Annotated in this window: 32 protein-coding genes and 1 pseudogene (1 of these 33 only partly in view); 20 read left to right on the forward strand and 13 right to left on the reverse strand. The window is 42.4% G+C overall.

Features of this window, described 5'->3' with window-relative positions:
• The 3 genes from nudC to dnaQ all read right to left on the reverse strand — a co-directional run.
• On the reverse strand, positions 1 to 430 hold the beginning of the coding sequence (gene nudC / locus JMX95_RS09820; RefSeq protein ID WP_201560716.1) for an NAD(+) diphosphatase. 614 nt of this gene lie to the left of the window's left edge; the window shows 430 of its 1,044 coding nt (coding positions 1-430); it begins with the start codon at positions 428 to 430; its stop codon lies off the left edge, out of view.
• 233 nt (positions 431 to 663) lie between these two features.
• Positions 664 to 2,346, reverse strand: a complete 1,683-nt coding sequence (locus JMX95_RS09825; RefSeq protein ID WP_201560717.1) for a hypothetical protein — start codon at positions 2,344 to 2,346, stop codon at positions 664 to 666.
• Between the two features lie 160 nt (positions 2,347 to 2,506).
• The gene (dnaQ, locus tag JMX95_RS09830) at positions 2,507 to 4,123 is read right to left on the reverse strand and encodes a DNA polymerase III subunit epsilon (protein WP_201560718.1); all 1,617 of its coding nucleotides are present in this window, start codon (positions 4,121 to 4,123) and stop codon (positions 2,507 to 2,509) included.
• A gap of 424 nt (positions 4,124 to 4,547) precedes the next feature.
• Here dnaQ and JMX95_RS09835 point away from each other — a divergent pair, with 424 nt between their 5' ends.
• Together JMX95_RS09835 and JMX95_RS09840 are read left to right on the forward strand one after the other, a co-directional pair.
• The gene (locus JMX95_RS09835; protein WP_201560719.1) at positions 4,548 to 5,102 is read left to right on the forward strand and encodes a hypothetical protein; all 555 of its coding nucleotides are present in this window, start codon (positions 4,548 to 4,550) and stop codon (positions 5,100 to 5,102) included.
• A gap of 91 nt (positions 5,103 to 5,193) precedes the next feature.
• On the forward strand, positions 5,194 to 5,499 hold the full coding sequence (locus tag JMX95_RS09840; protein WP_201560720.1) for a hypothetical protein: 306 nt from the start codon (positions 5,194 to 5,196) through the stop codon (positions 5,497 to 5,499).
• A 123-nt stretch (positions 5,500 to 5,622) separates the two neighbouring features.
• Here the strand turns inward: JMX95_RS09840 and JMX95_RS09845 are convergent, their stop codons facing one another.
• A complete protein-coding gene (locus JMX95_RS09845) occupies positions 5,623 to 6,021 on the reverse strand; it encodes a YkvA family protein (RefSeq protein WP_201560721.1) in 399 nt (132 codons plus the stop codon).
• A gap of 254 nt (positions 6,022 to 6,275) precedes the next feature.
• Between JMX95_RS09845 and JMX95_RS09850 the strand changes: the two genes are divergently transcribed.
• Positions 6,276 to 7,541: an LD-carboxypeptidase gene (locus tag JMX95_RS09850; RefSeq protein ID WP_201560722.1), complete on the forward strand. Its 1,266-nt coding sequence runs from the start codon at positions 6,276 to 6,278 to the stop codon at positions 7,539 to 7,541.
• A 47-nt stretch (positions 7,542 to 7,588) separates the two neighbouring features.
• Here JMX95_RS09850 and JMX95_RS09855 read toward each other — a convergent pair whose 3' ends face one another.
• Positions 7,589 to 8,611: a GlxA family transcriptional regulator gene (locus tag JMX95_RS09855; RefSeq protein ID WP_201560723.1), complete on the reverse strand. Its 1,023-nt coding sequence runs from the start codon at positions 8,609 to 8,611 to the stop codon at positions 7,589 to 7,591.
• 203 nt (positions 8,612 to 8,814) lie between these two features.
• Between JMX95_RS09855 and JMX95_RS09860 the strand changes: the two genes are divergently transcribed.
• The 6 genes from JMX95_RS09860 (at position 8,815) to arfB (ending at position 14,919) form a co-directional block, all read left to right on the forward strand.
• The gene (locus JMX95_RS09860) at positions 8,815 to 10,620 is read left to right on the forward strand and encodes an acyl-CoA dehydrogenase (RefSeq protein WP_201560724.1); all 1,806 of its coding nucleotides are present in this window, start codon (positions 8,815 to 8,817) and stop codon (positions 10,618 to 10,620) included.
• Between the two features lie 22 nt (positions 10,621 to 10,642).
• Positions 10,643 to 11,650: an NADP-dependent oxidoreductase gene (locus JMX95_RS09865; RefSeq protein WP_201560725.1), complete on the forward strand. Its 1,008-nt coding sequence runs from the start codon at positions 10,643 to 10,645 to the stop codon at positions 11,648 to 11,650.
• A gap of 3 nt (positions 11,651 to 11,653) precedes the next feature.
• Positions 11,654 to 12,436 carry an SDR family NAD(P)-dependent oxidoreductase gene (locus JMX95_RS09870; protein ID WP_201560726.1) on the forward strand — a complete coding sequence of 261 codons (783 nt, stop codon included), beginning with the start codon at positions 11,654 to 11,656 and terminating at the stop codon, positions 12,434 to 12,436.
• 172 nt (positions 12,437 to 12,608) lie between these two features.
• Positions 12,609 to 13,373 (forward strand): SDR family oxidoreductase, encoded by a 765-nt coding sequence (locus JMX95_RS09875; protein ID WP_265089724.1) that lies wholly within the window; start codon positions 12,609 to 12,611, stop codon positions 13,371 to 13,373.
• 217 nt (positions 13,374 to 13,590) lie between these two features.
• Positions 13,591 to 14,430 (forward strand): HpcH/HpaI aldolase/citrate lyase family protein, encoded by an 840-nt coding sequence (locus JMX95_RS09880; RefSeq protein ID WP_201560728.1) that lies wholly within the window; start codon positions 13,591 to 13,593, stop codon positions 14,428 to 14,430.
• Between the two features lie 75 nt (positions 14,431 to 14,505).
• Positions 14,506 to 14,919 (forward strand): alternative ribosome rescue aminoacyl-tRNA hydrolase ArfB, encoded by a 414-nt coding sequence (gene arfB / locus JMX95_RS09885; RefSeq protein ID WP_201560729.1) that lies wholly within the window; start codon positions 14,506 to 14,508, stop codon positions 14,917 to 14,919.
• 146 nt (positions 14,920 to 15,065) lie between these two features.
• Here the strand turns inward: arfB and JMX95_RS09890 are convergent, their stop codons facing one another.
• A complete protein-coding gene (locus tag JMX95_RS09890; protein ID WP_201560730.1) occupies positions 15,066 to 16,265 on the reverse strand; it encodes a sugar transporter in 1,200 nt (399 codons plus the stop codon).
• A 576-nt stretch (positions 16,266 to 16,841) separates the two neighbouring features.
• Between JMX95_RS09890 and JMX95_RS09895 the strand changes: the two genes are divergently transcribed.
• The 4 genes from JMX95_RS09895 to JMX95_RS09910 all read left to right on the forward strand — a co-directional run bounded on the left by JMX95_RS09895 (position 16,842) and on the right by JMX95_RS09910 (position 24,336).
• Complete coding sequence (locus tag JMX95_RS09895) at positions 16,842 to 17,807, forward strand: LysR substrate-binding domain-containing protein (RefSeq protein ID WP_201560731.1); 966 nt, start codon at positions 16,842 to 16,844, stop codon at positions 17,805 to 17,807.
• Between the two features lie 562 nt (positions 17,808 to 18,369).
• Entirely contained in the window at positions 18,370 to 18,921 is a 552-nt protein-coding gene (locus JMX95_RS09900; protein WP_201560732.1) for a hypothetical protein, read from the forward strand.
• Positions 18,911 to 21,145, forward strand: coding sequence for a hypothetical protein (locus tag JMX95_RS09905; RefSeq protein ID WP_201560733.1), 2,235 nt, complete (start codon positions 18,911 to 18,913; stop codon positions 21,143 to 21,145). The genes JMX95_RS09900 and JMX95_RS09905 overlap by 11 nt, the downstream gene beginning before the upstream one ends.
• Positions 21,142 to 24,336: a site-specific integrase gene (locus JMX95_RS09910; RefSeq protein ID WP_201560734.1), complete on the forward strand. Its 3,195-nt coding sequence runs from the start codon at positions 21,142 to 21,144 to the stop codon at positions 24,334 to 24,336. Before JMX95_RS09905 ends, JMX95_RS09910 begins: the two co-directional genes overlap by 4 nt.
• 621 nt (positions 24,337 to 24,957) lie before the next feature.
• Here the strand turns inward: JMX95_RS09910 and JMX95_RS09920 are convergent.
• From JMX95_RS09920 to JMX95_RS09950, 7 genes are all read right to left on the reverse strand, one after another.
• Positions 24,958 to 25,605 (reverse strand): transposase, encoded by a 648-nt coding sequence (locus JMX95_RS09920; protein ID WP_201560735.1) that lies wholly within the window; start codon positions 25,603 to 25,605, stop codon positions 24,958 to 24,960.
• A gap of 511 nt (positions 25,606 to 26,116) precedes the next feature.
• A complete protein-coding gene (locus JMX95_RS09925; protein ID WP_201560736.1) occupies positions 26,117 to 27,340 on the reverse strand; it encodes a type III PLP-dependent enzyme in 1,224 nt (407 codons plus the stop codon).
• A 55-nt stretch (positions 27,341 to 27,395) separates the two neighbouring features.
• The gene (locus JMX95_RS09930) at positions 27,396 to 29,450 is read right to left on the reverse strand and encodes an IucA/IucC family protein (RefSeq protein ID WP_201560737.1); all 2,055 of its coding nucleotides are present in this window, start codon (positions 29,448 to 29,450) and stop codon (positions 27,396 to 27,398) included.
• A gap of 52 nt (positions 29,451 to 29,502) precedes the next feature.
• Positions 29,503 to 30,762 carry an MFS transporter gene (locus JMX95_RS09935; protein ID WP_193007783.1) on the reverse strand — a complete coding sequence of 420 codons (1,260 nt, stop codon included), beginning with the start codon at positions 30,760 to 30,762 and terminating at the stop codon, positions 29,503 to 29,505.
• The gene (locus JMX95_RS09940) at positions 30,762 to 32,549 is read right to left on the reverse strand and encodes an IucA/IucC family protein (protein ID WP_201560738.1); all 1,788 of its coding nucleotides are present in this window, start codon (positions 32,547 to 32,549) and stop codon (positions 30,762 to 30,764) included. Before JMX95_RS09940 ends, JMX95_RS09935 begins: the two co-directional genes overlap by 1 nt.
• 66 nt (positions 32,550 to 32,615) lie before the next feature.
• Positions 32,616 to 33,899, reverse strand: a complete 1,284-nt coding sequence (locus tag JMX95_RS09945; protein ID WP_201560739.1) for an ATP-grasp domain-containing protein — start codon at positions 33,897 to 33,899, stop codon at positions 32,616 to 32,618.
• 296 nt (positions 33,900 to 34,195) lie between these two features.
• Entirely contained in the window at positions 34,196 to 36,376 is a 2,181-nt protein-coding gene (locus JMX95_RS09950) for a TonB-dependent receptor family protein (protein WP_201560740.1), read from the reverse strand.
• Positions 36,377 to 36,648: 272 nt separating this feature from the next.
• On the opposite strand from JMX95_RS09950, the gene JMX95_RS09955 reads away from it, so the two are divergent.
• The 7 genes and pseudogenes from JMX95_RS09955 to JMX95_RS09985 all read left to right on the forward strand — a co-directional run.
• Positions 36,649 to 38,736 carry a TonB-dependent receptor gene (locus JMX95_RS09955; protein WP_227676037.1) on the forward strand — a complete coding sequence of 696 codons (2,088 nt, stop codon included), beginning with the start codon at positions 36,649 to 36,651 and terminating at the stop codon, positions 38,734 to 38,736.
• Between the two features lie 73 nt (positions 38,737 to 38,809).
• Entirely contained in the window at positions 38,810 to 39,898 is a 1,089-nt protein-coding gene (locus tag JMX95_RS09960) for an ABC transporter substrate-binding protein (RefSeq protein WP_201560742.1), read from the forward strand.
• A 42-nt stretch (positions 39,899 to 39,940) separates the two neighbouring features.
• The gene (locus JMX95_RS09965) at positions 39,941 to 41,017 is read left to right on the forward strand and encodes a FecCD family ABC transporter permease (protein ID WP_201560743.1); all 1,077 of its coding nucleotides are present in this window, start codon (positions 39,941 to 39,943) and stop codon (positions 41,015 to 41,017) included.
• 178 nt (positions 41,018 to 41,195) lie between these two features.
• Positions 41,196 to 42,140: a FecCD family ABC transporter permease gene (locus JMX95_RS09970; protein ID WP_265089725.1), complete on the forward strand. Its 945-nt coding sequence runs from the start codon at positions 41,196 to 41,198 to the stop codon at positions 42,138 to 42,140.
• The gene (gene fecE, locus JMX95_RS09975; RefSeq protein ID WP_201560744.1) at positions 42,140 to 42,907 is read left to right on the forward strand and encodes a Fe(3+) dicitrate ABC transporter ATP-binding protein FecE; all 768 of its coding nucleotides are present in this window, start codon (positions 42,140 to 42,142) and stop codon (positions 42,905 to 42,907) included. Before JMX95_RS09970 ends, fecE begins: the two co-directional genes overlap by 1 nt.
• Positions 42,908 to 43,408: 501 nt before the next feature.
• Positions 43,409 to 43,609, forward strand: a complete 201-nt coding sequence (locus JMX95_RS09980) for a hypothetical protein (protein ID WP_055125552.1) — start codon at positions 43,409 to 43,411, stop codon at positions 43,607 to 43,609.
• Between the two features lie 989 nt (positions 43,610 to 44,598).
• Positions 44,599 to 45,374, forward strand: a pseudogene (locus JMX95_RS09985) (hypothetical protein); the annotation flags it as partial.

Consider the following 45,374-nt stretch of genomic DNA (forward strand, 5'->3'; position numbering starts at 1 on the left):
GAGTAATCAGCTGGCGGTAAGGAACAAACGCATTACCACTGCCCTCAGCGATGATGGGCAATACCATGTGATGTGCAATTGCATAGTCATAAGTAATGGCGCTAGCCGCTTGCGCAGTAAAGGTGTGGGGAGTATCAATCGAACTGTCGGCACTTTCTAGAGTATCGGTACCTTCTAGAGTATCGGAACTTTCTAAAATATCGGCATACTTCAGAGCGTCTACACTCGCGCTAGTATGCTTGACATCAGGCGACCAGTGACGCGGTGCTAGGCTTTCGAGTAGCGTGACATGACCAACTTGATAAGCAAGCTGGGTCTCCTCGTCTGAATGTGTAGCGGATGGGGGTAATTCAAGCTGCACCGGCCACCATCCATTAGGTAGCTGGCGGCATAAAACAGTATCATCACTAAATACAAAAGCGCTGGTCATAGGTAAAATTCCAAACCGGTTAAGGTCAGTACGCATCAGTGTTGATACAGACTTTTTTTAATTGAAGTAAAGTCAATCCTATATCATTCATCAGATACGGTGTCAGTCAGGCTCGCTTAGCACTACTATTTGTAGTGCTAAGCGCATCTTACTTGTATCCAGACTATATGGGATCGACTATGGCAGCAGAGCCGCCATTTAAATATCATTTTAGTGCTTAAGCGTGATAGAAATTAGGCTGCCAGTAAATGACTCAAGCTCTGCTGTCCCACATCTAATGCTTGTTTGCTGACCGGACGATTGTGCTCAAAACCATCTAGATGATGATCGACGGCCATAATGACATCAGCGATACAGGCAAGCGTATTGTCTTCAATACGTTGTCCACCTTCGATACGTTGCTGAAGATAATTGGCCAATTGACTGAGCATGCTGGCAGGTGTTGGCAGCTGTAAGAAGCGCACAGCCCCTGCCACTTGGCGCATCATCTCAGGTATGTTCTGGATATTGAGCATATCACGCTCTGGCTCAGCCAAATAATCGTTAATGGCTTGTTCTGCACTGGCAATAGCGGAACGACTTTCTTGTATCAAAGTATCATTAGCCGTATTGAGCTGATGTAAAGAGATATGCGGGTTATTCAGTGGCAAATAGATGGCCCCTGGTGTGTGCATTTCTGCCATTGCAATGGTGGCGTTTTCCGCATGCATTAATGCCAACAGCAAGTGATCGAAATCATCAGGCGAGGGCGTTTGCCAATGACTAACAGCTTCTGCTGCTACGCTGAGACTATTGGCTGCATTTGATAAACCAAGCAAGCGTAACGCTGAGCTCAATTCTGTTAGCTCTTCGATAATCTGTGTGGTTTGCATATCGACAGGGTTCAATGAATCACCACGTGCGTAGCTATCCACATTTTCTTTGATGGTATTAATTTGGGTCTGAATGATGGTGTTCAGCGTATCGGTAAGCGCGCGATTAGGACCGAATAAGAAACGTTTCATTTGCTCAAGTTGCGCGCTTTCCAAGTGGTTGCTGGCGTATTGCTCACGCAGTCGTTGCGCCGCATCACTGTCACGCTGGCAAGCGAAACTGACCAAATCAGCAAACCGTTTGTCCATCACAGGCAAGTAGCTTTGGAATTGCTGCTCTAAATAAATCAGTGTGTGTTTTTGACTCAGATTTAGCGGTAATATCGTGGCAATGTCCGTGACAGCTGCGGTGGCCGCTTGCCAAAATAGACTGCTGGTGTTTGATGCTATCAAAGCACACGCTGCACTCATGGCGTCAAGTTTCTGCTGATCGTCTGGGCTAACGTTGCCATTTTGATTGAGCAGAGCGACTCCAAGACCACTACGATAAGCATAAGTTAGTAGTTCAGTGTCTAGGTTAAGCTCGTCAAGTGGTTGGAAGTTTTGTTCAGGGTTGGCAATGATGACACTACTGCTACCAAAAGCTGCAAAATAGTCTGCTGTGATAGGGGTTTCTTGCCCGTGAGCATTGAGTTTATTGATAACAGGCAGTAACAAGGTTGGCTCTACCGACTCTGTCAAAAGCACAAACTCGATATAGCGATCCAGTGTCATAATGGCTTCTGATAAGTCCATAATCAAGCTGGTATCGTTATTATCACCATTATCATAGAGGCGCTGTAAACCATTGACAATAGCGGTGTTCAAAGCCTCTGCACCAACCAAAGATATCAGCTCAAAGATGCAAGACAGCTGCTTTAGCACAGTGATAGAATCTAATAATAAAGGGGCTTGACTATTATCATCATTAAATTCACTCAGATGAATCTCAGTATCTTTTAAGGTTACGATGATCTCATCATGCAACAAATGTAGCGATGGTAGATTGAAATCAGTAACACTAAGCGTTGGGGCCGTTAACTTCATTTGCGCAGACTGGTTCATAGGTGTTTTTCCATAATGTACTGATGAGAATGGCGATGGTTTAAATGATGATCGAAAAAGCACTTGCTGGTGATGTTTTAACGCTTAATATAACAATAATCAAGCCTATATTATACAAATGTTATTGCTCAAAGATTGATATCATCAGCTTATACGGCGACTACATATTGGCTTTTAACTCAGGATACGCTTCTGCGAGCGCGGCATACCACTCTTGATTGGTATTTTCATCCATAGATGACTCTAGCAATAAAGACGCTAAATTGGCAAAACTGGCGTGGGCTGTCTGCCCGCCATCTGTTTGCGTGTCTTCTTCGATGGCGAGTGTAACCTGTCCACCTGTCATTGCCAGATAAACTTCTGCTAAAATCTCTGAATCAAGTAAGGCGCCATGAAAAGTACGATCTTGCTTCCCCACATTTAGGCGACGCACTAAAGCATCTAGGGTGTTTTTTTGCCCAGGATATTGCTGCTTTGCCATGACCAGCGAGTCAGTCACTTGTACGCGCTCGGCAAAGTCGTTCATACCAACTTTGGCAAACTCCATGTTTAAGAAGTTCATATCAAAGGTGGCGTTATGAGCGATGATTTCTGCGCCGTCCATAAAATCATAGAGCGACTGAGCAACTTGATCAAAGGTAGGTTTGTCGGTCAAAAATGCCTCAGAAATACCATGGATACGAATGACCTCGTCATCCATGCCGCGCTGTGGATTGATATAAACGTGGAGCTTTTCACCCGTAAATTTACGCCCGATCATCTCCACGATACCGACTTCGATAATACGGTCGCCTTTTAACGGATCAAGACCTGTGGTTTCAGTATCCATAATGAGCTGGCGATCAGACTCATGACGATGGATAGGTTTGGGTAGCAGCGGTATGAAATACGGATTGGCACGACTGGTGTCACCGTCGAATTTTGGTGTATCAGCTTCTTCTATGCCAGTAACGCTAGCGGGCACATGATCATTTATCGTTGCATCAGTCATAGACGTTTGGGTTTCCGGCATCTCTATTTTACTCATTGGTTTGCTAGCATTATGCTGATAGCGATCGGCTTCTATTACAGCATCTTTACTTATCATATCATCGGCAGGGTTTGTATCGTTATCAGTGCCTATGACATCTTCGTCAAGCTCATCATCTGCCATATCCAGACCCAGTGGATCGAAACTTAGCCAGTCATCGTGAGCAGCATTTTGCGCTGTATTAGGCATTATTTGCCCTTTTTTTTTAGCCGTGTCTTGCGGCTCTATGCTTGATAATTCTTCACTGCTGGACGTCACGCCCAAGTTTGCCAGCTCGTCCGCTTTTTCATTGCCTGCATGTCCTGCGTGACCTTTTACCCAATGCCAGTCAACATCGCGCTGCTGGCATAGCTTGTCTAATTGCTGCCAAAGGTCTTGATTGGCGACGGGTTTTTTACTTGCCGTTTTCCAGCCTCTTTTTTTCCAACCCTCTATCCATTCGGTGATGCCTTTTTTGACATAGCTTGAGTCTGTCCAAATCTCGAGGTTGTGCTCATGCGGGCTATGGGTTAGTGCTTGTATTGCGCCCATCAACTCCATGCGATTATTGGTTGTCTCTTTATCACCGCCGTACAAATCTTGTGTACGTCCATCACTAAAAATGAGATGTGCGCCCCAGCCACCCGCGCCCGGATTGCCTTTACAGGCACCATCCGTATAGGCCACGGTGGTGTTTGATTTGGCGGCCAACGGATTCATCGCGTTACTGGTGTTGAATGGCTGCGCTGAGGTGCGATTGTCTGACATAAAAAATTATTGACCTAAAAATTGATAAAGATAGGGAGGGTTGGAGGGATTTTGCTAGCGTTGTTTTTACACCAGCGATTCCGTTATATTTTGGGAATGAGTATAACAAATCTATCGTTAATATGGGCAATCGTAATGCACAAAGTCGCCAAAAGCACAGATCATAATAGTAACCTTGCTATTTTCTGTTAAAATGAGCTGTGTTGCGACACAGTATCAAACGGTATTGACTGCGCAGCAGAAAAAACAGCAGTTTGCTGGCGTCAATGAGTAGCGCAAATCATTCGACAGTGCCAATAGTTGATGAAAACACGCCCTAAAAAATAATGCTAATAGCAACATTGTCGTCATCACTGTTTAAAGATAGTTTTTTTTAAGACAATTTTCATAAAAGTTTAATGCATGAATGCAGGATAACCCTATTATGTCCTTACGCTCAAACATTTTTTATAAAAGGCTGATGTGCTTACCAGTCGGCATAGCGGTGAGCAGCGCGCTATTTTTAAGTGCTTGCAACGATAGCAACATTCAAGCTGATACTGGAATGGTCGAAGCGGCGACAGACTTATCGGTTTTTGAAGGTTGTTACACGGTTAGTCATGACGAGCCTGCCCAAATAAAAATCAGTCAACAGGATGACTCGTGGGTGATGCAGATGAAAGAGCCGGCAAGTGCGAAGCGCGTTTGGGATGACGCTGAGCCGCTAGAAGTGATTAAAAATAGCGACATTCCGCAGTTTTTCTCTATTGACCCTGACAATGTCGATGCGGTCATTGGGCGTCCTGATCGAGTGCTAGTACTGGCTCATGTGAAGCCTGCCTATGCCAATATCGATCCACTTTTAGATAGTGAATACTTATCCTATATTTATCGCGGTGCCAATACCATCTATCGTGTCGAGTGTGATGATGTTAATACCGATATTTTAGCCAATCCACATGCCAATATTGTGATTGATAATGTTAATGAGAGCCTCTAAAAAAGCATGGCTCATAAACAGAATTTAAGATCGATAGTGTTATTTTAAACAGTGTTTTGCTATAAACCATATGTCATTAGAGTTAAGCAATATGAATTTTTTCAGTTACGTGGTATTGGGCGGATTTTCTTATGCAGCGGGTTGGGCAATCAGAACCTATGTACTTGATAAGAAGCCTGAACCTGAGCAACATTACAATCTAAAGCATCCTGCAATTTTGGCGTATTTAGGCGGTTTCTTTATTATTATGCTGATTGTCTCGTGGCTGATTGGTCGCTATGCGCTTGGGCATGCTGCTATCGATTTGCCGTTTATTATTATCAATAGCCTCGTTGCAACCTTTGTCTATTCGTTCGGTCTCAATCCAGAAAAAGCGCGTTATGATGTTCCAGATTAACACACGTAGATAATTGCTATTAATGAATAAAAAAGCCACGGCTGATACATTGATTGTCAGTCGTGGCTTTTTATAACGATTATTTTTTATAACGATCATTTTAGGATGATAGCTTGTACAAAGTTACCTGTTTTTCTTTAAGTCAGTAGCGGTTTGTTTTTTCTTCCAAGTTTGATATTTTTGCAAATCTTTTTCGACCAACTTCAAGCAAAAGGTGAGGACTAGCGCATCGTCAATATGACCGATAAAGGGTATGAAATCTGGAATTATATCGATTGGGTTGAGAGTATAGAGCAGTCCAACCACACCTGCTGAAATGGTCTTGTAGGGAATATCGCGATAGTTTCCTTGATAGTAGTCTTTAATCAAGCTCATGAATAGCATCAAATCTTTGGCAAAACGCTCAAGATGGCTACTGTCTTTTAGCTTTTCTTGCAGTTTTTCTTCTTCGTTGATGAGGTACTCTAAATCAGTATCCAATATGTCCTCTTTTTTCTGTTTATCAGTCGCTTTCTCAGCCATTATTATTATCCTTATTTAACCGAAATCGGTGTTCTCATACTACAACAAAGTCGCGGAATGTGCCAATAAGGCTAGGTTTTTGATGTGTATCATGGCTAGCATGGCGAAAAATTAAATAGTGGCAAAGGTTGGGCAACTATCATCGCCAAAAAAGCGTTTACAATATGCTGCTGTGCGGTTTAAGCAAGTAGACTGCAAAAATAAAGATGATGCAAAAGTATATTAAAATAAAAATGATAAGGTGGCAGAGAGAGATGGTTTTCAAGAGTCAGTTATTAACAGATGATAGAAACAAAAATGAGCATACAGCGATTAAAACAACATCTGGGCTAAGCCGTAGGCAGTTTTTGCGTCGAGTAGGTGTCAGTGCGGGTACTGCTGCATTAGCAAGCCAAAGTATCTCTCAGGTTTGGGCCACCAGTTCTATCGAGCCTAATGGCAGCACTCAGCTTACCAAAGATGATTTGCCAACAGAATCGTTAAACGAGCAGGCATCATTAACGCAGACTAACTGTATCGCGCCTACGATTGAGACCAGACTGTTTGCCAGCTCCAACGTTGGTGGTAGTGGTGACCGCACCCAATTGGCATTGGAGCGTATGGCCTGTGCAGGTTTTAAAGTCAATAACTCTACGATTACCAATCGCCAGTATCTGCGTTTTGCTGGTACGGATTCGCAGAGAGCGAGTGACCTGCAAAACATCGCTACGGGTGCAATAGCCGCCCCAAAATTGTTACTCGGCGTGCGCGGCGGCTATGGTGCGATGCGTATATTACCCATGGTTGACTGGACAACGCTAGGACGGATTATGAAGGAGCATGGCACGATACTCGCAGGGTTCAGTGATGTGACCGCTATCCAATGTGCGCTACTGGCAAAGGGTGATATGAGCTCACTCGCAGCACCGATGCTCTATAGTGAATTTGGAAAAACTGTCCCTGATCAAGTCAGCTGTCGACAGTTTGTTGAAGCACTAACCAATCCCAATCTGGTTATTGATATATCAGACGCTACCTTAACTAGTCCCAATTTACCCAGTATTCTAACAAGTGCTGAGCCCAAAGCAATAACGGGCACTATATGGGGTGGTAATCTAAGCGTGGTGTCAGCGCTGGCAGGTAGCGAGTATTTACCGCGCATTGATGGCGGCATTGTTTTTTTGGAAGACGTGGGCGAGCAACCTTATCGTATCGAGCGCATGCTATATGATTTGTATCTGGCAGGTGTCTTTAAAAATCAACAAGCGATTGTATTTGGGGCATTGTCTGGTACAGGAGAGGACAGTTATGACAAGCGTTATGATGTCGCGACAGTCATTCGCCAGCTGCATAAATTGACCGGATTACCCATTTATAGCGGCATGCGCTTTGGTCATATTGGACAAAAACACAGCTTTCCACTCGGAGTAACTTGTCAGCTAACACTTAATACCGATGGCGGGTATCAGCTAGTATTTACCGATTATCCAACCATTAAAGCAGAAGCTATCCATGTCGAAGGGCTATGGCAGAATGCTTAAACGCTAATCCCTAACTGCTAATCCCTAATTGCTATTCACTGCCATAACTAAATCGCTAACCGCGAAAACTTGTCCTGATACTCTTTGGGGGTTAGCTCTGTCGCCCGTTTGAATAGACGCGTGAACGAAGAGATATCATCATAGCCAACTTGCTCGGCAAGCGATTTTATGGTCACATCGCCTAACTCTAGCAAGCGTTTTGCCTGCTCAATTCTGACGGCCTGAATATATTCAATCGGGCGCATGGCAACAGCAGACTGAAAGCGCCTGTTCAACGTCCGTGGGGTGATATTAACCATGGCAGCCAATCTAATCACCTGAATAGTCTGATAGAAATTTTCCTCAATGAATTCTTGTACCTGCTTGATCAATTGGTCTGAATGCGGCTTATGCAAGGTCACATTGGTATAGCTGTTTTGACTGCCTCTCTTGCTATCGATAATTTGAGTTTTGGCCACTTGAGTAGAAATCTCACGTCCGCAATAGCGCTCTATCAATAACAGTCCTAAGTCAAAAAATGCACTACCACCCGCCGCACAAAATATATTACCCGACTGGCTGTCTGACTTGTTCTTTGAGTGAGTGACAAACTGGTTTTCTTGTAAATCAACGAGTGGGAAATCTGCTTTGAATTTACTGGCGTAACCCCAGTGCGTGGTGGCGATTCTATTATCTAATAATCCTGCCTTTGCCAAAAAGAAAGCACCGCTACAGTTGCTGGCTATATCTGATCTAGTGTCTGCCAACCGCGTTAGATGGGGTATCAAATCTGCATTTTGGTTCAGTGCCTTATCGATTGAATCACCAATCGTCGGAATCAATAGCAAGTCGCATTCCGCCACGTCCTGAATATCGCAATGTGCTTGCATGATTAAGCGGTTGCTACATCTGATATCTATGCCACCAACGCTTGCTATCTGCACATTGAACCGTGGTTCTACTGGCTCATCTAAAAATCGTTGCCAACTGACACCCGTAAATGAAAACAAGTCTAACGCACCTGTCAATGCACTGCCGAGCACACCATCGAATCCGATAATAATGACTTTAAAGGGTTTGAAATAGGGCATGGATGTCTATTCTCCTTTCGCTGTGGCTGACCAAAATTTTATTTTTCTGAACAAAAATACCGATTTTTTATCTGAATTTTCTGAATACAAGTACTATTTATGTCGTATTTGACCATAATTATGTCATAAATGACAATACGGTAAGGCGTTAAATTAGATTAATATCGATTGATAACCAAATTTAATCAGTTAACGAGAATACTATGGCAGCAGATACGCTAATCAATGACTTTGAGTTACCTTTCCAATTATATGATGTATTGGGCACTGAAAATTTAACCAAGCATGCTAAGTTTGCAGAACATAGCCGCGAAACGTTTGACGCAGTACTGGATACGGCCAATAAAATTGCGACCCAGCTGTTTTTGCCACACAATCATATTGCCGATAAAAACGAACCACAGTTTGATGGCAAAAAAGTCAGCATGATAGACGATGTTAAGGTCGCTTTTGATGCTTTCCGTGAGTCAGGCTTCATCGCGGGTCGTTATAGTTTTGAAGACGGCGGTATGCAGCTGCCTGAGACGGTCATGACAGCCGTGGCAGGTTATTTTATGGCTGCCAATCCCTCAACCACTGCTTATCCATTTTTGACCACTGCTGCAATCAATGTGATTTCACACTTTGCTAGTGATGAGATTAAAGCCGCCTTTATGCCGCGCATGCTGACAGGTGAGTTCACCGGAACGATGGCATTAACAGAGCCGCATGCAGGTTCATCACTTGCAGATATCAAAACCACTGCGGTAAAACAAGATGATGGCTCATACCGCGTCAAAGGCAGCAAGATCTATATCTCAGGCGGCGATCACGAACTGTCTGATAACATTGTTCATTTAGTATTGGCTAAAGTCCCAGGTGGTCCGGGCGGCGTCAAAGGCATCTCCTTATTTGCGGTACCTAAGTATCGCTTAAACGAAGATGCATCGGTCGGCGAACGCAACGACGTACATTTGACCGGACTAATTCATAAGCTGGGCTATAGAGGCACGACGTCTACGGCATTGAGCTTCGGCGATGAGGGCGAGTGCCATGGTTATCTCATCGGTGAAGAGCATTTTGGCCTGCGCTATATGTTCAAAATGATGAATGAGGCGCGTATCGCTGTCGGTTTTGGCGCATCGATGGTGGGCTATCGCGGTTATCAATACTCACTTGATTATGCCAAAGACAGAACGCAAGGCAGAATCGCTCCAAACAACAAACCTGAAGATGCGGCAACTGCCATCATCAATCATGGTGACGTAAAGCGCATGCTATTGGCACAAAAAGCCTACTCTGAAGGCGGCATCTCATTATGCCTATATGGTTCAAACTTGATTGACCGTATCAACACTTGTGAAGATGAAACGCTAAAGAATGAGCTAACAGAATTACTAGACCTGCTCACTCCAGTATTAAAAGCATGGCCATCTGAGTATGGGCCAAAAGCCAATGATTTGGGTATTCAAGTATTGGGCGGTGCAGGTTATACACATGAGTATCAAGCCGAGCAGTTCTGGCGTGACAATCGCCTGAATCCTATCCATGAAGGCACAAACGGCGTGCAAGCATTAGATTTGTCATTTCGTAAGTTATGGCAAAAAGGTGGTCTGGGTATTCAAATCCTCAAACGTGAAATCACAAAAGATCTAGAAAATATCACTACACCTGAGAGCGCTCAATTGGCAGGTAAATTGATGCCTTACATGGGTCACTTGCATGAAGTATTGGTGCATCTCAGCAAAGTTCTACAAACCGAAGAAGCAGTGACATTGACGGGCAACGCGCAAGCACTCATGAATATCTTTGCCTCGATTGTGCTGAGCTGGATTTGGATTCGTCAAGCGAGTAAAGCTGAGCAGCTATTAAGTACCACGCAAGATGCTGAGCAACAGAATTTTTATAAAGGCAAGATACAAGCGGCCAAATATTTTATCGATTGGGAATTACCATTAATCAAACGTGATATCGAATTATTAACCAACACCAACTCGGTTTGCACGGATATGCAAGCGGACTGGTTCTAAGGACAACTCTAAGGACAGAGACATGACAAAAATGAATAAACAGTGGCGATTAAAAGCAAGACCAGTAGGCGAGCCTAGTGCCGAGACTTGGGATTATACTGAGACAGAAATCCCGACGATCACCGATGGTCAGCTACTGATTAAGGTTGAATACATCTCTATCGATCCGGCGATGCGTGGTTGGCTAAACGATGCCAAATCTTATATTGCACCGGTACAGATTGGTGACGTCATGCGTGCTGGTACTGTAGGTGAAGTGATTGAAAGCAAGCATGAGAAGTTTGCGGTTGGTGACTATGTCGCAGGTCACGATGGCGTGCAGTCTTATGCCGTCAGTGATGGTGCCAATCTGTATAAAGTTGATCCAAAACTTGCGCCATTGTCTTATTACTTGGGTGTACTCGGTATGCCGGGTATGACAGGGTATTTTGGTTTGCTAAAAACAGGTCAGCCAAAAGCGGGCGAGACTGTGGTCGTCTCTGGCGCAGCTGGTGCCGTTGGTAGCTTGGTTGGTCAAATTGCTAAGATCAAAGGCTGCCGTGTTGTCGGTATCGCAGGCGGCGCTGAGAAATGCAAATTCTTAGTCGATGAGCTTGGGTTCGATGCAACGATTGACTACAAAAACGAAGATGTGAAAAAAGCACTGAAGAAAACCTGTCCTGATGGCGTTGATGTGTACTTTGACAACGTAGGCGGTGATATCTTGAATGATGTGCTCACACAAATCAATCTGCATGCGCGTATCGTCATTTGCGGTGCGATTAGTCAGTATAACAACACCACAGAAGTCAAAGGCCCATCGAACTATTTATCATTATTGGTCAATCGTGCCCGCATGGAAGGCATCGTAGTATTCGATAATCTCAAAGAATATCCAGTCGCCATGAAAGATATTGCTGGCTGGATTCAGTCAGGTGATATGAAAGTAAAAGACCATATCGTTGAAGGTATCGAGACATTCCCAGATACTTTGATGATGCTCTTTAAAGGTGAAAACTTCGGCAAACTGGTACTTAAGGTAGAGGGATAGATCATGACACTGAATACAAATGGAATTGCATCAGATGTAACGGGCAAACGAATTTTGATCACGGGCGGTGCCTCGGGTATCGGCGCAGCAAGCGCGTTATTGCTAGCCAGTCGCGGCGCAAAAGTCGTGATTGGGGATATGGCAGAAGAGATGGGGGCTGCGGTTGCCCAGCAAGCTCAAGACGCTGGCAACAGTGTTGTATTTAAAAAAGTAGACGTGACCAGCGGTGATGAAGTACGTGCGTTGTTCGACTTTGCAGTGGAAACGCTTGGCGGTCTAGATGTGGTGGTAAACAACGCTGGTATCGACCATAAGCCTTCGCCAATGCATGAGCTAAGCGATGATGACTTTGATCGCAATATCGCTGTGAATTTAAAAGGTGTTTGGCACTGTATGCGCGCCGCCGTCAACTGTATGCTGCCTAATGGTGGTGGTCATGTGATTAACGTGGCATCTATCGCAGGTCTGCGTTCAGCGCCGATGATCTCAGCCTATAGCGCGGCTAAACATGGTGTTATGGGTCTAACCAAATCTGCTGCTCATGAGTACGCGCGTGCCAATATTCGTTTTAACGCGGTATGCCCAAGCTTCATTGATACGCCTATGGTACGCAATACCATGGCAAAAATGGATGAACGCGCGCAAAAAGCCACTATTAATGCCAGTCCATTACGCCGTTTGGGAGACGTTAACGAAGTGTCTGCCGCGATCGCATGGCTTGCAAGTGATGAGAGTACCTTTATGAACGGTCATGCGTTTACCCTCGATGGTGGCATGTTAGCTTAATATTCAAATAACTGCTAAATCATTACGGTGTTAGCCTCGCTCGATGTACTATGCGTACTATCTACGCTCGGCTGCCTTGTAATGAGTTTGCAGTTTTTCGAATATAACTTATTATGTACCTACGATAAAAATCTTAAAATTGAAGAGCTGATTTACAAAATCATAAGGAACAATGATGAAAGATTTATTTGATTTAACCGGTAAGGTCGCTTTGGTTACTGGCGCAAGCCGCGGTATTGGCGAATCTATTGCTCGTCTATTGGCATCAAGAGGAGCGCACGTGATCGTCTCTAGCCGTAAGATTGATGCTTGCCAAGCAGTCGCTGATAGCATAATAGCAGATGGTTACAAAGCCAGTGCCTTTGCTTGTCACGTGGGCGAGATGGCGCAAATTGATGCGATTTTTGAGCATATCAAAAGCGAGTTTGGCCAAATTGATATCTTGATCAATAATGCCGCAGCCAACCCATATTATGGTCATATCTTAGATGCAGATTTAGCGGCTTTTGATAAGACCGTTGAAGTCAATATCCGTGGTTACTTCTTTATGTCGACAGCCGCTGGAAAAATGATGCGCGAGCAGGGCGGCGGGGTGATTTTAAATACCGCATCGGTCAATGGCTTGGTTGCGGGTGATAAGCAAGGTATCTATTCAATCACCAAAGCGGCGGTCATTAGCATGACTAAAGCCTTTGCCAAAGAGTGTGGCCCACTCAATATCCGTGTCAATGCTTTATTGCCGGGTCTAACCGATACCAAGTTTGCTTCTGCCTTGACGACCAATGATAAAGTGTTAAAAATGGCACTACATGCTATTCCACTAGGACGTGTTGCGGATCCTGACGAGATGGCTGGCACGGTATTATATCTAGTGTCTGATGCATCAAGTTATACCACGGGCGCGACTATCGTTGTCGATGGTGGTATGTTAGCTTAATCAGTAAAGCTACAGCATATAAGTTCAAGAACAGTTTACTATTAAGAACTGCATGAGATTTATTTTCATGCGGTTTTTTTGATTTTATTTTTGATCAAGTGTTTAAATACGCTTAGTGTCACTGCATCGATAGATTATTAATTTAAAGTAAAAATAGGCTGTGTAATGGCATAATAAAGGTACGAACAGCTACTTGAACAATATAATGGAGTTACGCATGGAGTCAGTGACCAATCATAAAATAAATATAATCTCTCAAAATAAAACATGGCTATTCGTGCCAGCGACTCGTATCGACAGAGTAGCGAAAGCCTTTGCTAGTGGCGCAGATGCAGTTATTGTCGATTTAGAAGATGCTGTTGCGTCAGAAGATAAAGCAGATGCCCGCAAAGCATTACAACAATATCATGACAGTGCAGATTATCAGCCGATTTGGCTACGTATTAATAAAGCAGGCGGCGGAGAGTTTTTTAAAGACATCGTGCTTTGTCAGAAAATGCCTAATTTGGCTGGTGTGTTGTTAGCCAAAGCTGAACAAGCATCAGATATTGAGAGCGTGCACCAGCTTACTAATTTTTCTGTAATTGCCTTGATTGAGAATGCCATTGGATTGTATCAACTCGATAGTATGGCAAAAGCAGTTGGGTTAGCCGCGTTTAGTTATGGGTTTTTAGATTTATGCAATGATTTGCGGGTGCAAGTAGGTACGCCTGCTGCTGATATCGTCGCCAATCAGATTCGCTATCAGTTGGTTTTGACCTCTAAAGTACATGAGTTAGCAGCGCCCATCGATACTGTTTATCCTGATTTTAATGATGAGATAGGACTAAGCGCCCGAGTAAGTTTATGGTCACAGATAGGTATGTCAGGAATGCTGTGTATTCATCCCAAACAAGTAGCTGTTGTGCAGCGCGCCCTTAAGCCGACAGAGAGTGAGCTATCATTTGCTCAGCGTGTGGTCGAAGAGTATGAGCGCAGTGGACAGGCAGTGTTTGAGATAGATGGTCAAATGGTAGATGCGCCAGTGATTGCGCGCTGTCGCCAGCTATTAGATTAGTTATTGACGAAGTAGAAGGGGAGCAAATAATGGTTTATTATTCATCATACTTATTTATGATTTAAAAAGAGCTCTATGATTTTCATTAGCAATACCATTAGCCTTAATGACAATGAAGTAGAAATTAGCGCGATACGTGCGCAAGGCGCTGGCGGGCAAAACGTCAATAAAGTCTCATCTGCGATTCATCTGCGTTTTGATATCCATACCTCAAGCCTGAGTGATGTGCATAAGCAGCGTTTATTAGACAGTAAAGACAGCCGAATCACCAAAGAAGGCGTGTTTGTGCTTAAATCTCAGCAATTTCGTACGCAAGAGCGGAATAAGATAGATGCCTTTGAGCGGCTGCAAAGCTTTATTATAAAAGCCACTCATGTCAATCAAACCAGAAAGCCAACTAAACCTAGCAGAAACGCTAAGCGCAAACGCGTGGATCAAAAGACCCAGCGCGGCAAAACAAAAGCCTTGCGCGGTAAGGTGGATTTCTAATGGGTGGCTTATTTCCTGTTTTTAAATGAACGAGAAAGCAAAATGCCAGCCCATTTAAATAACTGGCATTTTTTTTGTTCTCATTTAACATCAACATTTAGCGACAATATTTTCAGGCTTAACTTTACTGACTCAGCTAATTCTCATTAACCAAGCCTTCTACTTAACTCAGGAAAGCGCTTTATCATAAATAACATCAACAGCAGCGACACACTGGCGATAGCTGCGCCAACATAGCCCACACTCGATATGGAAATATGCGTTACTGCATAACCACCAAACAGCGCACCGGCGCCAATCCCTAAGTTAATAATCCCTGAGAACATCGACATCAGCATGTCTTGCGCTGTGACATCAACCATGATGACTTTGGCTTGCATGGAGATAATTAGCAGCATAAGCGCGGCGCCCCAAAGTAGCGCAATCAAGCTCAGCGCCCAGATGGAGGTCACGGCAAACAATAGCACCAGCATAGATAGCAGCATTAATATGATCGATATCAGCATCAATCTGGTATTAAAACGATCACCCCAGCGACTAAAAATCACACTGCCCGCAATCCCTGCCACCCCAAATAATAGCAGCACAACAGTCGCGGCGTTTTCACTGATAGCGCCAACCTGACGCATGAAAGGTTCGATATACGAGTAAGCCGTATAGTGCGCGGTAAAGACCAATAAAATAAGCAGATACAAACAAACCAATAAGGGGTTTTTAAGCAATTCTGGAATCTTTCTAAACGAGCCTTCAAACATACTTGGCAATGTTGGCAACAGCCTTGCTTGTAGAATAAATACGATGAAAGCAATCACGCCAATACCGCCAAAGGTCGCCCGCCAGCCAAACCATTGACCGACTAAGCGCCCTAGTGGCACACCGAGCACCATCGCTAATGAAGTACCGGTCGCCAGTACGCTAAGCGCCAGTGCTTTTTTGCCTTCTGGTGCTACGCGTATCGCAATCGCTGCGGTGATTGACCAAAATATGGCGTGTGATAGAGCAATACCAACACGGCTAATCAGCAATACATCAAAGCTCCATGCAAATACTGATAGTACATGACTGGCAATAAAAACCACAAACAAGCCCAAGAGTAAGCTTTTACGCTCAAAGCGGCTGGTAAGTAGCATCAATGGCAATGACATGGCCGCGACAATCCACGCATAGAGCGTCAACATCCAGCCAGTCTCAGCCGTAGTGATGGAAAAATCTTGGGCGATGTCACTTAATAGGGCAACGGGGACAAATTCGGTGGTATTCATAATAAAGGCGCTGACGCCCATTAAGAATACTTGGAAATACTGAGTTCGGCGAGCATTTGCGCTCACCTCAAGGTTATGTTTCATATGATCCAATACAAATAAAGAAGGCGCTAATAGTGCAAATTAGCTGAAAAATAATTCATGAGTTTAAGAATAACGGCGGCATAGGTCGTAATGATGAAAAAGAGGAGGGCAAGATAGCAAATCAGTTGCGGTATGTCAGAGCCTATCATCAGACCTTGCTATTTTATCAGGAATCGACGGTGTTTTTTGTAGGAGAGTCTTTAAAATTAGTGACCGAATAATTGGTTGAATGCTTAAGTAAATCCGATGATGGCATCAGTGTCAGTTACATAGTGCTTATAGTGAGGTATCGCTATTTACGCTTGAATATAGGTATGATGACGCCATAGGCTAGGAATGCCTGATAACGTGATTTTAAATAATCATTGATATTTTACTAGGGCGTGTCTTCATTTCAAAAATGGCGATAAAAATGAGATAAATTGCCGTCAAACAAGAAGAATAGCGTAGATAATATCGAGATATTAACAAGCTATTTGACGATGTTTGGCAAGATTTAGCCATTTTTAACCCATTTAGATGACTATCGAGTGAATTAAGGACACGCCCTAATATGGAATAAAAGAAAAGCAATCTATGAAAACAGACACCAATAAACCATTAGCCTTTAGACGATATCCTTCAACGACGGCGCTGCAATGTTTTGAGACCGCTGCCCGTCATTTGAGTTTTACCAATGCCGCGCAAGAGATGCACATGACCCAAAGCGCCATCAGTAAGCAAGTGGCGCAGTTGGAGGAGATGCTAAATCTGTCTTTGTTTTATCGGACGCCGCACCGGATTTCATTGACCCCTGCTGGCAAGTCATATTATCTTGAAGTATTAGAGATTTTAAAACATATCGAGGTGGCGACCACCAATTTGATGTCGCATAGCAGTAATACCGAGCTGCTAAAAATCGTCTCGCATCCGACATTTTGTGCCCGTTGGTTGATTCCAGCACTCAGTGGCTTTAGTCAAGAATATCCCCTTATTAACTTGGATATTAAAGAGCTGGCGGGACCGTTTTTTTCTGAAGACCAAAATGTCGATATTGCTTTTTTATATGGTGATGGCATGTGGAGCAATATGGAGTCTATAAAATTGTTCGATGAATACTGCGTTGCGGTCTGTCAGCCGCAGTATTTGCGAGATAAAACACTGAGTACTGAGTGTTTGACAAGTAGGGAATGTTTGGATGATTATGTGTTATTGCAAATAAGTTCGCGCTTAAGTGCGTGGTATGAGTATTTTAAGCAACAAGATATTAGCGTCGATGGCACCTTTGTAGGTCCACGTTTTGAGACTTTTCATGCTTGCATTTCTGCCGCCTTACTTGGCTATGGTATAGCCTTGGTGCCGTTACGCTTGGTTGAGCCTGAGCTACAATCAGGCGCTTTAGTGATGGCGTGGGATTATGCGGCAAAGGGTCGCGGCAGCTATTATGTGACTTATCCTGTCTCTTCAGGGCAATCGCATAAGGTCAAAGCGGTTTTAGAATGGATTACGGCTTATTTAGCAATCTCAGATGAGCGTGAAAAGGCGTTAGGGTTGGTTTTATAATGTCACTTACGTTTATTTATAACCTAAAGTGTTTTTTATAGCACTGGTCTTGTTTTTTTTATCCTACAAAGTTGTTTGCTGTGAAAATTTAACAAACTAAAAAAATAAAAAAACTGCCTTGATACGCAGTTTTTTCGTTTTTAAAGGATTCGTTTAGGGAGCTAATTTACTGGTAATGACAAAAAGGAATGCCACCACAACTATTATTCGTTTGCTGCCGGAATGATGTTTTGTTGAAATGAGTCTAACTCAAGGAAACCCCAACCTTGGCAAGGCTCGCGGACTAAAATTATAGAAATGCATATTAATAGATTATAAGCTACACCATATGATATACATATGGTGTAGCTTTTTTTATTATCTCAATGTATAGTGTAAAAAAGAACAGTATTACTTATATCACACGTTTATAGTCACCATGATTTTATGGTATTTTGACACCGACTAAAAAATTGTTAAATCATATTTTACTCTCCCCTAGCAGAGTTGTCCAATGTCTATACGTGATATTTCGGATTCCAAAGCCAGCTACTTTATATGAGTTACAAGCTAAAGATGCATTATGAAAAAAAGTAAAAACCTACCCAAGCCTAGTACTCAATATGCTCGTTTATCTCCTAAAGACTTTTTAAACTTGTATATACACCCTGAAGCTAAAACAGCATATAAACTCTATGTAGAATATTTTCCACTGGCTCGTATAGCTAACTCAGACGATCAGACTGTAAATCTTGATGTTTGGTATGATGGAATAGGTTTCTATTTTTACAAAAATTTTTCAGCACAATTGCGAATGACGAATAATACCGCTCTCTATGTTAGGAAGCTTCAACCAACTATAAGCTCAATAAACCTAGAGTCATGGAGGTATGTTTTAGAAGAGTTCTTAGATCTAAATCCGTTAGATGTTAATATCTATAACCAATTAAAGGCTCAGATGCCAAAAGATATTCAACGCAAGCTGTTTGGTAAATTGATGACGATTGAGGATGTTTGCCGAAGAAAAGGTATTTATAGACATCATTTTGACTATCAACATGCAAAACAAAAATCCCCAATTTTTAGGATGCCGAGCTTTCAAGAGCTGATACAAAGGAATGTAAATGAAGATTGATATTGAGCGCGCTACTGATGGACTCATTCCTAATTTAGTCGGTAACCACCAAAGCGTTAGGCAATACTTTTTAACTGTGGCTGCAATGTCAGGCCAGGGTTTTATGAGTTTATCTTTACCAGAGATAGAAAAGGATTTTGTTTTATCTAAAATAGAACTTAAAGCTATTTATAAGAGTTGTACGGGTAGATTAACAAACGATCATTTCAGAGTAACAGCATTTATAGGTTCAACGTACCATCTGAAAGATTTGGATATCAGCAATCCAGCACCAGAGTGGCTTTGGATATCCAAACTATATCAATTACTACTATATTGTTTAGATCGTGAATTAGTGAACAGAATTACTGAGATAACTACTTTTGCACGTTTGTGGATAGTACAAGGTAGTTCTTATCATCACTTATGGCAAAAGTGTTTAGAGTTGCAATCTAAAGACATAGCCACTACATTCGACAATATTGATGCATATAAGCAATATCTCGACAAGATTAATAGTCCTGACCTCAATCAGTTTGCTAAAGTGCACAGAGCATTAAAATTTGTGCTGCACAACAAAAATCGTATCGAGCGGACTTCCATAAATGGTCGTAAAAGTAGGGTAACACGGCGGGTTGATGACGAAAAAATTGAGTACATTGCGTTTAATGATGTCGACGATGATAGTGATGAGTTAATTAGTGTCATCGAGTTTTTAAAAACTGATAATGATATTGATGTCGTGCGCGAGAAATTAGATATTGGATTACCAGATTTTACGATACTCAAGCAAACATCACTACAAGCGCATGAAAAATATTCTCCGCAACAGATTTACCATCGTACGCGCTCAAAGCTGCAGCATGCCAATAAGAACGAACGTCTTATTGGCAGTAATGTTAGGATTCTACCTTTATTCGCATTACAAAATATTTTTGCGTATCTATGGGAGCTTTTTGAGGAATTATCATCTAGTCATGATAGAGATAAAAAGAGAGTAGTTAGTTATTTACTATTGTCAATGTTAACTGGAAAATCAGTTTTCAAGTTAAGTGAGGATGTAACAGGTAACACTAAGCAGTATATTAATTTAAATCGTCGGAACAATAGCTATCATTTGAACATTATCTTAGACATCACACCTCTTAGGCTTCGTACTCAAGGTATCCAGCAAATACTAGCCAATCGTTTGCTTGAATGTGACATAAGTCTTCCTGAGCAACTGGGTGTGTTTTTAGCTTATAAAGGCGATATTAATAAAGAGATTTTGTATGAAGTTGTAAACGAAACTCGTGATGCCCTAAAGCTACCATATCTGTCACTGGCCCGTATTGAAAAAGGCTTATACAGTATTCTTATTCATCATGTCTCTAATAGTCAGGTTGCTAGTATCATTACAGGTCGAAATGAACGTAAGCGAGCGGATGTATGGTATAGCTCTAACAGTGTCGATGATATTCGAACTGTTTATCAACAGGCTATTAAACTGCTTAGTCTAAGAAGTACATATAACAATGATTATCTACATCTAGTTTCCAATACTTTTGATTATAAAATCGGTAGTCAAAATTGCCCTGATTATGTAATCGTCATTGATTTTATTGACCTATTACACCAAAAAGTAGAGGCAACAACTGATTATATTGAAAAATTTAATTCATATAGCATTTGGCTTTGGCATATCAGCTTACTTTTAACTTCCGTTAGGGCAGTTGAGGGTGCACCAGGTTATTTGGACCAATTCAATTTTGAGGTGGGGCTGATTTGGATATCTGACAAAGAAGAGCGAGCAACGGCGTCGAGTCAAAGATATGTGCCTCTATGCCCATTTTTAATTGAGGCAATCAACCGATATATAGATTTTTTAAAAAGCTTCTCGTCTCGTTTTTGTCGTTTAGACATGCGCATTCAACATTGGGTTGACGAAGTAATGAATTCTGAGCGACCACTGATTAACGTGTTTAATAAAAAAGGTGAACTAGAATCAATTCGTCCAGTACTGGTGAGAAATGAAATTCATGAGAGCTTTAAGTTTAAAGAGGATTGGACAAGGCATGTTGGGCAGCGTTATCTGCATGAGCAGAACGTAAATGAGTCAATGATACTCTCTGTATTTGGTCATGAGATGATGGGGCAGGAGTCTTGGCGAAAGAATTCATCAATAAGTATCGGTGATATTTTAGACTTGCGTCCAACTTATCAAGCACTTGCAGATAAGCTTGAGATAAGACAGGTGCAAGTATGAGTGTTAAAAAACAGTCAGATGATGAATTGTTCGGCTATAAACTTCGTGAGCAGAGACGTGAAGAGCAAAAAAAAGATGTTTTAGTAGAAGTTGACTTCATATGTCAAAAGCTTTGGGAGAGCTTTCTTAAAAACTTTGAAGTAGAAAAACCTGAAGTCAATGAAGAATCTATTTATCAACTTTATGAAGACATTTACAAAGGGTTTGAAGAAAGTAAATATATTTCTACAGGTCTAATGCCAATAGCATTAACCAAGCGTCTTTTCTTTTTTAATAATATTAACCGTGAGCGTAAGCGTAAGGGGTTAGAGCCACTGCCAGCCCCAACGGTTGCTTATCAGCCTCAACGCCCAAAAAATACAGCAGTAAGGGATGCTTTTTTTTATCTGCCTAAACTGCAAGATATAATGAAGGAGGCTGTTCAAATATGGCAAACAAAGAACAGTTTCACCCTTGTTGATGGACTAGCTTGGTTAATGTTTTCATTATTGATGCATGGTCGCATACATTCTGTTGATGTATTAAATGCTGTTTATGTGCATATCACCACTAAAAAGCAGTTACATAAATTGGCTGATGACATGGTCTATATTCCATTAGATATCGTGTCTAAAACTTATGGCAATCAGATAGTCGATATCGACGGTTCTGATGAAAAAATTATATCTTATTCAAAGTGGGTATTCATAGACGATATCAGTCGCTTGTGGCTAGTTAAGGTTAATCAGCTATTGGAAGATGAAACATCGAAGATACCAAGCTTTCATAGCTGTGTTAGGCAGCTTGGTAATTTGACTAGACAAAAATTTAAAGCGGATAATTTGGAGAAAACAGATTTTCTTAGCTATTTGAATATTTACTGGCAGACATTGGCGAATGTACATATAGATCAGCAGCTAGTGGAACTGCTTGTTCAACATGATACCCATACTGCCATTAGTTTAAACGACTGGCAAGCTTACTTAGGGGCTCCTCAGGAATCAGATACCACTACTGTCAAAAATGAGTACATCACGGTTAATAGACTCAATAAAACTACTCAAAATTTGCAAGATGAAGTTGTCGGCATAGAGGATAGTGTCAGTAAAAACAAGGCTCATAAAAACGTATTAAAAGATATTCGCCGCGCCCTTATGGGCAGTAGGAAAAAAATTAAAGAGCAGCTCGAGGCGTTGACTGAAATTAACGAAGGTTATAGTGAGCGAGGTTTAATTCTCTGGATGCTTGATTTAAATGCTATTAATAAGGCTACATCTACTTTATCAAGATATTTGACAGAGGTGGGTGAAGCATTTTTATATGGCACTCGTGATGAGGGCATTACGGATTATCGAGTGCATCAATATGAGTTTTTATACGACAGTATCATCGCCAAGAAAAACACTCTCAATATAGGTTACACCCAGACGGTATTGAACTCACTACATCAAAGCTTGAAAAAACATTTGGGTGCACCACACGTGCATCTTCAGCGTGAAAATGATCCGAAAATAGTTTCTAGCAGTTTAATATCACTTGATTTATATAAACATATTCTAGTAAGTGTCAGTAATCAGATTGCATTATCTTCATACAATAAAAGCATGATGAAAGTGATCTTTACTTTGCTCTATCGCACCGGCTTAAGAATTAATGAGCTATTAGGTATTCGGTTAACAGATATTGAATATGATCGAGATACTTATAGCGACATCAATTTGATTATTCGTTCAAATAGTCATAGAACCTTAAAGTCAGATGATGGCACTCGCAGAATTACTTTATCAGTATTGTTAAAACCAGGTGAGTTTAAAGAGCTTCAGGCTTATTTTATAGAAAGGACTCGTCATAAAAAAGAAGGTAAATACTTGTTCGCACTTGAGGGATTATCGACCCCATTAGATCGAGGTAGTGTGGATCGAGTGTTTAAAGAGGTTATTGGCCCTCATTACCAACACTTGGTATTGCATAGTTTTCGCCATAATGCTTTATCTAACATGGCAGTAATACTGAGATGTCGTCAAAAAGTTTTGGATATTTTTACTGATTATACAGAGGATGAGGCGCAGCGTATTAAAGAGGATTTATTAGGAAAAATGCGTATCAAATCTGGTCATCATTGGGATGCCTTGATGGAGTTTGCGGGACATGCTGACCTAGATACTACTTTTAGCTCTTATATACATACTGTAGATATTATCTCAGCACATTTACTGGATCAGGCATATATACAGCTACCTGTTGCTGTGATCACAAAGCTTACGAATAAAGCACGTCGAAGTTTCAATCAATATAATGCACAAGCCTTAGATTTTGAAAAGAATAGTGTGGATTTGACAAAAATACGTAAGTTTATTAACCGTGAATTAAATATCAAAAAAATTGATAATAGTAAGCAATATTTTTCTTCATCAAATACAGAAGAGGAGAGTGTTAGTGTTTCTCCTATTTTTGGTAAGTATGCACGTTGGCAGATTGAAGAGTTCTTGAGTGAGATTGAAGCAGGTAAAGTCGTTTCTGAAGCCGCCCAACATCATTTTGTTTATGAAGATGCAGTTGAGCTATACAATCGAGCGCTGCTTATAGCAGCTGATGAAAATGGTAAGCCTGATTACAAATTGATATCTAAGTACAAACAGCCAAAGTCAGGACATATATTAATAGCACCAACGCTGCCAACCATTGTTAAAGAGCAGCAACTCGTGCAGGAAAGCTTTATTAAATTAGAAAAGCTATATCTTGATCAGTCAACGAAAGAACATGTCCAACGCATGCTTTCAATATTCTACAAAAAAGCTAACTCATCTCATAGCGACCTTCGTTTTAAATTTAATGAAAAACAGATGTTTTACGACTATTTAGATATCGCTATAAAAATACTACCTGCCAGATATTGGCGAATAAATATCAGTGCTTACCAAATGAAGCGCGCAATCAAACCTAAAAAAGAGGAGTTAAAGTATCAGAAAATAATGAATGAAGCAAAACAGCTAGAAACAATGAAAGAGTTTAAAGCTGACTATCGTCAGTTATCAAAAAACGTTACTGATAACGACTATTATAGTGGTTATTCATTATCGGTAATTAGCCCTAAAGAAGAAGATATAATCAACACCGCTAATAACGGAGCGACCCGTGCATCATCATCACTGATGAAGTATGTGATGCATTTACTGCTGATTGTGGATGTGAGTTTTGAGCTAGATAGATGAGAGAATATATACTAACAATTGATAAGCAGTCCTTATTTTTCTATTTATTTGCGTAGCGGATTTTTTAAAGTAGAAAACCGATCGTAGGCTATAACTCCCTTAGCCATAATAAATCTTTGTTGCTGCGTTTAGTTTAACAAATTTATCTCTACGGTTTCTTCATCATAGCTCAACTGTGTAACTGCTTATAATCCAATAACAGGAGAATAAGCAATGACTACTCAATCTGACATTAAAAAACTGGCTGAGCAAATGGCTGGTAGCATGAACAGCTTCGATGACATCAAAGACTTCCAGAAGCAGCTCATGCAATCCTTTATCGATACTGCTTAGAATAGGCGAGATGGAAGACCATCTCGCCTATTCTAAGCATGAGAAGGCAGATAAACCTAATAAGCGCAACGATCACACTAAAAAGACCGTCCGCAGTGACACAGACGATCTTGATATCTTGACCGTAAGAGACCGTGATAGCAGCTTGGTTTCGAGAGTTACTGACATCATCGCATGGCAGAACAGACACCTTAATAGGATCTATCTTATCGTCTCTCAAAATTCATTTTTGAGGCTAAAGGATAATCGGTACTATTTAAAGAAGGGGTGTAATGGACATAATTCATGCTATTTGAGAGATTTTAACCCTAAAAATTCTTTAATAAACCGTAACTTACGTCTCTCATTTAGCCCATGATGACTGTGTAATTGTCGCTTCAACTCACTGAATAATCCTTCAAGAGAATTGGTGGTATTTGGTATATCTAAGTGGTCGTATTCTTGACAAGTGAATAGTCCATCACTATTGGTTCTCAGACTACGATAAGCACTTCTAAGACGTTTGTGGGTGTACCACGTTTTACCCGTATATTCATTAGTACTACGCTCATTGAGATAGGCTTCATGAGTCACATACCAGTGATCTAAGCGCTGTATGAAGGCCTCTTTATCAAGCAGTTTTATTTCTAAAGTAAGTCGTCTAAGCTCGATACTGGCACTGTTCTTAGGACGACGAGTGAGGTAGCGGGTCACTATTTGCGCCTGATGAAACTGGCACATCTGGTAAGGGGTGCGGGTGAATAAAGTACGCAGTCCTCGTCTACCATCACAGGTGATGCTTTGTATATCAACGCCTAACGATGCTAGATGATCAATTCCTTGTTTGTAAGCGCTGTTGGTTTCATGACTCACTATCGCGTAATAAAGTACGGTTCTAGTGGTATTGTCCATAAAGATCATTAAACCAAACTTGCGACCAAAGTAAGTGGTGTCCATGATGATATTAGCAGTCTTTGGTCGCTTAATCTGATACTGGGTACTGACTTTATCTAAGCGTCTTTGAATGGTGTTGAGACTACAGTGATATTTATTAGCCAGCTGTTGGTAGGTCTGTTTTCCCTGAGTGTATTCTGTCCAAAGGGTTTGGTTATTGAGTCTTGTGCCACCTAAAAACTGCCGTCTGCAAGCGAGACATTGATACTGCTGTTTGCCAAGCTTGCGTCCGTTCTTCTTGGTGTGTTTTTCACGACAAAAAGGGCAGTTTTTTGATTCATGGCGTTGATTCCTTGCAAATATAGACAGTATATAGCGTTAAACCCTACGCCAGCATGAAAAATGTCCATTACACCAAAGAAGGCATAGACATATTAGATCTAATCCTCACTAGTTCTGTATCGCCAGTAAGCTTACCTGCCGGACTGTCACACTCAAACCAGATTTTTCTTTATAGATTAGCCTTATCCGTTTATAAAAAAATCATTTTGGGTGGCTCATGCATTAAGAAGTTTTAGTGAGATATATTCCAAGCGTAAGCGCCTGCTAAGGTAAAAACAAGATAATCTCCGATATGCAGCGCGTCAATCCATTGGTCTTTTGCCAGTATGTCTTTGGGTGTACAAAGCTGGCCGACAAGGGTTGCCCTAGTGCCCGTAATGGCAGCTTGCGCTATCAGATTTTCTGATGGTTCGGCTACCATTGTATGGCTCATGCGGCGCGGTACAATATAAAAAGGATGGTTGTGCTGCTGGGCGGCGGGCGTTCTAAAATGATGCGTGCCGCCATGACCAATCACAAATGTCTCGCCAAGATTTTTTTTAATATCCAGCACTTCCATAACATAATAACCACAGGGCGCCGTGATAAACCGTCCAATCTCGAACCTAACCATAAACTGCGGATTTTCCGTTAACATGCTAGCAAGCTGCTGACAGAATACTTGCCACTCAAAATGCTGCGGCCGCTGATCATAGTGAATACCAATGCCGCCGCCCACGTTGATGGTCAGTTTTGAGGGCAGCGATGGATAATCCTGCTGCCACTTCTTGACCACCTCTATATAGCGCTGCATTAACAACAGGTGACGCTCGACTGATAATTGATGTGACATCAAGTGAAAATGAAATCCACAGAATTCAATAAATGGACTTGAGTCGATGATAGCTAGCGCTTGCTTGAGATGGGTTTCATCCAGCCCAAAGGGGGTAGGCTTGCCGCCCATGACCAGCTTACTGCTGCCGATGTCACCAATATCAATATTCATCCGTAAAAATATATGGACGGGAAGCTGTAAGGACTGACTCAAGGTTTGGATGCGATTCAGCTCGACCAGACTCTCCACATGAATGGTATCGATTTGCTGTTGTATGGCTTGCTGTAGATCTGAGGTCAGCTTACCCGGTCCACCAAAAATAATAGGATGGTTCGGCTGGTGGGTCTGTAGCCAATTAAGCTCGCCTGAAGAAGCAGCCTCAAACCCATCGACATGATCTGCCAAGGTGGATAGTATTTCAGGCTCTGCGTTGGCTTTGATGGCATAAAACAGCTGCGTATTAGCAGGCAAGCAGTGCTTCATGGTTTTTATCCGCTCTGCTAAAGATTCTAAGTCATGAATGTAAGCACACAGCGGAGTCGACTGCGTACTATGTTCATGAATAGCATTTATAATTTTTGCAGGCAGTAGATGATTATCTGCTAGCGGGGCTGAGTGGGTTGGTGTCATGTCAGTTGTCATTTTACGAGTGCCTTTTAATCTGGTTTTTAGTCTGATACATAGGGATTATGAGGTTTTACAGTAGCGTCATTGTCTGGCTTTCTGTTTTGGCAGTGAGCACAGAGGGCTGCCACGGGCAAGGCAGCATGACGTAGGCAGAATGCTTATCAGCAAGCGTGAGCAATCGAGTCTTATAATTGGTCTTGCTGGGTAAGCTGCCGCCGTCTAACAAATCTTGAATTTCAGGCTGAGGACCATATACTAGTTGCCAATTGATCAATATCTCTTTGACATGCTGCCAAAGTCGCGCCTCTAATTTCTTAGCTGATTGCGCGTCTCGGCATAAATAAAAGATGGCCTCACTAAGATTATTCACAAAAACGCAATAAGCGATACGTGACCATCCTGCCGCTCTAGAATAGTGGATAGACTGTTTGCAGCGCTCAGACAAATCGGTCGCGTCAGCAAGCGACCAAAGGCTATCCACCAGCTTGGTGCCTTCTAAATCTCGAATCCACACGCATGTCGGCAGGCCTCGATGAAAGCCAATCACCGTGTTTTGTAAATGCGGCTCAAACACAACGCCATGGTTAAAAAAGTAATCAAACGTGCCGTCAATCAAAATATTGGCATAACGGCTGAACCATAAACAGGCTAGGGTATCATAGGATGCGCGCTCATTATTATGCTGATCACGGCGGTTACAGCGCTGCTGTAGCTGACGCTCGATAACACTGTCTCCGAACCTATCCTCGGTAAATAAAGCAGCAGCCACTTGCGGCGTTAGGTATTTGATATCATCTGTCGTAAAAGACTCTCGGAACAACAAACCAAAGGACTCGGTAATAAACTGAGCCGCGCTGGCATCGCCATCGGGGAATTTGGCGCTCATATCAAGGGTGGCAGCCCCAGGCTCCAACATTAGCTTAAAAGCGGGCGCAGTCAGGCGTTTGCTGCGATCAATTTTTTCTAAAATGCTATTTAGATAAACGGCACTGTGTAGCTCATACCAAGCGTTTTTGCGAATGCAATTGGTTAAACGAACATGGATGGAGCATTTAATAAAATGCGACAGCTGATCATGATATAAGGTGCGCACCGACGAGGTTGGGGACACCACCTTACCCGTCAGGCCAATCGGTATCATATATCCTGATGCAATTGCCCGCTTGATGGTCGGATTTGCTAAGATGCCATCGGCTTCCCATGGATGACAAGGGTAGTAGACCCAGTCGGTGTCGCTATCGGTATTTAAACCGTCGGAATTTAAACTGTTAGTATTTAAGCTGTTAATTTCTGAATTCACGGGCGCTAATAATTCATCAGTAAGTAAGGTGTGCGCGATATTGCGCAGGACGGTTTTGGTGTCTTTGCCAATATAGCTGACGAGGGAGGAGTCAACTTTAAACCAAAACAAAGCAAACTGGCTTTGGGTCTCGGGCGAGTGCGCCAATAAAGACGTCATATCGACCCCTTGCCGGCTTTTCGGCGACGGATGATACGCATGACCCCACAGCAATGCTTGTTCGCTATCTATATAGCCATTAACGGTGGATTTATCTTGCCGGTAGCTAGTGGCGTGGTTGCTAGAGGCCTGCAAAAAAGCGGTTGTCACGCTGATGCTATTATCAATCTGATGCTTTAGCTCTTGATTGATATCGATTTGATAACGCGTAGCAATATAATTGTGCAGATAATCGACCAATTGATGAATGTTGAGGCACGCCCATGATTGACCGCGAGCTTTTAGCCAAGGCGCTCCGCTTGGATGGCTCTTGCCTAGATGACTAAAATACGCCACTGGCAATACGATTTTTGCAGAAGCAGCCTCATTAGCGACAGGAAATCGAATCGTCAATAGTTGTGTGTTCAGGTCAGCGCGGTTATCACGTAGACACAGTGGTAAATCGTCATCAGACTCATCAATGCTTAGGTCTTGATAAGGAATGGCAAACTCACGAAGATAACAATTGATGATATTTGTCACTGTATGCTGCTCAGACTTGTACTGATGATACTGCGACAGCAGACTTGGCACTGGGGTGCTTTTGACTGATTTACTGGGTCGTAAAATATTTGGTATTAAGTGATTTAGTATCGAGTTATTTGGTAGTGAATAGTTTGGTTTCATAAGTGATGTCTTTTTTTTAATGTTTTAGAGTAATTGTTGTTGGTAGTTCCCTTTACACAGTCTTGCTATATTTTTCTTGATACATTTTGATGGTTATTATCGCGATAACTGCCATCATTGCTGAGAGAACAAACGGAGAGAGCAAACCAAACATCGGTACAAATAAAGTGACTGACAATCCTGCTAGCACGCCGCCCCATTTTGCTAGCGCATCATAGCGAGAGAATATTTTGCCGCTATGTTTAGACTGATTGGTATCCGCCATTTGTGCATGCAGGCTTTGGTAACACATAAACATGCCAACGCCAAATAGCATTCTAGCCAACCAAATCAAGGCAAGATAATCCGTCATATGCAGTAAAACCGCACTCGCTAATACCGCAAAACCAAGGCTTAAGGACATTGCTGGCATACGATGACTGATGCGTCCATAGAGCAGCTGGCAGATCAGATATATGGCATGAGGCATGGCATATAACTGTCCTATTTCAGCGCTGCTAAGCCCAAAGCTTTTGGCAAATGGCAAAAAGTATGGAAAAGTCGCTACCATACAAAAGGCTAAGAAAAATTGCAGCAGCGATATAAACAGATAAGGATTGTCGAAAAAAGTTACGCCCGTTATTGCTTGCACTGAGTCATGGGTCTGCTTTTTATCGCTTTTGGCTTTTTTACTGTTACCGTTGTCATTTTTGGTTGTTGTAGATGCTTTTGGCAATTGGGTAGTCTTGGGGCTTGTATCGGTATTGTCTGCTTTGATAACGTCTTTTTTTAGCAAAAAGCTGAGCAGTAGGGCTAAGAGCGGCAGGATGGCAAGCACGCGATACAAACTTAACACCTCGTAATGATGCACCAAAAATCCCAGCCCAATTGGGGCGGAAATCAGGGCAAGCCGCGCCGAAAACTGAGTAAAATTTAGCATCTGTTGTAAGGCGTTTTTATCAGTGATACTTGTTGCCAAATAAGCGTTTGATGCCGCCATTGTCCCGCCAAACAGCCCCTGAACGCTCAGTCCGATGATAAGCTGCCATAAAGACTGGGAAAATCCGCATATCAAAAACCCCACCGCCAAGCCAAGCTCCGCCCGTAACAAGGAGGTCTTGCGACCATACGTATCAGCAAAACGTCCCCAGTATCTGGCAGCGATGGCGGTCATCAGGGTCGGTAGTATAAACAGCAACCCAACCCAGCCTGATTGCAATGGCGCATTTAGCTCTTGGAGCATGATTGGCAAAAACAACGGCATACCTAACGCAGAAAACGCAGACAGGTAGTGACAACATAGGACAATTGCCACCATCATTCGATAGTTCATTACGAGTCCTGCTTGTGTCGCTGCATAAGCTTTAAGGTGTTGGGTGCTGATTTGCCATAAAACTTATTGATATCAGTCGCGCCAGACTGCTCTTTTGACAACAGACTGCCAGCAGACAGCAAGTATTTGATATACCAATGCTGGCTCTCTAATAAGATTTGCTGTGCAAGATGAGTGTCGTAACCTTGCTTGGATAAGCTGTGTAATGTCGTATCAATACCGCTTAGGAGGGTTTGATAGGCCTGATGACGATCGATGATGGCATGGGCGCTCATCATCTCGATAATGGCGGTGATGTCGAGCTGGAGCGTGATGGTCAAAAACATCTGCGCCAACGCCAACTCATCTTCGACGACGATACGTTGATCTTTAATCGCCTTGATGTCTATCAAGTTGTCGAGGCCAGCTTGCGCCATGGCCGTGTTAAACCTTAGTGGATAAAGGCGTGCAGAGTCATTGTCTTTCATAAGTAAGGTCATCGTGCGGCTATGGTGATCAAAGACAATGACAGCATTTTGCTGGTTGGCTTCTAACGCAATGCCGTATTTTATCCAAAGTGTCAAATGGACATGGCACAACAGGCCAATGTAGTCTTTTAACCAACGCTGACTATCCCCGTCATAAAAAATATCAATTAAGTGGCTGACAAAGGGGCGACCATCCGGCATGACGCTGCCAAATGCTGCCACCGGGACAGGAGTTTTACCCATTAGATTAATGTCATCATAGCGTCTGACGATAAAGGCGAGGGTTTTATCATCGCCCATATGACCACCTAGGCTTTCGTCGCAATGGGCATAACACCCTTGCAGCGCAGCATCATTTTTTTCAATCAACTGTAAGGTACGCTGAAACCAGTGACCATCATAAATGGTTGAGGGTTTGATGAGACGCACGTTTTTATTGCCCAAGGTGCGGGCGATGAGCGGTACTTTGATATGGATATTTGGCGCATCGCAGCACACCACCGTGCGCACAGATAAGGTTGGTTGTACGCTGAGCGCTGACTTGGGGGCCAATATAATTTGTAGCGACGCCTCCTTGAGAGCATGCTGTTGTAGCAGCGGCAAGGTGAGCGGATGTACTGGGAATAGGTAATGCGTCTGTTGCAGATCACGACTGAGACCGACGTCGGCAAAGCTTGGCCAAATATCAGGTAGCTTGGTGCTGATAGTGGCTAATGTTTTTGAGATAGCAACCCAATGTAGGCGAAAGGTTGGTGCAAATTCTGGACTATAGGCTGCAATATCAGATGCGTCTAGGCCAAGCTTGGCTCGGGCAGTCGGATAATAAGGATGATCCAAATACGAGGCGACTTGATCGGCATATAGCAAACGCTCAGACCAGCTTGGGTATTCAGTAATATTACGTACAAGATAGCAGCATTGAGACTCAAACCCTCGGCGTGCTAACGCCCGGTGTTCGGTAGCACAATCAAGCTCAAGCAGATAGCTATCAAGCGCAGTCTCAGAGGCATCTGGCAACTGCTTGAGAACAGCGACAAAATCTTTATAATCATGCTTGATAGCGTAACCGTCTGAGTTTTTTTGCAGCCACATTGGGCTGGCAAGTTGCCAATATTGCATATAATCACTGGCCGCAACAGGCAAGCAATTGGTTTGGTCAGGTGAGGTTATCTCTAGCCATAATGTCTGCTGTTTTAGCACTTCTGGAAGGTTAGGAAGATCAAATTCTGTTTCTATAATAGTGCTATCTGATAGCAAGCCATAGACATCTTCGCGGATACAGGTGTTGATAAAGCGTTCGGTAATATATTGTTTGTCCATTATAAATTCTCAAAATATAACAAGTTAAAAACTAAAAGTTAAATAGGTAACAGGTAGATCTCACGTTTATGCGTCAAACTGCCATTGCAAACTTGCTATGGCATCGTTTAGTACGTCATTTATGGTGTTTTCACAATCACAATCACAATCACAATCAGAATAAGCCAGTAGTCGGCTTAAATAGTCTTTATTAGAGTGGGTAAGGTGAATGGTTTGATGTTGTTGTTTTAGCGGCTGATGGATGAGAGTTGTCTGCTGCATTTGCTTATTAAAGGGGCTGGGTGCTGTGCAAATGGTGCCAGATTGAGGTGCAACAATATAATGAATGCGTGCATGGGTGCTGATGGCAAGTGCTCCGTACTCGGTCTCTAGCTCAGCAATGCTGACCCCTTGATGTAGTCGAATAATGGTATCAAACCAAGGGTAGTGCGCCATATCATCTAATAAAAACTCTCTGCCATCGCCGATGCTGCGATAGTTGATTTCAACCAAATGTATCGCGCCCGTTGGGGTAATAATAAACTCACTGTGACAGACGCCAAGCCCCACACCGATATCTTGTAAAATCGCCAAACAGCGCTCACGGTACTGTACACATAAGGGCGTGTTCCACACTGCATCAAGCTCTACAAAATGTGGCGGCTCAGTCAACGTTACTTCAAAGCCGCCTACCGCCACCAAACGCTCACCATCGCTAAGTGTCTCTAATGTCATTAAGCGCCCAGCCACATAGGACTCAACTAAAATAGGTAAGGTTTTTGACTGCCAAAAATCTTGGCAATAGCTGAGTAGCTCATCTTTATCCATACAAAGCTGCACATCCATGCTCGCGACGCCTTGCTTGGGTTTGGCAACTAAAGGAAAGCTGATGGCAGGATTGTTGATAGTAAGGTTGTCGATGGCACAAGTGTCAAGGTATAAGTCTTTGGCGTTTAGCAGCTGATATCCAGCTTGGTATAAGTGAGCAGATTGTAGCTGTGTTCTCATTAAGTACTTGTCTTTAAAGACTAAGCAATGACGCCAGTCTTTACTAGGAAGATGGAAGAAGTCCGCGACGATGGCGGTTGCGGCTTGTAGATGGTCGCTATTACTAAAGACCAGATTGGGCAAGATATGATGATTGTTTAAGGTATCAATGATTGCTAAAGGATTAAACACATCGCATTCCAGAATGCTGATTTGCGCCCCTAGAGGCATTGCTATTAACGCATCCATGTGTGCGTCTTTATCATCGGTTATGATAATTAATTGACTGTCAGGTGCGTGCCTAAATTTCAATAAGGCAGGGATAAAACCTTCAATAACTGCATCATTGACCACATGAGTGATCAGAACCGTCGCATAGGACATAGAGCTTTCCTTTTTTGATGAACCAAAAATAAAGAATAAACAGAGATGTTATTTTTCATGCTCATGATATTGATGATAATGATAATCATTTGCAAGTAAGTTGCAAAAAATAATGTCCTATTAATGTCTGAAATCTACTAAAAGTTTTTAAGAGAGGGGTTTAAATGCGAAGGTAAGCAGTGAAAATTGATAAAAGAGACAGGCAAGTTACAATATATTATTGAAAATAAAAGCAAATCCATTTCAGATTTGCTTTTATCGCTGCAAGGTATTTAAGAATTAAGATTTACTAACCCTTAAAATTGATAGTTGAGTCCCAACTTGTACGAGCGTCCGGGTGCAGGATAGCGACCGACAGGACTGGTATCAATACCGCGGAAATAATACTGCTCATCAAATAAATTGTTGATACCGAATTGAACAGACAGCTTTTCATTCTTGGTGTCTTGCAATGTTTTTTGTAGACTCAAGTTCCAAACTTGATAAGCAGGTGTCTCGCCAATGCCTCCGTCTTTGCTTTCTACTACCTTGTTGGCATTATCAGCATAAGCTTTGTCATAGTAAACGCCAGATAAAGTAGCATTGTAATCTTGATGCTTATAACTGGCGTGCCAGCCCAACTGATGTGGCGAGCTGTATGGCAGTTGATTGCCTTTATCTTTTCCTTCTTTCAGCGTGGCATCAAGATAGTTGTAACTCAGACCAACATCGAGGTTTTTGAAAGTTTTTGGGCTATAAGTAATCGCAGTCTCTAAGCCTTGGTGCAGTGTACGACCCACATTATCGAAGCTTTGCTCTGCACTGTTCCATTGCAGTTGATCTTTAAAATCTATGCGATACAGTCCTAAATTGGCTTGCAAATTATCGGTGGTATAGCGTGTACCTATTTCATAGTTCCATGCCAGCTCACTGCCTTCTTCGCCGATACCGCGAATATTAGCAATTTGCGGCGTTCTTAGGGATTTTTGCGCGTTGGCATAAATCAGCCATAGATTATCATCAGATTTATTTAAGGCATAAGACGTTGTGAGTCCAGGTAGCCATTCCGTAATGGTGTTGTCTGTTTGCGTGTTATTGCCAGCATCATTAAATGTCATTTTTGCATTCTCGTAACGAATACCAGGGGTGACTTTTAGACGCTCATCCAGAAAGCTCATCTCATCGCTAAGATAAGCGGCCCATGCATCGGTTTGTAGATTCCAATCACGGGGCGTGGTGGTCGTGCCATCCGCAAACTTGGTTTGCGTCAGTTTATAATCGATGTCTTCATTGACGTAGCGCATGCCACTAATTAAGTGATGTTTGATATTTTTGCTATCACCAAGCTTCACAGAAAACTTCGGCTCTACGCCATAAACAGTAAACTCGCGAGGTGAGGTACGCAGGCTGTCTGCTACAATAGCAGGGTCTGCCCAATGTACACCTTGTTTGTTCGCTTGTGAGTTAAATCCCCACTCAAAGTTACGCGTGGCATGATGGCCAAAGGTCGTCAGGTCTAAGACAGCTTCATCACCGAAATCCAAGTAGTTTTTGTACTTAGCATGCCAGCGCGTTGATTTGCCTTGATAAGCTTCAAATGGGCGTTGACTCTGTCCAACATCTTGCTCATAGGCAGCAGGTGAAAGCGCACCTGACATTTCTGTATCAGCATCATAGTATTGCAAGAACCCTTCTAGTTCCTGATTGTCGTCGATATACCAAAGGGCTTTTGCTTGTAGGTTAGTGATTTCAGTTTCTGAGTGATCTCTAAAGCTGTCACCTTTGATACCATTGGCTTCTAGCTGTACGCCGAAATCATCATTTAACCAGCGACTGTGCCGCGCGTATAAACTGGTCAATGGCTTACCGTTTTGCTCAAAGACGGTTAAGTTGGTGCCAATTTCAGTTTGAGTGTCTTTCGCTATAGGTTTGGTGATGAGGTTAATCACACCGCCGACATTATTTGGGCCATATTGGGTTGCAGCCCCGCCGCGTACGACATCGATACGCTCAAGGTTATCAAGGGTCGCTGGAAAGATAGACTGACCAGTGTGACCGTAAGGCGCCAAGGTTAAGGGAATGCCATCCATTAAAAATTGCGCCTGCCCACTGCGGCTAGCATGTAGACCACGGATAGAAATGTTAGGTAATACACCTGTGCCCGTTTCATCGTCAATTTTGACACCTGGAATAAACTGTAATGCACCGTCAATTGAGTTGCTCACGGTTTTCTCAATGAAATCGTTATCGATTACCGTGCGATTACCGGCAAATGCTTTTACCTGATTAGCACTAGAATCCCCTAACGTCTCTGCAGTTACAATGATTGGCGCTGCGGTAAAGGAAGGTATTTGTGTCTCTGCTTGATGATTGATGGCGCTGTCTGAATGCGTTTTAGAACTGGTTTTTTTGCTGGCAGGTGTTACATCAGCGCTACTTTGTTGATAAATACAAAGCAACGCTAAACAAAGTGCTGAACGTTTAAAAAAAATAACCATAATTATTCCAAGTATTTAGCGTGTATTTATAAGAGTTGAAAATGGACAGTGTTACTAAAACGTTGCAATTATAAACAGTAATGGTTATCATTTGCAAAACTATTATCATTCATACATATAGAGGATATAAGCTTAAGACGCTATTTTTGTTTTAAGTATTTCAGCAGAAAATAATCAAATAGCCAGTCGTTATTTAAAGATTTCTACCTTAAACGCTGCTCGCTAAGAGTTGGTATTCTCACTTATTCTTCACGCATTCTATGGTCCTGTATATGCCTAATAAACCACCCAAGCGACTAGTAATCGCGGTTCGTGCTCAACTTTGGTTAACCATAACAACAACAGGTTTGGTGATGGCGGTCAGCACGTCATCACTTGCTCAAGCAACACCTAACCAGCTATCAACAACAGAGCCATCTGTAACGCTTGCACCTATTGTGGTCACCGCCAAAAAATATGAAGGTTATGCCGCTTATGCGCCAACATCAGGAACTAAGACACAGACAGAATGGTTAGAGGTGCCACAGTCGGTATCGGTTGTTACTAAGACCGAGCTAGAAGATAGGGGTGCAGTGCGTGTGATGGACGCTATGAAAGGTGTTGCAGGTTTAAACAATACACTGGGTGAGGGCAGCCGAGATGAGTTTGTTATGCGCGGGTTTAACGGCTTGAACGATGTCTATAGCGATGGCATGCGCGATGATGGCAAATTGCAGTCCTATCGTAGCCTTGCCAATGTCGAGCGCGTAGAGGTGGTCAAAGGACCAGCAGGCGCTTTATATGGTCGCGGCAGTGCCGGTGGTATTATTAACCTCGTCAGCAAAAAAGCGGAAGGCGATGACTTCGATAAGGTGCAAGCGCAAGTGGGTAGCGATGGCTTAGCTGTGGCGCGTGTCGATAGCTCCCATAAATTATCAGATACCGTCAACGCGCGTATCAATGCTGAGTATCGCCGTAGTGACTCCTTCGTCGATCATGTCGATTCAAACGATGTCTTTATTGCCCCGACAGTGCGCTGGCAGCCGACTGATCAGCAAACCCTAGATTTCTCCCTTGATTTTATGCGTCAGCATCTTGTGCCTTATCGCGGCGTACCCTCCAAAGATGGCAAACCGGTTGATGTGCCCGTCAATACCTTTTATGGCGGCACCAATGATTACCAAGATTCAGACACTTGGCATGCGGCGGTCAATCATGAGTTTGATATCAACGATGATCTTAAATGGACCAATCGGGTGTCATACAGCCATATCACGTTAGAACAAAAAGGCACCCGTCAGTCATCAGCAGATGTGAAGGATGACAAAGTTGGGCGCACCGTTAATAATTTTGGTTATGACCCACGCACCAGCAAAACGTTGCAGTCAGAGCTAGCTTGGAATAAAGGCAACCATGAATTATTATTTGGCGCTGATTACAATGACATTGACATTGATTTAACCCTTGCTACTGATAAAAATGTACCACCCACATCGGCAACCAACCCAAGCGCAGGTTCAACCCCCAACCCAGGGTTTCCTAAATTTCGTAAAAACAGCACCCAAAATGTCGGCGTCTTTGCGCAAGATGTCTATCATATTGGCGACTGGTCATTGGTGGGTAACGTCCGCTATGACAATATGCGCTTGAGTCAAAGCGCTAATGGTAAGGATAGTGGACTTAACGACGACAAATTCAGCTACCGCACAGGCGTCGTCTATAAGTTTAATGATGCCACCTCTGCTTATGCCACCGTAGCGCGTTCATGGCAGCTACCTTATTCTGGAACGTTTATCAATCCAAAATTGGGCGCACTGTATCAAACCGACCTAAAAGAGATTGGGGTGAAAACGTATTTAAATAATGACGATATTATGCTCAATGCCTCTCTCTATCGCATTGATAAAGAAGACCCAAAAACCAATGACAATCGCGAAGTGACAGATAAAGATGAGTTCCGTCATCAAGGTCTAGAGTTAGAGGCACGAGGTAAGCTACGTGATAACTGGGATGTGTCTGCAGGTTATAGCTATATTGACGCAGAAGATAAAAAAACGGGCCTAACGCCAAACGATGTACCGAACCAAACGTTCTCGTTATGGACAGCTTATCAACCTGATGACCAATGGCGTATTGGCGGCGGTGTGAACTATATTAGTGATCGCTATGCCGGAGATGCAGAGGCAGTCGAGCTAGCGGGTTATACGACCGTAGATTTAATGACCGCCTATAGCATGGGCAAACATAACCTGCAGTTGAATCTAAATAACGCTCTAGATAAAGAATATGCGCTGGGGGCTACTAATGGCCTCTCGGGCAAAAATCAAATTGGGCTTGGTGCGCCAAGAACGTGGCTGTTAACGTATAACTATGAGTTTTAACGAGTAAGTGTTAACGCCAAACTCTTATGTTCCTAGAGCTCGATCCATTTCATGATAGTAAGACAGGTTATTTATGAATCAACGTCCAAAGCTCACGCTTATACTACCTTTATTGGTCATCGTATTGATTGTCGTTGGCGGCATTGTTTTTATTATCAATCAAAAAAACAATGCTACGGCAACGCTACCATTGAATGCTGATAATGACATATCGGTAGCAGCCACTCAGTCAAATGCCAGTCGTGACATGAGCGACAATAATGGCGTGCTTCTGCTAACCGATGAAGAAATTAAAGTACGTTTGCCCAATCTAAGTAACTATCCGAATGACCCGAAGCGTATTGTGGTTTTGGAATACTCATTTTTAGGGGATGCATTAGCGTTAGGTCTGACGCCAGTTGGTATCGCCGATGACAATAAGCCTGACAGTATTATTGCCGAGTTTACCAAACAACTCTCGGATTACACCTCGGTCGGTTCACGCTATCAGCCAAGCCTTGAGGCCATTGCTGATTTAAAACCTGATCTGATTATTGCCGATGATGAGCGTCATACGGTCATCGCCGATGAGCTGAATCGCATCGCACCGTCGGTCGTACTAAAAAGCCGCGGTGAGAGTTATGTGGAAAATATCCAGACGGCGCAATTGGTCGGTCATATCGTCCACCAAGATAAAAAAATGTCGCAAGTTATCAATACCCATCTAAAGAAGATGGCAGATTTAAAGTCGCAATTGGCAACCACTCCTCTTGCTAACCACAGCGTTCAATTTGCGATTATCAGTGATAAAGGCATGTGGCTACATGGTCCAAGCTCGTATGCTGGCAGCTTACTTAATCATCTAAGTATCAAAAGTCCGATTCCTGAGCAAACAGGTGAGGCGTATATCGCAACCAGTTTGGAGCAATTATTGTCGGCCAATCCTGATTGGCTATTGATTGGGCGTTATAACGATCATACTATTTATGATGAATGGAAGTCCTCACCATTATTTAATCAGCTAACGGCGGTTAAAAACAATCAGGTCATCGAAGTCGATCCCAATTATTGGGCGCTTAATCGCAGTATGCAATCTGCTGAATACATGACCGCTGAGCTGCTTGAGATTGCATCGAGCCAAGGCGCAGAAGGTTCAAGTCCTTCTGTAAAAGAGTCAAATTAATGTGCCATTACAAGACTGTCTGTTTAAAGCAGGGCGGCTTTTATGGTTGAGACAAAACTGAGCCGCTCATCTTCTATCTCACTTAAACCTTCTATTGTAAAGCGTCCGATAATACGGGCGTTATTATGGTGTGGGTTATTAGTCATTTTACTGATTGGCTGCTGGCAAGGATTAACGGCGTATTCAAAATTCACCCTGTCGCTGACGGATTTATTTTCGTTATTGACGCAGCACAATACTCAAGCCTCATTAGCCGCGCAATTATTAATAGAGATTCGCCTGCCGCGCGTCCTTGTGGCGATTATAGTCGGTGCTAATTTGGCGGTAGTAGGACTGCTGATGCAGGTGATGACGCGAAATTCACTGGCCTCTCCTGCGGTATTGGGTATCAATGCGGGGGCAGCTTGTGTGGTGGCCTTATCCTCTATTGGCTTAGGGGTTAGCTTTTTAACCTCTACCTTTTTACAAGCGCTGGTCGGCGCACTGCTTTCTTGTGCTCTTGTTGCAGGATTGGCAGGTTACTTTTCTGGTCGTCCGGTGCATCCTGTCCGTCTTATCTTGTCGGGTGTTGCTATCAATGCGCTGCTGGTCGGTATGACACGAGCGGCGCTGATTACCACGGATGAGCAGGCGTATGGGGTATTGTATTGGCTAGCTGGCTCTATTGCCAATACGCGCTGGGAGTCCATTCCTATGCTTGCAATTATATCGCTGCTGACCTTGGGTTATGGCTGGTGGCTATCACCTAAATTAAATGTCTTGGTGCTGGGCGATGAAGTGGCGAGCAGCCTTGGGATAAACTTGCGAGCATTGCAATGGTCGTGCGGGGCATTGCTTACTATATTAACGGCGGTCAGTGTGGCGGTAGCAGGTCCCATTGCGTTTGTAGGTTTGATTGTCCCGCATGTTGCCAAGCGTCTGTTAAAACAAGTATCGAACATGGCGTATGAGCAGCTTTTACCATTATCAATGCTGCTTGGCAGTATATTGATAGTATGGGCAGATGTCTTGTCACGGGCAGTGGCTTATCCGGCAGAGACACCGGTGGGCTTATTAACGGCATTGATTGGGACACCCGTTTTTATTGCGCTAGCATGCAGACGGCGACTGGATAGTTAATCAAGACGGCTAATTTTGTGCTTATGTTAATCAAAAGTGACTCAATACTTTATCAAGCAACCCTTTATCAAAAAATAAAAGTAAGTAACAAATGACAATAAGAACCAACGCTTCTGCATCGCTCTTACACTCATTATTTGCTCGTAAATCGGCAAGTAGGGCGGTGGGACTAATTATAGTGCTTCTATTTATACTAAGTATTAGCAGTATATTCTTTGGTGCCAGTGAATTAACACTAGTACAAATCTGGCAGCATTTACAGCAAGGATTTAGCGGTGACAAAGATTTTATTGTTTGGCAGCATCGATTGCCGCGCACGCTATTGGCCATATTGGTGGGCGCAAATCTTGGTCTGTCAGGTTCCTTAGTGCAAGGGGTTATTCGTAACCCGTTAGCCTCACCTGACTTAATGGGTATCAGTGCTGGCGCAGGGTTCTGCGCGACTTTGTTACTGGTTATGCTTCCTACCGCCCCAACGTGGTGGTTATCTGTCGCAGCCTTACTTGGCGGCTTATTGGCGTTTTGTTTTATTATTCTACTGGCACAAATATCTCAGCCTACGCCAGCACGCTTGGCACTGATTGGCGTCGCCATTAGTGCCTTTTTAGCCAGTGGGATTAATTTTTTGTTGGTGCTTTATCCCGTTGAAATCAATACGGCAATGATTTGGTTGACCGGTAGCTTGTGGGGTCGCAGCTGGCAACATATTCCTATGCTGACTGTTATATTTGCCGCGTTGATGGTCATCAGCATGTATTTAGCGTGGCGTTTGGATGTGCTGGGGCTGGGTGAGGAGACAGCGTATCATCTTGGTGTATCAGTCAAACCACTAGAATTTAGCACTTTACTCATCGCAGTGGTGATTGCGAGTTTGGCTGTATCGGTGGCAGGGACGGTTAGTTTTATTGGACTGCTTGCACCGCATATCGCACGATTGCTCTTTGGGCATCAGCACCGCATCTTATTACCAGCGTCAGCGCTAATAGGCGCGATCATTTTAGTCAGCGCAGATGTATTGGCACGCAGTCTATTTGCGCCTATTGAATTACCAGCTGGCGTTTTAACCTCGGTGATTGGTGCGCCGTATTTTATCTTTCTGCTATCGCGCTATAAGGGGTGGTGATGCTATCAGTGAATGAACTCCAGCTTGGCTATCATGGTGGTCAACATATTATCAAAAACTTGTCAATTGAGCTGCCAGAAAATAAAGTCATTGGGCTCATTGGTCCAAATGGCTGCGGAAAATCGACACTGTTAAAAGGTTTATGCCGCTTGATTCAACCGCAATCGGGTAGTATTTTACTTAGAAAACAAGATATGGCGCAGTTAAATAATCGGCAGATTGCCCGTCAGATATCGGTATTGCCACAAGTGCAGACCAATCCTGAAGGCTTGAGTGTTAGACAATTGGTTGAATATGGTAGGACACCTTATGTCTCACATTGGGGCAAGCTAAGTGCTACCGATAACCAGATAGTAGATAGGGTCATGCATGAGATGGCGATTGATTCTTTGGCTGATACGCCGCTTGAAGCTTTGTCGGGCGGACAACAGCAGCGCGCTTGGATTGCGATGATTTTAGCCCAAGACACCGATATTATTATGCTTGATGAACCGACCACTTATCTGGATATCTCTTACCAAATAGAGCTGATGCGACTCATACGGGAATTAAAGTATAAGGGTAAAAGCATCATCGTTGTGCTACATGATCTTAACCAAGCGGCGAGATATTGTGATTTGTTAGTGGTACTAAAATCAGGCGAACTGCAAATGATGGGCAGCCCTCATGAGGTGATGACGGAGGGGATGCTGGCTGACATATTCGATGTGCAAGCCAAAGTGATTACCGACCCTGTCGCAGGCTCGCCAATGTGTGTGTATTTATAGCATACCTGTATTATCGATTAACTTGATGGAAGTTGTTCTTAAGTGTTTTAAACAGCTATAACTTAATTATATTAGTTAAATAATAAAGTTCTTTATTAAAATTAATCACTTACTAAACTCTATTTTTAACAGCCTCGCCTAATCAAAAAGCTAAGTAAAAACCTCTTATCATCTGTTCTCAATTATTTGACCATTGCAATCCATCTGAATAAGGCGTTACAAATTGAAAATCGAATACTGGGTAGGACTTATAATATGCGTTACTTATCTACTGCTTATTTTAGTGCCACTATGGGAGTGGAAATATAATAAAAACACTATGTCTATTTATAGAAAAGTGCTGATTAGCCTTTTGATGATAGAGATAGTCTTGTTGTTTTTTTATGTGGTTCGATAAAGGGGCTTTGTTCATACTTCTCAGAGAGTTAATTCTCCGACAATCTTGAGGTAATTTAAGGTTCGTAGCTGGCTATTATTAAAAATTTATAGAAAGAGATTTAGATGCCAAATTTTATAGTTGTAGATAATGAAATTGTTAACCTATCGGAAATAAGACGGGTAACTGCGGATAAAAAGCGACTTACAATCATATTTCATTTAGGGTTTTGGAATGGTAACGCATTCAAACAATGTACTGACAACCAACATTTTGAAGAAGTTTTTAAGGATATAGTAACCAAGTTAGAAGCCGAGCATATTTGACTATACTAATTAGAACGCCCAGTTTTAGGTAGCAAGTCTTTCATCGTATTAGTAATCTATAACAGTTTTGTTATGCTTACTAGGGCGTGTCTTCAATTCACTCAATAGTCATCTAAATGGGCTAAAAATGGATAAATATTGCCAAATAGCTTGTTAATATCCCGATATTATCTACGCTATTTTTCTTGTTTGACGGCAATTTATCTCATTTTTATCTCCATTTTTGAAATGAAGACAAGCCCTAAGCATAATTAAGTTAACCAAATATGCTATAGAGTATGACAGCAATAAGCAAAAGGGACGATATATCATCACCCAGTATTATCAATTTATGCCAAGTTTTACCCTTGTTGTTATCGTGCATAATAGAGCTACTATTGTAATGACTTATAAAATCATCATCACTTATAGAGTATCTTTTTTTCGATAAAGATATTTTTTGATCTAGATTTATAGGTATGACAACTTGCTTCAAAGCTGCTAAAAACACTCCTAGCCATATTAAGATGTTCGGTATATCTCTATCTATAAAAGAGGCTATGAAAAAACCAAAACTTAGGATTAAAGCCATAATAAAAAGCTTGCGGTAACTTCCTTTTGGGTAATCTAGGACAAATTTCCGCATCAAAAATCCTAATGAATGAACGTATGTTTATTTAAAATATTAAATAGTAATGTTAGTGATAATTATTGTCAATAAAGATATTCATAGCATCCTAAAGATACGGTATCCTAGTGAGGACTTGAACCTTTAACGGTAAATCGATTATCTCATTTCTCGAAACTACGTTATTAGTCAGAGAGACTCAACCATTTAATATTTTAAATACAATTCCGCTGTGTTAATAATTAATTGATATGGAAGTATTCAACTGAGTTCGTACGTATGTATGCTAGGATTGCCGTTTTTGAGTTCTAGAAGTCAACTTGTCTCTGGTAAGTTGAACGCATTTCATTTGCTTATAATATAATTAGTTAGGACTATTTCAATGGGTTTAAGTAACGAAACTCTTCTGTTTATTATGATAATTTCAGCTCTTGCGCTATATTTTCATAAAAACCATGACCAAAAAACTTCAGAACAAGCGCCTACAATTCTAACGACTTTAGGAATTTTTGCGACGTTTTTCGCAATCGCTATAGGTTTGCTAAAATTCAACTCATCGAATATTCAGGATAGTGTACCTGCTTTACTTGATAGCATGAAAACTGCATTTTGGGCTTCTGTATTTGGGGTAGGGTGGGCATTAACCTTTAATTTGAGGAGGTTTTTTGAAAAAAATGATTATGTTGATGAATCTAATATTGATCAGGAAATATTGAAAGAGCTGAAAGGGTTAAGAACAGAAAACTCTCAAAACATAAAAGAACTCGCAGAAGCACAAAATAAAGCGCTTGATAAGATTTCAAAGTCATCCTCTGATGAACTGGTTAAAGCTTTGCAAGAGGTCATAAAAGACTTTAATGCCAAAATAAATGAGCAGTTTGGAGAGAACTTTAAGCAACTGAATGAAGCGGTAGCAAAGCTTTTAGATTGGCAAGAACAATATAAAAGCTATATTGAAACATCAACGAAGTCATTAGATGCCATCACACAAAATATAGAAACAGTTGTCGTTCAGTTTGAGAGCGTCGTACATGACTCATCCGTAGTCACTGAAAACTCAAAAATATTCGCAAACAACGCTGAGAGCTTTAAAGGGGTCGCTGAAAATCTAGAGATGACTTTAGGCAACCTAGATTCACAACGTAAAGCTATCCAAAA

The organism is Psychrobacter sp. NC44, assembly GCF_904846655.1.
Lineage (GTDB): Bacteria > Pseudomonadota > Gammaproteobacteria > Pseudomonadales > Moraxellaceae > Psychrobacter.

What these genes read in the sequence shown, in the direction of transcription:
- JMX95_RS09825 (WP_201560717.1), bottom strand. Translation starts at nt 2,346, where the DNA reads ATGAACCAGTCTGCGCAAATGAAGTTAACGGCCCCAACGCTTAGTGTT.
- dnaQ (WP_201560718.1), bottom strand. Translation starts at nt 4,123, where the DNA reads ATGTCAGACAATCGCACCTCAGCGCAGCCATTCAACACCAGTAACGCG.
- JMX95_RS09835 (WP_201560719.1), top strand. Translation starts at nt 4,548, where the DNA reads ATGTCCTTACGCTCAAACATTTTTTATAAAAGGCTGATGTGCTTACCA.
- JMX95_RS09840 (WP_201560720.1), top strand. Translation starts at nt 5,194, where the DNA reads ATGAATTTTTTCAGTTACGTGGTATTGGGCGGATTTTCTTATGCAGCG.
- JMX95_RS09845 (WP_201560721.1), bottom strand. Translation starts at nt 6,021, where the DNA reads ATGGCTGAGAAAGCGACTGATAAACAGAAAAAAGAGGACATATTGGAT.
- JMX95_RS09850 (WP_201560722.1), top strand. Translation starts at nt 6,276, where the DNA reads ATGGTTTTCAAGAGTCAGTTATTAACAGATGATAGAAACAAAAATGAG.
- JMX95_RS09855 (WP_201560723.1), bottom strand. Translation starts at nt 8,611, where the DNA reads ATGCCCTATTTCAAACCCTTTAAAGTCATTATTATCGGATTCGATGGT.
- JMX95_RS09860 (WP_201560724.1), top strand. Translation starts at nt 8,815, where the DNA reads ATGGCAGCAGATACGCTAATCAATGACTTTGAGTTACCTTTCCAATTA.
- JMX95_RS09865 (WP_201560725.1), top strand. Translation starts at nt 10,643, where the DNA reads ATGACAAAAATGAATAAACAGTGGCGATTAAAAGCAAGACCAGTAGGC.
- JMX95_RS09870 (WP_201560726.1), top strand. Translation starts at nt 11,654, where the DNA reads ATGACACTGAATACAAATGGAATTGCATCAGATGTAACGGGCAAACGA.
- JMX95_RS09875 (WP_265089724.1), top strand. Translation starts at nt 12,609, where the DNA reads ATGATGAAAGATTTATTTGATTTAACCGGTAAGGTCGCTTTGGTTACT.
- JMX95_RS09880 (WP_201560728.1), top strand. Translation starts at nt 13,591, where the DNA reads ATGGAGTCAGTGACCAATCATAAAATAAATATAATCTCTCAAAATAAA.
- arfB (WP_201560729.1), top strand. Translation starts at nt 14,506, where the DNA reads ATGATTTTCATTAGCAATACCATTAGCCTTAATGACAATGAAGTAGAA.
- JMX95_RS09890 (WP_201560730.1), bottom strand. Translation starts at nt 16,265, where the DNA reads ATGAAACATAACCTTGAGGTGAGCGCAAATGCTCGCCGAACTCAGTAT.
- JMX95_RS09895 (WP_201560731.1), top strand. Translation starts at nt 16,842, where the DNA reads ATGAAAACAGACACCAATAAACCATTAGCCTTTAGACGATATCCTTCA.
- JMX95_RS09900 (WP_201560732.1), top strand. Translation starts at nt 18,370, where the DNA reads ATGAAAAAAAGTAAAAACCTACCCAAGCCTAGTACTCAATATGCTCGT.
- JMX95_RS09905 (WP_201560733.1), top strand. Translation starts at nt 18,911, where the DNA reads ATGAAGATTGATATTGAGCGCGCTACTGATGGACTCATTCCTAATTTA.
- JMX95_RS09910 (WP_201560734.1), top strand. Translation starts at nt 21,142, where the DNA reads ATGAGTGTTAAAAAACAGTCAGATGATGAATTGTTCGGCTATAAACTT.
- JMX95_RS09920 (WP_201560735.1), bottom strand. Translation starts at nt 25,605, where the DNA reads ATGGACACCACTTACTTTGGTCGCAAGTTTGGTTTAATGATCTTTATG.
- JMX95_RS09925 (WP_201560736.1), bottom strand. Translation starts at nt 27,340, where the DNA reads ATGACAACTGACATGACACCAACCCACTCAGCCCCGCTAGCAGATAAT.
- JMX95_RS09930 (WP_201560737.1), bottom strand. Translation starts at nt 29,450, where the DNA reads ATGAAACCAAACTATTCACTACCAAATAACTCGATACTAAATCACTTA.
- JMX95_RS09935 (WP_193007783.1), bottom strand. Translation starts at nt 30,762, where the DNA reads ATGAACTATCGAATGATGGTGGCAATTGTCCTATGTTGTCACTACCTG.
- JMX95_RS09940 (WP_201560738.1), bottom strand. Translation starts at nt 32,549, where the DNA reads ATGGACAAACAATATATTACCGAACGCTTTATCAACACCTGTATCCGC.
- JMX95_RS09945 (WP_201560739.1), bottom strand. Translation starts at nt 33,899, where the DNA reads ATGTCCTATGCGACGGTTCTGATCACTCATGTGGTCAATGATGCAGTT.
- JMX95_RS09950 (WP_201560740.1), bottom strand. Translation starts at nt 36,376, where the DNA reads ATGGTTATTTTTTTTAAACGTTCAGCACTTTGTTTAGCGTTGCTTTGT.
- JMX95_RS09955 (WP_227676037.1), top strand. Translation starts at nt 36,649, where the DNA reads ATGCCTAATAAACCACCCAAGCGACTAGTAATCGCGGTTCGTGCTCAA.
- JMX95_RS09960 (WP_201560742.1), top strand. Translation starts at nt 38,810, where the DNA reads ATGAATCAACGTCCAAAGCTCACGCTTATACTACCTTTATTGGTCATC.
- JMX95_RS09965 (WP_201560743.1), top strand. Translation starts at nt 39,941, where the DNA reads ATGGTTGAGACAAAACTGAGCCGCTCATCTTCTATCTCACTTAAACCT.
- fecE (WP_201560744.1), top strand. Translation starts at nt 42,140, where the DNA reads ATGCTATCAGTGAATGAACTCCAGCTTGGCTATCATGGTGGTCAACAT.
- JMX95_RS09980 (WP_055125552.1), top strand. Translation starts at nt 43,409, where the DNA reads ATGCCAAATTTTATAGTTGTAGATAATGAAATTGTTAACCTATCGGAA.